Raw genomic sequence first — 57,671 nt, 5'->3', positions numbered from 1 at the left:
AGGAATTTTACCAAGTACGATTATTGGCGGAATTCTCGTTGGAATTGGTATTGGACTCATGCTTCGCTATGAAACAAGTACAGGTGGAACAGATCTTCTCGCCCAGCTTCTCACAAAATTTACTTCTATAAATATAGGAATTATTATTTTCTTAATCGATGGTCTCGTGATTACAAGCGGTATCCAAGTGGTTGGCCTCGAAAAGTTCTTTTATTCACTAGTAACGATTATATTTGTCGGTCTCATGACCACCGTAACTGTTACAAGCAGACCCCATACGTTTTAACATAAACTTAACAAAATTATCTAGAAAATTATTAAATAAATAGTTTTATTTTCCATTTTATTATGATAATATTCTTATGGTTGTATAGGAAAAAATAACCATAAGAGGAGAGAAAATGAAATATGTCTTGGTTTACAAAATGGTCCTTCCGGAACAAAGCCGCGATGTGGATTATGTCGATTCTAATTCTAATCATGGGGGTGGCAAGTTATTTCACCTTACCGATGGAATTCTTACCTTCTGCCGACAATCCACAAATATCGATTATTGTTATGGGGCAAGGCACTGATTCAAAAACAATGGAGGATCAGGTGACAACCCCAATTGAAGAGTCGATTTCAGGTGTAAAAGGGAAAAAGAATATCTTCTCAACAACAGGTGATGGCTACGCTAAAGTTGATATTAATTATGATTCTAAAACCGACATGAAAGAAGCAAAACAAGAAGTGCAGGAGGTATTGTCCAATGTTCATCTACCTGAAAATGTTTCAAAGCCCACTGTCGTTCAATTAAATACCTCCATGATTCCCATCGCAGACGTAGCTGTAACCTTTAAAGAAGGATTAACCCCGGGAAATTTAAAATTTGCCGACAAAAAAATCGTTCCACTTTTTAAAGATATTAAAGGTGTGGCATCCATTCAAACCTATGGAATGGCCAGCTCCTATGTTTCTGTAAAAGTAAACAACTCATTATTATCAGAGAAAAAAGTAACCATTCAATCCGTGATGGGTGTTCTCCAAGGACAAAATAGCGCAATTGCAATTGGTGAAAAAACAATTGAAGGTAAAGCAAGTAATATTAAAGTAATTGGAAACATCGACCGTTTATCTTCTTTAGAAAACCTTACCGTTGCGCCAGGTGTTCATTTAAAGGATATTGCTTCTATTACCGTTACCAAACCACAAGATACGATGACTCGAATCAACGGAGCGGACGGATTATTGCTAATTGTAACAAAGGATAGTCAATCAAATGCTGTAGCCATAAGTAAAGACTTAAGAGATGTCACAAAAAAAATAAACAAAAAATATAACCAACTGAATACATCCGTGATTGTAGCGACCGCGGATATGGTGAAAACATCTGTAACGTCGATGATGAAGGAAGTTCTGCTAGGAGCCCTATTTGCAACGATTGTGATTATGCTCTTCTTAAGAAATATCCGATCTACATTTATTACAATCGTCTCGATTCCATTGTCATTAGCCTTTACATTATTCTTGTTATCCCGCTCCGGTGTTACTTTAAATATTTTAACCTTGGGCGGTGTTGCGGTAGCAGTAGGTCGTTTAGTAGATGATAGTATTGTAGTAATTGAAAATATCTTCAGGAAAATGCAAAATGAAAAATTTTCGATACAATTAGTAATGGATGCAGCGAAAGAGGTATCCTCAGCCATTACGGCCTCTACCTTAACAACAGTTGCTGTGTTTTTGCCTATCGGATTAGTTAATGGCGGATTACAGGACTTTTTAATGCCATTCGCTTTAACGATTACCTACTCATTGCTTGCTTCATTAATCGTCGCCCTAACCGTTGTTCCTTTAATGAGTGCAGGGCTTTTAAAAAATGCAAAACTTCCTGAACATAAACCGTCAAAAAAATTTATCGGATTGGTCACTTGGTCGCTTAACCATAAGTGGATCATCCTCTCACTTTCCTTTTTGTTATTCGCAGGTTCCATTGGAGTCTATTCCGTTATGCCAAAAGGTGCTGTAGACAACTCTTCAGCGGATTTTGTCCAGACTGTACTTAATTATCCAAATGATACACCAATAGGAGAAGTGAAAAATGGAACATTAAAGCTTGAAAAGTTTATTCTTGCCCAGAAGGAAGTTAAAGATGAATTTACAATGCTCGGAAACAATGCGGATGCAGCAAAGTTTGGGGCAATCGACTCTCCTACGAAAGCTAACATTAATATTGTATTAAAGGATAAGGACAACACTGATCAATTAATCAAAAAAATAGAAGCTCAAAAAAATCAATTTCCAAATGCAACGCTTACCGTTGCTGCATCGTCCTTAATGGGTGGCGGAAACCCGCAAATTACAATTGATGTCGTCGGCGACCAGCTAACCAAGCTTGAGTCCGTTTCAACCTTAATTAAAGAAAAAATAAAAGAAATTGACGGAATTGAGAAATTGGAGACCAACGAAGATGCAAAGAAGACAGTTTACTCGCTTGAAGTGAACCCTGAAAAAGGAAATCCGTCTCAAGTGGCCCAGCAGCTGTCTGTAATGCTAAATCGAACACCGCTAGGTTCCATGGATTTAAATGACCAAGAAACTGCAGTATTTCTTAACCCTGTTTTAGATCCGAAATCACCCAAGGATTTGAAAGATATTCCTGTAATGACTGCATCCGGTTCCGCACCTGTTTCGTCGGTGGCAAAATTAATAAAAGAAGAAAAACCAACAAACCAGTTCCATAAAGACGGCGACCCTTATATTCAAGTCACCGCCACTGTTGACCCGACGAAGCTTTCGAAGGTTTCTACTGAGATCGCTAAAATTATCAATGGTGATAAAAAGGCTCATAAAGGAATCAAGCTGCCTTCAGGTGTTGAAGTCTTTATCGGGGGAGCAAGCGCACAACAGGCGGATGATTTCACTGATTTATTTATGACAATGGGAGCTTCAATTGGAATCGTCTTTTTAATTATGGTCATTACCTTTAAAACGATTCGAGCTCCGATTTCAATATTATTCTCTTTACCACTTGCGGCTGTGGGGGCTGTGCTTGCCTTACTCATCAGCAGAATTACGGTTGATATTACATCCCTGCTCGGTGCCTTGATGTTAATTGGAATTGTAGTCACAAATGCGATTGTACTTCTAGATCGAATCAAACAAAATGAACAAAAGATGATTATTCGCGATGCGATTGTCGAAGCTGCTTCTATTCGTATGAGACCGATTTTGATGACTGCCGTTGCGACAATCTCAGCCATGCTACCGCTATTGTTTAAAAAGGCGGAAACAGGGAATCTTGTTTCCCAAAGTCTTGCGATCGTCGTGATTGGCGGGCTTGCTGTTGCGACGCTTTTAACTCTTGTGGTCATTCCGGTGATTTACGAATTATTCCACTTTAAAAAAGCAAAAAAACAACGAATTCGTCAAAAACAATCTGGCGAAATTTCCGTTTAATGAATGTAAAAAGAAAGGCTGGCACCCCAGCCTTTCTTTTATTTACGAATATCGGTTGAATGATAGGTGTTTTTCAAAATATCATACGATTTTTTGAGGCGTTCATAATAGGCAGGCTGGTCCCATTCTTTCCAGGAATATATTTTTGCATTCTCCTGCTGAAGCTGGCCATTCACCATTTCCGGAAATGTTTGTGTAACAGTATCATTGTCCAACATTACAATTGATGTCCTAATCCCATTCAACTTCACACTGCCAGTTAATCCACTTTTCCAAATATCCCCCATCGCCTCTTTAAGACTTGGGTCCTTAATATTCAACAGTTGCCATGGAATTCGTCCTTCTAATATCAACTTATCCTTACTGATACTAACATCTGTTAAAGAATTAAAATCTTGACTTAATGGATTGGCATTACCAAACTTTAACACTCCTGTTTCATAATCCTGAAAGGGAATCTTTTTCTTTGTTAATGGAATCATTTGCTCTTTGTTAAGGGCAAGACGAATTGGATGGAATACTCCATTATCCTTATGACTAACATACCGCTCTAGCTTCAGCATCTTGAGCTGTTTAGCATATTGAAAGTAGAAAGGATCATAATAACTATCCACCATCATTCTCGAATTCTTCGGTCCAGCTAATTTAACATAAAAATCAACACCATAATCTAAATGTACACTTTTAGTACCTATATTTATGATTGTTTGACCTTGATGTTCGATCGTATCAAAAAGTAAATACGTGTTATGACTGTCAAAATTCATCGGATGATTATATGAAAGAAGATAGTACAAATACCCACTGTCCGATGTAAACCTTGCCTCCTTGATTGGCAGGGTTCGATCAGGTGTTTTATATGCAGGCTTAATACCCGCAATATCCCAATCCTTTTGGCCGCCATCAATCGTAATTACCGTTTCTCGATTTCCCGGTTCAAACGATAATAAGCCAAAATGCTGTTCATTTGTTTGCTGATTATTCCAAAAAGGTCTTCGATCCGGGTCATCCAAATCCATCGTATTCCATGTACGCTTAAACCACTCATCCTGCCAGGAAAAAACCATGCCTCCTGCATAGCCCTCACTGACAATCGACTGAAATAACCGCTGATTGATTTTTCCCTGCTCCTCTTCTGAATGAAAACCTTGATTCATGCCATATGCATTTTTATGGGTTAACCCTCTTGAGGATGGAACACCGAATTCAGCTACCAGTACAGGCATCTTGTGGACAGCGAGCAGATCATGTAAATACCCGGCATAATTATTCTTTCTCCCGCTTTTATCCACATAATTAAGATACTTTTGCTCATAGTTTAAGAAATCGGGATAATAAGGATAGATATGATAAGAGGCAAACAGCCCCGCATGAAATTGATTACCTGCCCGAATATGATTGGGATCAACCGAAACCAAGTCCTCAGTTTCTAACGGTTCGGCCGGATGCTTTAATAAATCGGTTGTAACCCAGTTGGTAAAGCTGATGGAGTGCTGCCAATGATACTTTTCCGCTTCATATTCAGAAGCATACTCCATTAGCCCGGCAAGCCAAATTTCAAACGGTGAAGCCCCAATTGTTTTAAAATAGTTTCCCGTAAATTGGTTTACATCAGGATGCTTTGAATTGGTGTTAGCCACCATACCAGGATCCCATTCTGTTCCAACAATGATCCCCAAAACGTATTTTGAAATATCATAAGAATACGTACCGGACGCATGCCCCGGGCGTGCAGCCAGCTTGGCACGGCCATGGATGATATCCACCATATTCTTAATCTCTGTTTTGGCATCGCTCGTATTTTCCCTTGCAAAACTATCTTGAGTTCGAAGAAGATTTTCCTCATTCACCCATGTTCCGTGAAACAAGAATAACGGCTTTTTCGCCATTTGATTGTATTCATAAAAAGCCTCATAGAAGGCAGGTGGATGAAGGGTATAAATGCGGATGGCATTGGCATTCATAGCTCCAATGTCCTTAAACCAGCGCAGGTACTCCTCTTTTGAAATTGCCGTCTCCCCTGGAAAATGCCCCGGCTTTCCAATCCCCATGTTTACACCCTTTATGAGAAAGTTCGACCATTTTCCATTCCGCTTGATTTGAAGAAAGGAATCTCCTGTTCGGCTGTTTGACTTTATTCCATTAGTAACACTCGTATCAACCGTTTCTTGCTTAATAGGATAATGCAGCCCCTCTTTTAATATACGTTTCAGCATAGGTACATAGGTTTTCCAATAAAATGAATCTCCGGCCCCAAAATGCTGTTTCCATAAATCGAAGCCCTTTGTCTGATAGATTCCAGGCACATCCGCTTCATCAGCATAATCACCGGCGAAATAATAAGAAGTATATTTTACATTTTGATGTGAAATTACCGCAGGAAAGCTGGCTGGAATACCAAAACTCTCCAATTTCTTCTTTGCAGCATTCGTAACCGGGAGTTGGTAGTTGGCTAGGATTTCTTCATCATTTCTCGGTTGGATCACATCAAACCAGTATTGATAGTTGCCGAGAAGATCTTCCTTAAATTGATTTCTTCCCTTCTTAGTTAGATGAAAAAGTAATCCATTATCCGTTATCTCCTTTTTGTCCAACACAACAATAAAATTATTTTTACTGACAAAAACAAAGCCTTGCCCGGAAAAAGTCCATTTTGGATTTTTTTCCTCGTACTGTTTTTTAACCCATTCAGGAACTTCCGTACTGCTTAAATCAGAAAAATATCTGCCAATCCATCCGGACCAATCCAGATTTAATAGGTTTGATATTTTTGCTCGTGCTTTTTCCGATGTGGGACTGGCAAATGTGTTAAATTCAGAAATTAACGTTTTTCCTTTTGCCGTTAACAGAGACTTTTCGATTTGGTTGACATCATGTGAAGTTAGTCCCCCGTAAATTTTCGCAGATTTTTTTCCATAGGGATTTTGACGGTTAACATCTTCCTGATAGACCCCGTATTGATCGGTCAAATAAAATACATCATATCCGGATAAATTCTTAGGGAAAGGAATAATTTTATAACGACTGCCATTCTCAGGTTCATAGCCCTTGTAATCTGAACTGGCCGAATAAGCATTTCCATTATTCTTTACATACTTTTCATTATTAAGAATCCAAACCAATCCCTTATGTTCTCGATACGACTGATTCGGAACGGTCTTATCCATGATTAAAACGTTTAGCTTTTTTTCAGGCTGGATAAACCAAAGCCAAAAAGGACTTGTAAGAATCAACAAAAATAGGAAGACGTAGATTATTAAATAGACTTGCTTCTTCATTCGGAAACACCTTTTCTTTTCATCTCTCCCCAGCTTTGATCGCCTTTAAGCATCTGCAAAACTCCTTCACATCGAAAAAAAACCGTCATTGGGCGGTACCAGATGGTTTCTGTTAAGGAATAGAAAAAAAGCTTTATGATATCGAATACTCTTGGATATTTAGTTAAACTCCATTCCTCCAATAGTACGGCTGCCATCGAAAAGACGGAACCATATAAACACGAAAGGAGAAATAACAGGATGGCAAATTCAATATAAATTCCTCCGAAAAATAGACAGAGAATCATAAATATATAGCCGAAAAATTCAATAATCGGGCCAAAAAACTCCACAATCCAAAAATAAGGAAAAGATATCAGCCCAATCATACCGTATCTTGGATTAAAGGTGAGTTTACGATGTGTCCAAAGGCTCTCGAATAATCCGCGGTGCCAGCGTCTTCTTTGCCTTCGAAGAATCGAAATGCTTTCGGGGACCTCCGTCCAGCATACAGGGTCAGGCACATACACAATCTTTTTCTTTAATCCCCTTTCCTTTACCATTCGATGAACACGAACCACCAATTCCATATCTTCACCAACGGTATCGGTTTTATATCCCCCTGCTTCGATTACCCAGTATTTAGAAAAAACACCAAACGCCCCCGATATAATGAGGAGAAGATTATGTCTGCTCAGGCCAATCCGCCCCATCAAAAAGGCCCGCAAATATTCAATAATTTGCATAACAACTAAAGGGCTTTCTGATAAGCCAATTTTTATAACATGGCCATTTTGGATTTTACATCCGTTAGCAATTCGGACACTGCCGCCGGAAGCAATCACCTCTTCATTTGAATCAATAATCGGCTTCATTACTTTTAAAAATGCATCTGGCTCGAGGACGGAATCGCCATCAAGCGAGCAAAAATAGGGATAATGGGAAAAATTAAGACCTACATTCAGAGCATCCGCTTTTCCTCCATTCTCTTTATGAATAAGGAAAAGGTTCGAAAGAATGGAGGATTGATAGATGGTATTTATCGGCTTCGTTTCTACCTGTTTTCGGATTACTTTCTTTATTTCCTTCATATCATAATGCTCAATCATTTTTTGCAGCGTCCTATCTGTTGAACCATCATTTACGACAATGATTTCAAACGAAGGATAATTAATACTTAACAAAGAACGAACGCTTTGGACAATTCCCACCTCCTCATTATAGGCGGGAACAATAATCGATACTGGTTTTGAATAAATTTCATCCATATAGTCGTCATAGGCTTGATCTCGGTCAAGTTGATATTCTTTTCGCAGCTGTAATATGGAGATAACTAAAATAATTGAGTAAAAACTGATGACAATAACCATGTATACAGCAATAAACCATCCAAATATTGAGACAATATCTCCCCACTGAATAGTTGGCAAGTTCTAAACCCCTTTATGGATCCACTCCCAAGCCATATCCTTTGCAAAGGGATCCTTTGTTGTTTCTAAAATCCTAGTTAAAATCTCTTTTCCGTTCGAAAACTGGGAAATGGACTGTCCAGCTTGATGACGAACCCACCATGATCGATCGTGTAATAATTCCATTAATCTTGGTATACCTTTTTCCTCTTTTAATGAACCGATTAGCTTCGCCGCTAGCATTCTCTCCTGCCATTTATCGGAATGCATTAGGTCTAGATATAAAGCAATATCCTTAACAACTCCGATGCCTGCTAATGCCTTTAATGCCCGGAGTTTGATTTCCCCGGTATAGTCTAAAAAAACCTTTTCAATAAAATATTGATAGCTTAATTCTTTTTTTATAGATAGAACATCAAGAAGCGCCATTTGTAGAGCGGTTTGCAGCTTATGGAAACTTAGAACAAATTGATCCATTTCTTTTTGTTCTAAGCGGATGACAATACTGCGGTATTCAAACTCTGATAAAGTCGAAAAGTCTTTTGTTAATAATCCAAGAATATCCTCGAATTGAAATGATGCAAGAATTCTTAAAATATGTACTGTTTCCTCATAGGAAAGTCCCTTCTTCTTTACCATCTTATAAACATCCTCTAAAAGGGGCTTAATATGGAAATCCTCAATATGATACAATACATTCATCCGACGGCTCCATTTTTCACTTTTGAGCCGTTTTCGATAATAATCTTTTAAATAAAGAGAGGCTAGTTCCGACAGGGCTTTTTTCTCCTGCTCCCCTTCTAAAACATTTGCATAACTACTAAGCATCTCCTCAATCGCTTTTAGCTGGTGGTTGTTTTGCGGATTTAATTCCCTCGAATACCCACCATCGGTCAGCAGCTTAAAGATAACGGAATTATATCTTTGTTTGTAGGTATCAATGGTTCTCCGATTTCTTATAACAAATGCTTTTCGTATAATAAGGTACGCTAATAAAATCAGCAATAAACCACTAAAAGTCAGAGTGAGAATTCCCAGGTAAAAAAGCTCAGTATGCAGCATTTCAATTCATCCTTATTAACAGCCTGCGTATTCTTTCTTTTAGTTCTTGAATACCAAACGGTTTTGTAACATAGTCATCTGCACCAAGCAATAAAGCACGCTGAACATAAGACTCACTTTTTCGCCCCGAAAGCATGAGAACAGAAATATTTGACCCATCATTCATCTTTTTTACCTTTTGTAAAATCTCCATCCCATCCATTGCCGGCATAATCCCATCTAGAATGATGAGATGGTTTCTTGAATCTTCGACCCGTTTCGATTCAAAAAAAGGAATTCCTCCCTCAAACGCTGCTATATCCAATTCAACTTGTTCAATCTCTATAGTTTTTAATATCTTTCGTAACAGGGATCGAATGATTTCGTCGTCATCAATGATAGAAACGAACACTTTATTTTTCATTTTATGATTTGTACATCTCATTTTCTAAAATAATCACTTTTTCAGCAAATGAGGTTTTGCCAATTTCTTTCGTATTCTCAACAAGCCGAAAAATATTGTCGCAGCATTTCTTCGCCCCTTTAATCAAAAGAGGTACACCTATAGAGTCAATCTTTATCCCTCTTGAAAAAAAACCACCCATAGACATCACGAATGGAACGGTTGGAGATGTGTTAGAGAATATGATCTTTTCCTCAAAAGCAAACTTTGATTGCAGTAATAGGGTTAATTCCTTTAAGGCCGGGACAACTAATTTATTTCTCTTCCTTCCTATTGTATAAACTGGATTCCCGTCTTCATCAATTCCATGAAAAATGATTTTTCCAAAATCGGCATGAGTTAATTTATTAAAATATTGTACATTTAAAATTTCTTCCGTCGTTAATTTCCTCTCAGATTGAGGTAATTGTTTTAAATGATAGGCCGCTGCCAATGAGGTTGTATGTGTTCCGCCGTAATCATTATAGATATAAATCATGGCCATCACCCTTTTTCCTGTTGTGTATGTATATTATGGACATTTTTTCACTTGATTATTTTATAAAAAAAGGCTCTTAAATTGGTTGTTGATTTCCGCTCCAATCAACATTGCTCAAAAGTTAACATTGTCCGTTTTAAAAAAAAAGAGGTACTCCATATTAGCCTGGAGATACCTCTTGGGACTTAAATTTCATTTTTAATAATTACTTATAGATAGTTCACCTTTGCTGATTGCAACTCCTGAGCTCGCACCAATCCGGGTAGCTCCTGCTTCTACCATTGCAAGCGCATCTTCACGGCTTCTGACACCCCCCGATGCTTTAACACCTATTTCCGGTCCAACGGTTTCACGCATAAGTTGGATATCTTCCACAGTCGCTCCGCCAGTTGAAAAACCCGTTGAGGTTTTTACATAATCAGCACCGGCTTTAACTGCTAGCTCACAAGCCCTTACTTTTTCTTCATTTGTAAGCAGGCAGGTTTCAATAATCACTTTCGTTAATGCGTTTCCTTTTGCCGCTTCCACCACTGCCCTAATATCACGTTCCACTAATTCGTCATCATGGTCTCTTAGTGCTGCGATGTTAATAACCATATCCACTTCTTCCGCACCATTTTCAATTGCGTTTTTGGTTTCAAATGCTTTGGTTTCCGGTGTTGAGGCTCCGAGCGGAAAGCCAATTACCGTGCACACTTTAACCTCAGGAGTATCTGCAAGCATTTGTGCTGCCGTACCAACCCAAGTCGGATTTACACAAACGGATGCAAAGGAATACTCTTTTGCCTCTTCCACCAGTTTTATAATATCCGCTTTTGTTGCATCTGCTTTTAATAATGTATGATCAATCATTTTTACAATATGTTGAGTCATCGTTACCTTCCCCCTTATTTATATAAAATACCAATTAATACTCTTTGTTCACTCTGTAACTATATCAGATAAATGAACATTTGTAAAAACTAAATTGAACATTATTTTATTTAATTACATTTCTTGTCTCTTTTAAGTGTTTATTTTTAGGGAAAGGTAAATCAAAGGGGGCAAATGATTATGAATAAGCTTGGCAGTTTCATTTATCGACACCGAAAGCTTGTCCTTTTCACCTGGTTTTTTGCCATTATTGTATTAGGCTTTTTCGCATCGAAATTGCCATCCGTATTAAGTGGAAATGGTTTTGAATATAACGGGGAATACAACAAAACAAGAGAGATTCTTGAAAGAGATTTTGGACAGCCTAAATCCTCGATTATCCTTGTGTTTCAACGCGAGAAATCGATTAGTGACCAAGACTGGAAATCATTTATAGAGGAAACATTCGTAAATCTGAAAAACTTCCATGGGGCAAAAGAAATTATCTCCCCCTATGCACAAGAAGGTATGGTAAAAGAAAATTATGCTTACGGACTGATCACCTTTCAAAAAAAAGCCGAGGCTCTTGGAAAAGAAATTGTCCAATTAAAGCAAAAACTAAAAAATCAAAAAGGTCTAAAGGTAACCATGACGGGTGAACCCGTTATTGTGAAAGATTTGAATACTGCCAGCCAAGAGGACCTTGCTAAGGCAGAAATGATTGGACTTCCCATCACTTTACTAGTCTTGATCCTTGCTTTCGGTGGATTAGTTGCTGCTGCGACACCGCTCATTATAGGTGTTGTGTCCATTTTAATAACGATGGGGACGGTTTATTTCTTTAGTTACGGAGCCGATTTGACCATTTTCATTTTAAATATTATTCCAATGATTGGACTCGCCTTAAGTATTGATTTTGCGTTACTTTTTATCAATCGCTATAAAGAGGAGCTGCAGAGGAATTCCGTAGCGGAGGCCGTTAAGATCACTGTTGCAACCGCCGGCCGTTCGATCATTTTTTCAGGACTTTGTGTGTTTATTGGTTTGTCAGGACTTTGGTTCATTCAAATCGATATCTTTCAAAATGTGGCTCTCGGTGGAATGACGGTTGTGTTTATTTCTGTATTTTGTGCATTAACTTTTCTTCCTGCCCTCCTATCTGTCATTGGGAATGGAATTAATAAATTTAGTCTTATAAAGATTGCGGAAAATCAAACAAGCATTTGGCATCGATTTGCGAAGTTTGTCATGAATCATCCAATTTTTTTAACCATAGTGGCCCTTGCGATTTTGCTAGTTGGGCTAATTCCGGTAAAACAAATGATTCTAACCATCCCAGGTACAGATTCCCTGCCGTCAAACTACCCTTCAAGAATGGCGTATGAAGTGTTTCGCGACCATTTTATCCCAAAGAACAAGCGGGAGGAGAAAAAGGTAACAGTAGTCCTTGAATCAAAGAATGATTTTCTAAATAAAGAAAACTTAATCATGGCAGAAAAAGTCATTAATAAAATACAAAAGGACTCATTAGTCCATACCATCAATTCTCCTTTTTCCACTACGGGAATGAAACATGCTGAACAGTTAAATCAATTTTTGAAATACGGACCAAAACAAAAGGTTATACCAGTAAAGGATTATTATTTAAGCGGAAATAAGATGCGTCTGGAAGTTTTTTTAAACACCGGAGAGCACTCCTCAAAAGCCAGAAAATGGGTTGATTCTTGGTCTAAACGGGATTTAGGAATTAAGGCTTCCTTTGGAGGCACGATAAAATTTGAGCAAGAAATATTTGATGAAATTTTCACAAAGGCTCCCTACGGCTTATTGTTAATTTTTTCATCCACCTTTTTGATTCTAATGGCAGCCTTTCGCTCGATTCTTATCCCGTTAAAGGCTATTTTGATGAATGTTTTAAGCTTGGGATGTACGTTCGGCATTGTGGTTTGGATATTCCAGCAGGGACATTTCGGATTTAAACCGGTAGATATTGCTTTAATTTTACCTGTATTCGTATTTACGCTTGTATTTGGCTTATCCATGGATTATGAGGTATTTTTGATTTCAAGGATTCAGGAGTTTTATTTAAAAACAGGCGATAACAGCGTGGCAACCATAGCCGGGTTAACGTATACGAGTAAAATTATTACTTCTGCGGCTGCTATTATGATTGTTGTAACCGGTGCATTTGCCTTTACAGGTGTTATGCCGATCAAACAATTGGGGGTCGGAATTGCAATTGCGATTTTTATTGATGCTACCATAGTGAGAATGGTCCTTGTACCGGCTTTAATGAAGCTGCTTGGTGATTGGAACTGGTGGTTTTTTGGGTATAAAAATAAACAGCTTCGTGAAAATCGAAAAAGGCCAGCCTGAAAATCGGCTGGCTCTGTTTTATTAAATATTTTTCGCGTATTGTTCACTAGGAAATTTACTTAAGACTACATGTAGGCTGACAGGTTCATTCTCATTATTTTTAAAGGACATTTCTTCATCACTGCTTACATGGATAAGATCTGCCTCCGTAACATCCGTTTCCACACCATTAATGACGAGCGTTCCAGCCCCTGTTACCACATATAAGTAAACCTCCGTTCCCGGATGCTTATGGACTGGAAGTCCCTGTCCAGGTAAAAAATTTAAAACAAAGGCTGTCGTTTCTCCCTTTTTATAGATCACCCTTTTTGTAAATCTTTCTTCGCTATATTCCATAAAGTCTTTTACTGAATTCTTTTCCACTATAAATACCTCCTTAATGTAACTAATTTCATTATAGTTGAAAACCATTTTCATTTAAGTGACTGAAATCACATCGTTTAATATGTTCAAATAAAAGGAAAAAAATAAAAAGGAGTTCAAAGAACCCCTTTTATGACATATAGGAAAGAACTACTTTTTGTGGAAGATCTTTCGCATCTTGTGATCTACTTTTTAATCGTTCACATGACGGCATTTCAAAGGAAAAATCCTCTACCTTTGAAGGAATAACCCCTTCTGTTTTTAATTGATCAAATACCTTCTGCATTGCTTCTTCTGTTGAGAGCTTTTCTTCAGAATCATTTACTTGAAAACATTCAACACAGGTCTCAATGATATTTTCATCAATTTTTTCTTGAGCAAAAACTAGCTGGGCTCCCGTGATTGCTTCTACCTCATTGTTTTCTAATTCAATGATGGTGGTTATATTCATTTTTCATTACCTCCCGCTTTGGATACCTCCATTATAGTTAAATATAACCGCGTAAAAGGGGAAAATCACATTTTTTCACTTTTTATTCATATGTTTATGACAATTTTCTGTCTAAGTATATTTAACCATTAAAAACTCATACAACTTCCTTTTAAACAAATACTAAAAATACTAAACTTTTGGAGGAGATTGTTTTGAGAAGTTCTATAAGACTTATCCTGCTATTGCTGACTCTCATGCTTATTTGGCAATCCTCCGCTACACCATCCTTTGCTGTAGAGAGCGGGGCCAATACGAGTGATATGGTTCAGTTACGGATTCTTGAGACGACAGATCTGCATGCCTCTCTAGTGAATTATGATTATTACCAGACGAAAGTGGACAACCGAATCGGGCTTGTTAAAACGGCAACGCTGATCAAACAGGCTAGGAGAGAAGTGAAAAACTCCCTGCTGTTTGACAATGGCGACCATTTAAAGGGCAACCCTCTCGGTGAATATTTGGTACGTGTAAGAGGACTTCATAAGGGAAAAATTCATCCTGTATACCGTGCCTTTAATTATTTGCATTATGATGCGATTACCATCGGAAACCATGAATTTAATTATGGACTCCCCTTTATCAAAGACGCGTTAAAAGGACTGAAAATGCCTTACGTGAATGCAAATGTGTACTCGGCAAAAAAGCAAAAACCTTTTTTTAAACCCTATGTCATTTTAAATAAGGAGGTTCTCGATGAAAAGGGAATAGCTCATGCAATTAAAATTGGCGTAATTGGCTTTATGCCAACTCAAATCATGAAATGGGATAAAACAAACCTTGAAGGGAAGGTGTTTGCCCAACCGATTGTGGATACAGCCAAAGCATTTATTCCGAAAATGAAAGCAGAAGGAGCTGACCTCATTATTGCTCTTGCCCACACAGGGATAAGCAATGAACCCTATCACCCTGATACCGAAAATGCTGTTTATTACCTTACGAAAATTCCCGGAATTGATGCCATCCTCGCTGGGCATTCCCACGGCATTTTCCCTGGACCTGCCTACTCTTTTATGCCCAATACAAATTTAGAAACGGGAAAAATCAATATGAAGCCGGTTGTGATGGCAGGCGCATTTGGAAGCAGACTCGGGATGATCGATCTTAAGTTAAAAAAAATTGCGGGAAAATGGGTGGTTCTACAAAGCAGTTCCACTACAAGGGCGATTGCAGATGAAAATGGAAACTCACTTGTGAAAACGGATAAAACATTATTCAAACGGATTAAAAATGAACATCGGGAAACCGTTGAATTTATTAAAAAACTTGGCCTTTAGCCGGCCAAGTTTTGATAATTGAAAATAATTCTCTTTACATCCTATTCCCCACTCTACTATAATAAAAAAGTAAATAAATAAGCTTGTTTTTTGGGGGAGTCTGTCAACACAGGCTCCTTTTTGCTTTTTTTAGGAAATGTATACGGAAAGAAGGGAAAAAATGTCAACACAAGCAATCATTGCGATAGGTGTATTTTTAATTACATACGCATTTATCGTTACAGAAAAAATCCATCGAACCATTATTGCTATGGCCGGTGGAATCATGATGGTACTACTTGGAATTGTAAATCAAGAAAAAGCCCTGCATCATATTGATTTTAATACACTTGGTTTATTGACAGGGATGATGATTATTGTCGCCATCACATCCGAGACGGGCCTATTTAATTATATTGCCATCTTCGCCGCAAAAAAGGTCAAGGGAGATCCCATCAAACTTCTCCTAGCTTTAGGAATCATTACGGCACTTGGTTCGGCTTTTTTGGATAATGTCACTACGGTCCTGTTAATGGTGCCAGTCACTTTCAGTATTACAAGACAATTAAAGGTAAATCCCATTCCCTATTTAATTACTGAAATTATTGCATCCAATGTAGGCGGAACATCTACACTGATTGGGGACCCTCCGAATATTATGATTGGCAGTGCCGTAAAGGAACTTACCTTTATGGAATTTATCTACAATCTAACAGCTATTTCCTTTTTTATTTTAATTGTGAATGTGGTGATTCTTGCATTTATATATCGAAAGCAATTGAGGACTACTCCGGAATTAAAAGCGAATTTAATGGATTTGGATGAAAAACAAGAAATTACCGATAAAAAGCTATTGGTGAAATCTCTTATTGCCCTTGCCTTTACCATTTTAGGCTTCTTTTTGCACCAGTTATTCCATTTGGAATCAGCATCCGTTGCCTTAGCGGGAGCGTTCCTTTTGTTGTTATTAACTGGGGAAAAGCATTTAGAAAAAGCATTTTTAAAGGTTGAGTGGTTGACTATTTTTTTCTTTATCGGGTTGTTCGTCCTCGTTTCTGGATTAATTGAAACAGGTGTTATTTCCCTTTTAGCCGATTACTCCGTACATCTTACCGGCGGTAATGTGGCCTCATCTTCTATTTTAATTCTATGGGTCAGCGCTATTGCTTCCGCATTTATCGACAATATTCCATTTGTGGCAACCATGATTCCGATGATTAAAGACATGGGGTCGCTTGGAATCGATAATCTAGAACCACTTTGGTGGAGCCTGTCACTTGGAGCCTGCCTTGGAGGTAACGGAACTCTAATTGGAGCTAGCGCTAACGTGATTGTTGCAGGATTGGCTGCAAAAGAAGGGCATCATATTTCCTTTGGAAAATTCCTATTGATTGCATTTCCACTAATGATTCTCTCCATTATCATTTGTACCGTTTACATTTATCTACGATATTTAGTATAAGGAGCTAAAAAAGATGAAAATAATTTATTCGTATGATGAAAAGCTTCTGGACTTAAATGAGACAGCAAATGACGATGACATTGAATTCAATATCACCAGCTTAGGTACGGACATAAAACAACAAGTATATAAAATTCGAGAAATATTTAATGAAAATAAGGTCTTAACAGATATTCTTGTATACGCTCACACAAACCAAAGATATCAAATTATTGTTAGAAAAGATTTTTATAATGACTTTATCATCGAACTTTTTAGACAACAATTAGTTAAGGAAGTAAAATGGGCTTAAAATCTTTTAGGATGCCGGAAAATCGGCAGCCTTTTTAATTCCCTAATCCCCTTTAATGAATGAAACCAACATAAAGGTATACCATAAAAACAAAGGGGGGCTTCGATGAAAACGCAAAAAAATCGAGACAAAAATTTAACGTATGAATCAGATGGAAAAATGGGGAAACAGAAAAAGGGTAGTACCTCTAAAGGACGAGATTTTTTTAACACAACACAAAATAGTGAGTGACGAAAAAGCTTCCCAAAAATAATGGGAAGCTTTTTCATTTACATTTTTCAACAAAAATTTTAAATTTCGTAAAACCATAGTATAATTGATAAGATGTAAATTTTTACTTTATCATTATATTAGGAACGTTTTATTACAGGAGATCCATAAAATGTTAAAAGACTTTGTGTCAAATTCCGCCATTTTAATTGCTTCTTTTTCCATCATGGGACAATTATTTAAAGATAAGCCATTACACCTTTCCTCTCCTCTATCAGTAAAATTTTATTGGGGACTTAGTTTTGGAATTCTTGGAAATATCTTAATGATCTACAGTATCCATATAAATGTAACAACCATTGCTGACTTACGGCATTTGGCTATTGTAACAGCAGGCGCCTTTGGGGGTTTTATCCCTGCAATAGTCGCATCCATTCTAATCGGGATAGGAAGGATTTTATTCTTTGGATTTAATAATACTTCCATCCTGGCATCCACCGGAGTCATCCTAACAGGGCTAATTTGCGGAGGAATTTCGAAGTTTAGATATAAACCTATCATAAAAGCCTTCCTCATGAATCTTATGGGCTTAATCATTATCTCAATCATTCTCTTTATTAATATTCAAGATCGTGTTGTACTAACAAATATCTTAATGTACCATTACGTTATTTCGTTAATTGGCGGTATTTTTTCCTATCATTTATTAGTTTTTATCGCTAAATCAAATGAGGCCGAACAACATCTTAAAGAGGCCAACAGCCTATTAAACCAACTTTCCTATATTGATGGCCTTACGGGTATTTCCAATCGAAGATATTTTGATCAAACCCTTGAAAAGGAGTGGGCAAATTTATCTTCCACAAACTCTCCGCTAACCTTGCTAATGTTCGATATAGATTATTTTAAAAAATACAATGATACGTACGGCCACCTAGAAGGAGACCGCTGTCTTCAATCCATAGCCAATGCGATAAAAAACGTAATTTATATGCAGACCTCCTACACCTTTTGCCGCTATGGAGGAGAAGAGTTCGCTCTTGTTTTACCCTTCGCAGATCAGAATGAAGGGATTCAAATGGCGGAAAAAATTCAAAAAGCAATTCAATCGCTTAAAATTCCTCATATTAGCTCAAAAATATCGGATATTGTTACATTAAGTATTGGGACCGCTACAATGATTCCTAAAACTTCCTTAGACAGGGAGAAGATCATCCAGTTGGCCGATCAATCTCTCTACTTATCAAAAACGAATGGAAGAAATAGAATTTCAACTGTTCAATCATAAAAACCTTGGAAGGCTGCATCACCAGCCTTTTTTTGCAGGTTGAAATCACAAAATTTTGAAAATTTTGCATGAATTTGTTGAATCTTTGGGAAATAACCTGTAAAATTTTCCTATCAGCTATTTTTGGACGGTGAAATGAATGGAAATTACTAAACATCTCTTCCTAAACCTTTCCATTTTAATAATTCTCCTGTTTTTTTACTTGATATGTTTTGATAAATATAAAAAACTACTTACCTTAAAGCCTATCTTGATTTTTTTATTCACCAGCTTAATATGGGTTTGTGTTCAACTTTCCTATAATCCAGTACCGTTTTCCCACTATGATTTAAGAATTATTCCTTTAGTGATTGGCGGTTTGTATCTTGGAATGGGTCCAATCCTTGTTTTAGCTTTATTAATCATTAGAAGTTTTTACGGATGGGATATCGGTTTATTGGAAACTTCCATACTCTATGGTCCACTTGCCATTGTATTTTGGCTCATAACTCCCTGGTATTGGAAGCAGAGTTCTTCAAGACGAATCATTATGGCTGTGATAATAGGGATGATCCTTGGTATCCTTACGATTGGTGGAATGGAACTATTCCATCCCTATACTAATTGGTTTGATGCTTGGTTTGCCTTTTTAATCATTCCTCCGCTAGGAATAGCTATTGTTTCGTATGCAATTGAATTTGTCAAAAATAATAATCAGATGCGTCTGCAACTGATTAAAACAGAGAAATTAAAGGCAGTCGAACAAATGGGGGCGGCAATATCTCATGAAATTCGCAATCCCCTGACAGCAGCCAGTGGCTTTGTTCAATTATTGCAGGATGATTATCTGCCACGCCATAAAAGAAGAGAGTACCTTGCACTCGTGAGGGACGAACTAATTTCTGCTGAACGGGTTATTCAGGATTACCTGACCTTTGCAAAACCTGCCCTAGAGGCGTATGAGGAACTGAATGTAAAAAGTGAACTTAAGCAAATCATAAATATACTGCAGCCTTTAGCCAATCAAAATTCTGTAGAGATTAATACCGACTTTTCGGTCATTGGTTTTATAAAAGGCGACCAGCAGAAATTTCGTCAATGTTTTATTAATGTCCTCAAAAATGCAATTGAGTCCATGCCAAACGGAGGATACCTTTCCTTAAAAACGGAATATGACCAGGAATATGTGTCAGTTACTGTTAAGGATACAGGTGTCGGAATGACAAAAGAACAGCTTGAAAGGCTAGGCGAACCCTTTTATTCTACAAAAGGTTCAAAAGGGACAGGACTTGGAATGATGGTCGTGTATAGCATTGTTCGGGCCATGGGCGGATGGATTCGGGTAGAAAGTGAAATAGAAACCGGAACCGCCTTTCATTTTCACTTTCCGGCCATCAGGCCATATAGAAAATCAGAAAATCAATAAGAAATGGACAGATGGATTTTACATCCTCTGTCCATTTTTAACGTTTCATTCGGATCATAAATTTATAGCGGTCTGCACGATAGGTGGACTTTACAAACTCAACTGGAGTCCCGTCATGTAAGAATGTATTTCGATGAATCAGCATAACAGGTGCACCTGCAGAAATCTTCAAATAAGGTGCCTCCATCCGATTTGCAATCGATGACTCTATCGTCTGCGTAGCATAATCAATTCTCAGGTTTAACTGGCCCTCAATATACTCATATAAAGACCGATTGACAATCTCCTCTGTTATTCCTTTAATTAAATTAGCAGAGATATAATTGATTTCTATCGCCATGGGCAGATCATCCGCCAAACGGATCCGTTTAATTTCATAAACAGGACCATATTCTTTTATGGCCAATTGATTAGCGATTTGGGCGGTTGCAGGAATCACCTCAAAAGACAGCAGCTGACTTCCCGGTTTTAACCCTCTGGATTTCATATCCTCTGTAAAGCTTGTTAGCCCTTGCAATGCCTGTTCAATTTTCCGGTCCGCTACAAATGTTCCCTTACCTTGCAACCGAAATAAATATCCGTCGTTTACGAGTTGTGTAAAAGCTTGCCTCACCGTCATCCTGCTTATTTGATACTTTTCAGCGTATTCTCTTTCAGGAGGCAGCGCATCACCCGGCTGTAATTCGCCTTTTTCAATTAAATCCTTTATATGTTCTTCCAGTTGATAATAAATTGGAATAGGGGAATGTTTATCAATCATGCTCCTCTCAACTGCGTCCTTTCTTGGCCATATCAATTGAAAGAATATTTATTCTTTCAACATTGGAATTTTCAAATCTAAAATAGCTGCTTCATCTGCAATAATTGTAACACATAGGTGATTTTTCAGTACAGAAGCAGGGAAATTTTCATTTAATTCCGAGTGCAAAAGTTGATACATAGCATCCCTTTTGCTTTCCCCAGAAACCAATAGTAGAATTTCTCTACTCTTCATAATCGTTGAAATCCCCATTGTAATGGCTTGTGTCGGAACTTCTTCCGGACGATTAAAAAATCGTGCATTCGCTTCAATCGTCGAAGGCGCCAGGTTCACAATATGTGTTTTTGATTGAAAGGATGTCCCCGGTTCATTAAAACCAATATGCCCATTACTCCCAATTCCAAGAACCTGCAGGTCAATGCCGCCATGACCCGCTAGTAAATCCTCATAACGATTACATTCCTCTTCAATATTCCTGCCATTACCTTTTGGAACAAAAGTATTCGCTTTTTTAATATCAATATGGTTAAACAAATTCTCATCCATATAATACCGGTAGCTATTTTTATCTGTTCCAGCAAGGCCGATATATTCATCAAGATTAAAGGTCGTGACGTGCTGATAGGAGGTTCCATTCTTTTGATGATCTCTAATAAGGTTTTGATAGGTCCCAGTTGGTGTACCACCAGTAGCTAATCCAAGGGTGATGGAAGGATTATCAAGAACCTTTTTCATTATATATTCAGCCGCTGTTTCGCTCATTTGCTGATAATCTTTTACTTCAATAATTTTCATTTAGATTTCCTCCTTTTTAAAGGCCACTTTTCCTCGGCATATCGTCATATAAACTTCCAACTGTTTATCCAATATTACGATGTCTGCATCTTTTCCTTCAGCAATACTTCCTTTTCGATCATATATATTTAGTTGCCTAGCCGGGTTTACTGAAGTCATTTCGATGGCGTCTTCAAGTGAACATCCTGTAAATGTAAGAATATTTTTCACAGCATCCCCGAGTCTTAAAATACTGCCCGCCAGTGTCCCATCATCAAGAAATGCTTTACCATCCCGTACATTTACCTGCTGACCACCAAGATCGTATTGGCCGTTTTTCAAACATTTTGCCCGCATTGAATCTGTGATTAAAATTAACCCTTCTTTGCGTTTTAGATTGTAAGCCAGTTCAATCATTTCTGGGCGGACATGGACTCCATCTACAATCATTTCAGCAATTAGTTCATCCCGTAAAAGGGCAGCTCCCGCCACACCCGGCTCGCGGTGGTGCAGCCCGCGCATTTGATTAAAAAGATGAGTGACGTGATTGGCACCTGCACCAATGGCAGTAATTACTTCTTCATAAGCCGCATCGGTATGACCAATCGAAGCAATCACCCCATTTTCCTTAAGATAACGTATTAGTTCTAAACCACCGGGACGTTCAGGTGCTAACGTTACAAGTTTAATATTCCCCTTTGAAAGGTCCTGCCATTTCTTAAATAAAGAAAGATCCGGATCAATAATATGCTCAATCGGCTGAGCACCCGCTCTTTTTTTATTGACAAATGGCCCTTCAAGATGAATCCCCAGGATTTCAGCACTTCCTTCGATCGATTGTGTTTCAATAAAATTTCCCGCATTGATTAATGCGTTTTCTATTTCCGCTTTTTCCTGTGTCATGGTAGTAGCTAAAAAGCTGGTCGTGCCTTCTTTCGGAAGGGTTGCCGTCATATTTTCCAAAGCTTCAGGTGTAGCATCCATCACGTCGGCACCATTCACCCCATGTATATGAACATCAATAAAACCGGGAATCGCTTTATATTGCGATGAAATTTCAATCATTTCGTATTCTTCTACATTTTTAAGCTCATCTGTTAATCCCAGTTCTACTATTTTTTGATCTTTAATTTTTATATAACCATTTTGAATCATCTTGTCTTCTGTATAAATTTGAATACCCTTTAGTAAAATATGATTAACTTTTGCAGGCATCTTCATTACCCCTTTCAAGTTACTTTCATATTAGCACCATTATCTTATAGTTGTCTATACCAATCCTATATATTAAATTCAATATATCAATATGAATATATCCTTATTATTAAAGTATTTTCCAATATATTATCCCTGATGATTTTAATGAATTTCTAAAATTGGTATAGACATCTATAATTAACGAGTGGTATGATAACCATGCATTTTAAAAAGCGCTTTCACAAATAACTTCCTAAAACAAAGGAGAGAAACAGATATGTTAGGATTTTTACAAAGAATCGGAAAAGCATTAATGCTTCCAATTGCAGTGCTTCCAGCTGCCGGATTATTACTCCGATTTGGACAGCCTGATCTATTGAACATTCCTTTTATCGCCAATGCTGGTAATGCTATTTTTGCAAATTTAGCATTAATTTTTGCCATTGGGGTGGCGATGGGTTTCGCAAAAGATAATAATGGTGCAGCCGCATTAGCAGGTGCTATTGGTTATTTAGTATTAACAGAAGGTACAAAAGCAATTGATAAAAATATAAATATGGGGGTTCTCGGCGGGATTTTAGCCGGAATTATTGCAGGACTTCTTTACAATCGTTTCCGTGATGTAAAGCTGCCGGAATGGTTAGGATTCTTCAGTGGCAGAAGATTTGTTCCAATCATCACCTCGGTCGCGATGGTGGTTTTGGCAGGCATCGCCGGGTTTGTTTGGCCACCTATTCAAGATGGTATTAATAGTCTTGGGAATTGGATTATTGGTTTAGGTGCAATTGGTTCGGGCCTTTTTGGATTTCTAAACCGGTTACTGATTCCATTAGGACTTCACCATGTATTAAACAGTTTATTCTGGTTCCAATTTGGAGAATTTCAGGGGAAAACAGGAGATATTGCCCGCTTCTTTGCAGGAGATCCAACTGCTGGCGGTTATATGACAGGATTCTTCCCCATCATGATGTTTGGACTTCCTGCAGCAGCCTTTGCGATTATTGCTGCCGCTAAGCCTGAAAAAAGGAAATCGGTATCCGGTATGTTTATCGGGCTTGCGTTGACTTCATTTCTAACAGGAATTACAGAACCAATTGAATTTTCATTTATGTTTATTGCTCCATTACTTTATGGTGTTCATGCAGTTTTAACAGGGCTATCGATGTGGATTACTTCATTATTAGGAATTAAAGATGGGTTTACCTTTTCTGCAGGGGCCATTGATTATGCATTAAACTTCAACATTGCTCAAAAGCCATTATTGTTATTATTAGTTGGTGTAGTGTACGCAGTTATCTATTTCATCATTTTTTATGGATTAATAAAGGCTTTTAATATTAAAACCCCTGGCCGTGAGGATGATGAGGCAGCCGAGGTTAATCAAGATGCTCCAAGCACGGTTGGAGGAAACAAATATGAGACCATGGCTTATCACTTTATTAACGATATTGGCGGCAGAGAAAACATCACTTCAATTGACAATTGTACAACCCGTTTACGCTTAAATATTAAAGATATGGAAAAAGTAAAGGATTCTTCTTTAAAGGCACATGGAGCCAAAGGAATTATGAAATTGAATAAAAACAACCTGCAAGTTGTGGTTGGTACCGAAGTAGAATTTGTTGCAGATGCAATGAAGAGAATGGATATGAATCAAGTACAAGTTGACGATTCTATCACGGATTCTGCTGCTCCAATGACGGATGGCAAGCTGCCATTAATGGAAGAAGACTTTGTTATGCCGATAAAAGGAGAAATTATTCCACTTTCCGAAGTGCCGGATCAGGTTTTCTCTCAAAAAATGATGGGTGATGGTTTCGGGATTGTTCCGGAAAATGGATCTGTTGTATCTCCTGTTGACGGGGAAATCCTTAATGTGTTCCCTACAAAGCATGCCATCGGTATTCATTCTAACCAAGGCTACGAAATTCTCATCCATATCGGGTTAGATACAGTAAATTTAAAAGGAGAAGGCTTTTCAGTTCTCGTGAATGAGGGAGACAAAGTGACAAAGGGACAAGCGATTCTTAATTTTGATTTAGAATTCGTTAAGAAATCAGTTCCTTCTACGATCACACCAGTCATCTTTACAAACTTAACAAAATTAAATGTTAAGAAGCACGGTCAAACCGAGCAAGGAAAGAACGGAATCCTTTCAATAGAATAACGGAAAACGACAGGTGCCTGACACCTGTCGTTTTTGTTATGCGTATAATTTTGATTCTTCCTGCTGGAAGAAGCTCTTCATGGCGTGGAATACATCGGCTTTTTGCTTGAGGATATAATAGCGGAAATGCTCATCCTTGATATTTTTATAAGCAGACATTAAGGTGGAATGGCGGTTGTACTGATTAACCTCGCCATAACCGAACATATTCGACACCTTCATTAATTCCTCCACCAATTTGACACAGCGTGCATTGTCGGATGTTAGATTATCCCCGTCTGAAAAATGGAATGGATAGATGTTATACTTTCTTGGACTGTATTTATCATCAATCAATTCCAACGCTTTACGATAGGCAGATGAACAAATCGTTCCACCGCTTTCTCCTTTGGAAAAGAAATCTTCCTCCGTAACAACCTTTGCTTCCGTATGGTGAGCAATAAATTCAATTTCCACCGTTTCGTATTTCGTTCTTAAAAAGCGAGTCATCCAGAAGAAAAAGCTTCGTGCCATATACTTCTCCCAAATCCCCATCGATCCACTAGTGTCCATCATCGCAAGTACTACTGCTTTAGAATCCGGCTTAATGACCTCATTCCAGGTCTTAAATTTCAAATCATCCTTATAAATGGGATGAAATGCAGGTTTCCCGCTCATCGCATTACGTTTGAATGCAGACATCATCGTTCGTTTTTTATCAATATTCCCCATTAATCCTGTTTTTCGAATATCATTAAATTCAATATTCTCAACCAAATGTTCTTCTTGTTCTTTTCTCTTTAAATTTGGAAGCTCTAACTGTTTGAATAATGCTTCCTCTAATTCCATTAACGAAACTTCAGCCTCAAAATAGTCCTCTCCAGCTTGATCGCCGGCGCCTTGCCCTTTTCCCGGACCCTTTTGCCCGCTGGAACCGTCACGTGCTACTACATCCCCGACTTGGCTGTCACCGTTACCTTGGCCCACGTGTTTGTTTTTGTCGTAATTATAACGAATTTTATATTCGTCCAGTGAACGAATCGGAATTTTTACCACATCTCGACCGTTTGACATGATGATGCTTTCTTCTGTGATAAGATCTGGAAGATTATTTCGAATCGCCTCTTGAACTTTTTCCTGGTGCCGCTGCTGGTCATCGTGGCCTTTACGGTGGAGGGACCAATCTTCTCTAGAAATCACAAATTGATGGTTATCGTCTGACAATTAAAACCCCTCCCTATAAAATTTTGAAAATCCTTTACACACATTTTTTTCTACCACATACTATAACTCGAGTGTAAAAATCCAAAAATCCAAATGAAATATTGATTACTTTATCCTATGCAGAAACTGCGAATAATTTACAAATAATTTTGACAATTGGTGTTTTGCCTATGAAAATGGACAAGAATTTTGATAAAAAAAGACTGGCAAAATTGCTTCTGCCAGTCCGTATAGCCGTTAGCGATTTAATAAGCTTCCTACATATCTCAATAGTTCGTTTGCTGATGTCGAATTATAACCATGCTCATCAATCAGCCTTGCCACAACATCGTTGATTTTTTTCAATTGCTGTTCATCCGGCGTTTTCGATGATGTGGTTATCTTTACAACATCCTTAAGGTCAGCAAACAGCTTCTTCTGGATGGCTTCACGCAGACGGTCATGGGAATTATAATCGAACCGCTTGCCTTTTCTTGCATAGGCTGAAATGCGGATTAAGATTTCTTCCCTGAACGCTTTTTTCGCATTCTCGGAAATACCAATTTGTTCCTCAATGGAACGCATTAGTTTTTCATCTGGATTAATTTCTTCACCAGTTAATGGATCGCGAAGCTTTGCTTTATTGCAGTAGGCTTCGACATTATCCAGATAGTTATCCATAAGTGTCTTGGCAGACTCTTCATAGGAATAGACAAATGCTTTTTGGACTTCATTTTTCGCAATATTATCATACTCTTTCCGAGCTACTGCAATATAGTTCATATAGCGGTCACGCAGTTCTGCTGTGATGGATGGATGCTGGTCTAGCCCATCCTTCAACGACCTTAATACGTCTAAGGCATTAATAGAAGGTACCTCTTTACGAATGATCGTAGAGGAAATTCGGTTAATGACATAACGCGGATCAATTCCGCTCATTCCTTCATCCTGGTACTCTTTCTTAAGTTCCTCAATATCTGCTGTATTAAATCCTTCAACACTTTCGCCATCGTATAAACGCATTTTCTTAACTAAATCGATATCACCTTTTTTCGGTTCCTTCAATCGAGTTAAAATGGTAAACATCGCAGCAACCTTTAGCGTATGCGGTGCAATATGAACATCTGACACATCACTTTCCCGGATCATTTTTTCATAAATTCTTTCTTCCTGTGACACCTTAAGATTGTACGGAATTGGCATGACGATAATCCTGGAATGAAGGGCTTCATTCTTTTTATTGGAAATAAATGAACGGTATTCCGTTTCATTCGTATGTGCGACAATTAATTCATCCGCACTGATTAACGCAAACCTGCCCGCTTTGAAATTTCCTTCTTGTGTTAACGAAAGCAGATGCCATAAAAACTTTTCATCACATTTTAGCATTTCCTGGAATTCCATCATTCCTCGGTTAGCTTTATTTAGTTCCCCATCAAAACGGTATGCTCGTGGATCTGATTCGGAACCAAACTCTGCAATGGTTGAAAAGTCAATACTTCCAGTTAAATCGGCAATATCCTGTGATTTTGGATCGGATGGACTAAAGGTTCCAATACCGGTACGTTTATCCTCTGAGAAAAAGATTCTTTCCACCTGAACATCTTCAATTCTTCCGCCATATTCTTGTTCAAGGCGCATCATGTTTAATGGCGACAAATTTCCTTCAATGCGAATCCCATATTCTTCATGAAATTCATCCCGTAAATGATGGGGAATTAAATGCAATGGATCTTCGTGCATCGGGCAGCCTTTAATCGCAAAGACAGACCCTCGATCTGAGCGTGAATAACCCTCTAACCCTCTTTTTAGCATTGTCACTAATGTAGACTTACCGCCGCTGACTGGGCCCATTAACAATAAAATACGTTTTCTGACATCTAGCCTTTTAGCGGCCGGATGAAAGTATTCTTCCACAAGGCGTTCTAATGCTTCCTCTAAACCAAATAATTGATTGCTAAAGAATTTGTATTTCTTCGTCCCTTTTTCTTCTTCAATTCCCGCGTCCTTAATCATATTATAAACTCGAGAATGTGCAGATTGTGCAACCCATGGCTTCTTCTTCAACAACTCCAAATAATCGGCAAAAGTTCCTTCCCAACGCAGCTTTTCTTCTTCTTCACGAAACATCTCGATTTTTTTTAAAATATCCATAAGGCCCTCCCCCTGTAGCTTAGTCAGAGACGATTAATATACTCTATGCACGTAGGAACTTGAACATGCGTAACCAAAACAATTAGTCCCTATCTTTTTTGTTACAGCCCTTTTCATTTTTTAAAGTTAGGCTATAATAAAACTATATGCTCGACTAATCGAAAAAATTTGCGGGAGGGGTTACATAGTGAATACTTTTATTGTAATTTTAGTTATGATCGCATTCTTAGCTGCCATCTTCACCTCAGGATACAACGACAAGCCAGGCGCAAATAAATAATTTAAAAGGCTGCCAATGCTAGCAGCCTTTTTTTATTGACCTAAAGCAGGTCCTTTATTAAGTAGGTTAGAGTAGTTTTGTTGCCTTAGTGCTTCATATACCAGAATAGCCGCAGTATTGGACAAATTTAAAGAACGGACATTTTGATTCATGGGGATCCTTAACGCGCGGTCCTTATTATTGGCAATGACATCTTTAGGAAGACCTGTCGTTTCCCGTCCAAAAATAAAATAGTAATCCTTGTTCAGATCGCTGTAGTCAAAAGAGCTATGCGGGATTTCACCATATTTGGTTAAATAAAAAAATTCACCGCCTGCATTCTTTTCAAAAAATTCATCTATTGAATCATAATAAATAATGTTCACAAACTCCCAATAATCCAAGCCTGCCCTTTTCAACATTTTATCTTCTGTTGAAAAGCCTAATGGGCGGATTAAATGTAAACTGGTATTCGTGGCAGCGCATGTACGAGCGATATTTCCGGTGTTAGAAGGAATCTCAGGCTGGTATAATACAACGTGATTTGACATCAATTTCACCTCAAAAAAAATCTCTACCTGCAATTATACCACTATGTTGTTTACGGACAAGAACTCAATCCAAAATCGAAAAGAACTTATATTTTATGTTTGGCGTGTAGGCTGATGAATCTTCATAGGCCCAATATCTCATTCGGCTATTGTACGTATTGGCATTTACCAACGGCATTCCATATGCATCCTTCCCTGTCACCATCGTATTATGATTAAACCGGCCATCCCCTTCAAAATCGTAGCAAATTACATCTCCTAACACTAATTGGTCAGGGCTACTGACTTCTCTAGCTCTTAAACCACTCTTTGAGTTCGCCAAATATAATCTTAGGGAATTCGCTATTGCCCAGCTGTAGCTCCAATTATTATTTTGCATCCACCAGCCGCTTCCGCGGTTCGGATACCCTCTCATGGGTGACCCGCCAGCACGGAGGCATTGCGATATATAATTGGTACAATTATTTTCAAATTTTTTATACGCAGGATTATAACTATTCCACCAGCGTTCCGCATATTGCACCGCCTTTAAGCGGTCATATTGGAAACTTGAGCGCTCCTCCAATTCCTCCGTTGGGATGGGCAATTCCTGATGATTATCGCCTGTTTGAACCGGTGCGATTTCTTCATCAGAGATCACTTCTCCTTTAAAAATTTTGGCGAGCCTCATCTCAGTTTCCTCTTCTAGATAAAGCGCATCTTTTTGTTTAATTAGGTATTGAAAATGGGCCATATAATGGACAGTTTGGTAATTCCCATTTTCAATTTTTTCTATTATATTGCCCGCAGCCTTTACTTTTACAATTTCTGCAGATCGTTTGGACAAAGTAGCTAATTTTCTTTCCGCTTTTGGATACAAATTTTTCTGTTCCCTCGTATTCGAAATAAATTGATGAATTCTTTTTTCGAACAATTCTTGAAGTGTATCCTGCATCTCTCTCCACTCCCTCCCATTCATACATATGAAAGATTTTATTGTGTAATACAGTAAATCTCCCTTGTTATGGATAAACATATGCAAATTGAACTCTAATTTGCTAAAAATTGCTTATGGATAGTCTTCATTGTCCACATTGTGAGTATTGTAAATTCACTGAATGTATGTTTTTTTGGTGTAATTGCAGTCGTTCATTTATTTGTGTTGAATTTCTAGTTTGTTTTAAAAGAAAGGAGACTCCACAGTTGGGAGTCTCCTTTCTTTGCTTCTTACCCTTATATCCATGTCCGGTGATAGAAGTCTATAAATAAAGAATATTTTTCTCTAAATTTAAAATCGATTAATTGTTTCACAACGGACACACTTCTTATCTACTGATGTTAAATTCCTGGATTACCGAACTCAGTTAAACTCCGAATGCCAATTACTTACCCTGAGGAGTCAGACTTCGAGTACTAAGATTCGTGATTATAAGGTATCTATCCTAAGGTTATAAAGAGAAAAGTTAATGAGCAGGAAGATAATGATTATATTTCATTTTTGATTTTGACGCTTACTTATACCTAATGCAAAAAAATTCAACTTTCCATTGTCACTAAAAAAATCGACCAGGTAAATTCTTTTTTGTGATTAAAAATTATATTATCACTCCATTCTCAATTCTTTTGTCGAATCCCTTTTTTCTCTCATTAATACCACTGATATTGCTCCAGCCAAAACGATGCATCCTCCAATGATTTGAGTTACTGCTATTTTTTCGTTGAATAGTAGAGTAGAAAATATAGCCGTTATAAACGGTTCAATCATACTTAGGATTGATGCCTTTACGGGACCTGTGATATTCATACCAGCAAAAAGGGTAAACATAGCTAGAATCGTTGAAAATAACACCATTCCAAGGATGGAAGGCCATCCAGTGCTACTAAAATGAAAATTCAACGTGCCATTTGAAATTCCCCAAATAAAGAAAGATAATGCTGCAGATAATGTAACAAAGGCACTTGTTAAAATAGAAGGAATCTGCTGGATAACACGGTTCCCAAACACAATAAAAAGAGAATAAACAATAGCAGAACCTATTGCCAGTAAGACTCCCTTTCCTTGAATCGTTCCATTAGGCATCCCTAATATAAGAACCATTCCAAGCAATGAGACAACAATAGAAGCAAACAATGACTTAGAAAAGGGTTCTTTATTGGCAAAGAAGGATAAAACGGCTACAAAAATTGGATATAAATAAACTAATAATGACGCTAAGGAAGGCGTTATATATTGAACAGATAAAAAATAAAACAAGGACTGTACGGTGTAAAGCCCCCCTCCCAATAGAACCATAAAGATGATTTGTTTCCTAGAAATGGTTAGAGTCCATTTTTTCAATTTAAATACTGCATATGCAAAAAAGAAGAAGGCAGCAATAGCAAAACGCAGAAACAAAAGGGTTGTTACGGTAACCCCACTTTGGTAGGAATACATTGCGAAAATGGGAATAAGGCCAAAACCTACAGCAGATAGAAAAACCAATAGATAGCCAGTAAGCATAATAAACACCTCGACTTCAGTCATGAAATTTTAGAACCTTAAAATATTTCTTTACAATTACTGTGCCTAATTGTCTTAAATTTTTTTGTAAAAGAACGTTCAAAAAAGGTTAGGTACCTAAAAAGGACCTAACCTCTTTAATTGCCGATGAGTGATGTTCAGCGAGAAATAACCGCTTTATTTCGATTTCATGTTGGCATTCCCCAATTGGAATAAAGCATATTAAACGATTCTTTTAAAAGATCTCTGCTGCTACACGAAAGAAATCCCCTACTAATTTGTTAATTGATTGTTCTTAGCTTATATACTTCTCTGATTGAAACTATTTCAGTAATATTTCCCCGATATTCTCTGTAATGACTGGATTGAATATGACTTTCTACCGCTTCATTGTCTTTCCATACCTCATATAGAATAAATGTATGATCTTCAGTAGATTGGTGGAGAGTATACTTTAAACAGCCTGCTTCTTTACTAGATGCTAATTGAACCTTTTTTAGTTCCAATAACAACTTTTCTTGAAAACCTTCTTTTGGTTTTAAAATTGCTGTGACAATAATGGGTTCCATATTTTCACCCCTTCTCCTTCAATAGTACCAGCAGCCCATAATGACGTAACCAGTGTATCCCCTGAACTCCCTTAGTTAACAACTTATATAGTAAAAGGTTCAGCAGCTACCTTAATGGAATCTGTTGGACAGCCGTCTAAAGCATCTACCAAATCTGCATCCAGCTCATCAGGCACTTCGGTTATGCCCTTGTTGTCATCAAGGATAGCAAATGCAATTCCTTCAACATTGTAATCAAAAATCTCTGGTGCGGTTGCGCCACATGCTCCGCAAGCGATGCATGTCTCTTGGTCAACTACTGTGTATTTAGCCATGTGGATTCTCCTCTATTTTAAATTAACAGTCTTACTGTGTAGACTTTAAAGGTAAACATAAATCGTAGTTGAATCCCCTTAGAAAGCTGATTGTACCAGGAGAAGACACCCGATGTTCTTTGACTGTGTTTTTTATATTTCAATTAGCTTCTGCGTCGAAACTTTCTTAAAGGGCAAAATTACTTAAACGGAGATGCCGCTCTTTTCTTTTTCTCCCATTATGCTTGTGCTGTGGAGAGGCTGAACTTTTGCACTTGGATCAATATATGCTTTTGCATTACTCACAGCTGTCGGAGCTTCTCCAAAACCACTGGCAATTAGCTTCACTTTGCCTTCGTAGGTGCAAATATCTCCTGCTGCATATATACCCTTGATGTTCGTTTCCATTCTAGAGTTGACAACGATGGAGTTACCTTTGATTTCAAGTCCCCAGTCTTTTATCGGACCGAGCGATGAAACAAAGCCATAGTTAACAAGGACATCATCAACTTCAATTTCTAGTTGCTTTCCGCTCTTTACTTCTGCAACAACTACTTTATCGATTTTATTATCCCCGACCAACTGTATAGGCACATACGGGGTCAAAATTTCCACCTTCGACTGTTTCAACTTCTCGACACTATGCTCATGGGCCCGGAAAGTGTCTCTTCGGTGTATAATCTTCACTTTTGCAGCCACAGGTTCTAGCATGAGTGCCCAGTCAACCGCTGAATCACCACCGCCAAACACAACTACTTTTTTTCCGGCAAATTGATTTAAATCCTGTACGAAGTAATGTAAGTTAGCATTTTCAAACTTGCCTTCTCCTCCAACTTTCATCTTTCGCGGCTGGAATGCCCCGTTCCCAGCAGTAATAATAATCGCTTTTGAATAATGAGTTTCCTCGTTTGTCGTAATTGCAAAGTTCCCATCAGCTAAACGAACGATGCTTTCTACCGATTGTTCCAGGCAAACTTCTGTTTCAAACTGACTCACTTGCTCCAGTAATTGATCAACGAGTTCCTGTGCTTGCACCTTAGGAAATCCAGCAATGTCAAAAATAAATTTTTCAGGGTACAAAGCAGACAACTGCCCTCCGAGCTGAGGAAGACTTTCGATAATTTTCACAGATGCTTGGCGCATTCCTGCATAAAAAGCGGAAAATAAACCAACTGGCCCTCCCCCGATAATGGTAATGTCAAAAACCTCATTATGCTTTTCCATTTGATTCCTCCTAAGCTGTCGTAATTTTTGAATTCTCGTTTCTATAATGTTCTAAATAGTTAAACAATTGATGACGTGCTTGTTTTTCAGCCTGTCAATTTTTATATATGCAATTAGTGTGCCAAGTTTAAAATCAGCGTAAAATGCACGAAAATTTTATTTTCCATAGAAAAGGCTTTCAAATTGAGTTATTTTTAACTCAATTATGAACATAATTCAACTCACTACCTTCTTGAAAGAGAGGATTATTCTATGAAAAGTCCTGAAACTACAAGCAATATAGAGATGACACTACATACTCTTTTAGTAATCCTCGAATATTCCTCAGATGAAATTTCGTACTCGACAGCGAAAAACGGATTCTATACCTTAACCAGGTATGTGAGCTCCATAAGGGGCTAAAGCCGATTGGTGCTTAATAGAATTAGATATTGAGATTTTAGATTTCGAGGAACCTAGTGTGCTTGGATATTTAAGAGGCTCCTAGGGGTCGAAGACGATTGCGCTTCGGGCCGATATTGATGCCCTGCCGATTGCCAAGGAAGGAGAAAAAAGCTACCTATCCAAACGTCCGGGGATTGCCCATATGTGCGGCAATTGGTCATACCGCAATCCTGATAAGGGCAGTGAAATAGTTGTCAAACCGCAGTTCTGCGCAACCAAATGTCCTCTTTATTTTCCTAATTTCAGAGGAATGCTGCGGAGTGATGCGGAAAAATTAATGCGTGTAGGCGCCCTTAATCAGGCCAATGTTGTGTTCAGACTGCACTTAATGCAAACTTTATCCAAAAATAAAATCGGTGTTTGCCACGGGCCAAAAATGGTAACGCCTTCACCCTCTATGCTTTAAATTTAATAGAAAATTAGTATGAAAGTGGGAGCTATCGTGATGGTTCACTTGAATTCTAACGCAACGATGCCTACAGTACATTTTTTAGCCCTAAGTACATATCGTGTTAGATTCTATGGAAAATCAGCACATGCTGCAGCTTCCCCTTGGGATGGGAAAAGCGCACTCAGTGCTGCCCAATTGACGTTTCATGCTATAGATCATTTAAGACAACGGGTAAAGCCTGACACCAGAATGTCCTATTATGTGGTTCACGGAGGAAAGGCATCTAATATTATTCCAGACTTTGTAGAAATCCAATTGGAGTTGCGCCACAGTAACCGTGAATACTTGGATACGGTTATTGAAAAGGTTAGGAATTGTATTAAAGTAGCTGCTATTGCAACAGAAACTACATACTTCACATTGCATTCACAGGAAATGGTTGTTTGTAATAGTGAAAAAGCAAAAGAAACCATTGATAAAGGTGCTCGATTAATTGGTAATACTATATTATCCTTAATTGAAAAACCAGAAATAATGAGGGAAATGATTTGGCAGGTAAAAATGCATTAAACGGCAATTAAAAATGGGGTTGCCTGGATCAATAGGAGGTTATAGCACTTACCCGATAAATTTGTACATACATATGCGGAAAGGATGAAATTCAATCAAAAAAAGAGCAAATCATCATGATTCGCCCTTTTTTACGTATTCAACAAACGTAATCCTTTTTCGATTTCCTGCAGGACATCTATATCGGTTTCGGTTTTCTTAGCTTTCTCAAGGGCAGTATATGCGCTCTCGCCGCCAATTTTACCAAGGGCCCATGCAGCTGTTCCCTTCATTACTGGACTTTGTTCATTTTGCAAAACCTCAACTAAATCGGGAATTGCTGTTTCATCTTTAAAATGAGCAAGGGCAATCATGGCATTGCGTTGGATTGGCTTCTTCCCACGCCAAGACCCTGATAAATGGCCAAATTTATTTTTAAATTCACGATTACTCATCTTTAAAATCGGGGTTAATAATGGTTTTTCAATTTCCGGATTGGTCTCCATTTCTTCATGAAAATGAAAGTCCTTACCTTTATTTGCAGGACATGAGGTTTGACAGGAATCACACCCATACACCCTATTACCGATTTTCTCCCTAAATTCATCGGGTATAAGACCCTTTGTCTGTGTTAATAATGAAATACATCGCTGAGCATTGATCTGTCCGCCGTGTACCAATGCACCGGTAGGGCATGCCTCAAGACATTTTGTACATGTTCCGCACTGATCTTCTATTGGAGTGTCCGGTTCAAAGGGAATACTGGTAATCATTTCACCTAAGTAAACATAAGAGCCAAATTCAGGCGTGATCACAGCACAATTCTTTCCGCTCCAACCAATTCCTGCCCTCTCTGCCACAGCCCGATCTGAAAGTTCTCCAGTGTCAACCATCGATTTAACCCGGGCATCTGGTACCTTTTCAAGGATAAATGCTTCCAGTTTTCTTAGTCGCTCGCGGAGAATATGGTGATAATCCATTCCCCAAGAAGCTCTTGAAAAAATTCCTCTTCGCTCTCCCTTTTTACTCACGAGCCTGATTTTCATTTTAGATGGATAAGCTAACGCAATCGCTATGATGGAACGCGGCTCTTCAAGGAGCAGGGAGGGATTAACGCGTTTTTCTATATCCGGTTCCTCAAAACCAGATTGGAAACCTAGCTCCTGCTGGCGTATTAATCTATTTTTCAGTTCTGTAAAGGGGGCAGCAGTAGTAAAACCAATTTTATCTATGCCAATTTCCTTACTGTACGCAATTAGTTCTTCTTTAAATTGGTTAACGTTCATTTTTAAAGCCTTCTTTCAAACGGTTTCCATCTATATGATGCGGTCAATTATTCATTACACACATTTTTATGATAAACTATTTTCAACAAATTTTGGAGGTTAAAAAGCTTGGAAATTCAATTGTCATCAAGTCTGATTGAAAAGATTCCTAATTTTAAAGTGGGAGTTATTGAATACGAGAATATCACTATCGGGGATTCACCGCAAATGGTTAAAGGTCGTCTTCAGCTGTTTCAAGAGTCGATCTATTTTGAGCTGGAAAATAAAAATTTGACGGATTTGCCTGGAATTCAGGAATGGAGAAGGGTGTTTAAAATGACAGGAAAGGACCCGAACCGCTACCGTCACTCCGCAGAAGCACTATACAGAAGGGTTCAAAAGCAGAATTATCTATCCCCTGTTCAAAGTGCGATTGATCTCAACAACTTTTTCTCGCTAGAATATCAAGTGCCGATTGGGATTTATGATCAAGAGAAATTAGAGGGGCCAGTTACAATCCAGATTGGTGCTGCTGGGGAAGAATATCGTGGTTTAAATGGAAGAATGAACTCATTAGAGAACTTAATTGTATCGGTAGACCAACAAGGACCATTTGGCAGTCCGTTTGTAGACTCAGACCGAGCACCTGTAACGGTAGAAACCAATCAGGCGGTGCAGATGATCTATATTCGACCATCTATGGATGTAGATAACGCTAAAAAGCTAACGGAATCTTTAATGAATATGTTTGTTCAAGTCCATGGCGGGGATGCTTCTTATCGCATTTTAGGATGCTGATAGAGGCATTCTTTTTTTAATAAAATAAAAAAACGTAACGCATCGTTTTTCTTTGAAACGATACACTACGTTAGTCACAATATTGGAGCGGGTGATGGGAATCGAACCCACTACATCAGCTTGGAAGGCTGAGGTTTTACCAGTAAACTACACCCGCATTTATTACTTGAACGCTTTAATTAACTGACGTTTATTATATTACACACTTTTCATTTTTTCGTCAAGGTATTTTGCGAAATTTGTCGATTTTTTAACTTAATTTTTAGATTGAGTGGATTAGTAGGAGAAAAAGGGCTTTTGGGTGAATGGTAGGGCGGTGCTTTTCCCTTTTTATGATAAATAACACTCTTTGCGGGTACTTTGAATCTTTGACAGTTACCACGGCCATTCTTTTTTCTCCTTCACGGGCACTTAGAAACCTTGTCAGTGACCGCTTTCACTCTTTTTTCTCCTTTACGGGCACTTAGAACCCTTGTCAGTGACCACTACCACTCTTTTTTCTCCTTCAGGGGCACTTAGAACCCTTGTCAGTGACCGCTTCCACTCTTTTTTCTCCTTCACGGGCACTTAGAACCCTTGTCAGTGACCACTTCCACTCTTTTTTCTCCTTCACGGGCACTTAGAACCCTTGTCAGTGACCGCTTTCACTCTTTTTTCTCCTTTACGAGCACTTAGAACCCTTGTCAGTGACCACTTCCACTCTTTTTTCTCCTTCACGGGCACTTAGAACCCTTGTCAGTGAAGCAACCACTCTTTTTTTCATTTACAACCTATGTTCAACCCTAGATGGTAAAAGTCTATTTGAGTTCGTATTTTTCAAAATTAAAGATGCTCATTCATCCAACCAATAATATCCGCAACCACTTCATCCTTATTAATCTCATTTAAAATTTCATGCCTGGCATCTTCATAAAATTTATAAGTGACATCGATAATCCCGACATTTTTAAATGCTTGATAGGTTTTTAACACACCTTTTGTATTTCCTCCAACTGGGTCCATACTTCCGGAAACCAAATAGATCGGCAACTTTTTTGGAATCAACTCAACATTAGCGACTTTATTAATCGTTTCAAGACCGCCAAGCAGATCATTAAAAAAGCCTGATGAGAAAATACCACCACAATTGGGGTCTTTAATATACAAATCTACTTCTCTTTCGTCCCTGCTTAACCAATCAAATTCCGTTCGATTCGGTTGAAAGCTCTTATTGTAGTTACCAAATGTAAGATTATTTAATAGTGGACTAGGAGTCCTTCTTCCTATTTTCCTCATTTGCCTGGAAGCGATCATCCTGCCGATTTTCCCCATAATCCCCGGGTCTCCGCCTGTACCTGATAAAATCACACCTACAATCCGATCACCGTGCAATTGAATATAACGACGGGATAAGAATGATCCCATACTGTGTCCAAATAGAAAAATCGGAACATCTGGATAGTCCTTTTCAATGATCGTGGTAAGGGTAAACAAATCCTCCACTACTTTTTCAAAGCCCTGTTCATCTGCAAAATAACCTGAACAGTTATTTAAACTCGCCGTTTTTCCGTGACCACGGTGATCATTACCAAAAACGACTATATTTTGAGATACGAGTTCTTCAGCAAAGGAGTGATATCGCTCGATATGCTCTGCCATACCATGGGCAATTTGGACAATTGCCCGCGGCTTTTCCTCCCCATCCCATTTGCTAACATGGATCTTAACACCATCATTTGTTTCAAAGGTAAAAGCAGATTGCTTAACCATCCCAATCACTCCTTAGCATCTTGACAATTGACTGCACTAAAAAGCATATACTTCATGATGTACCTATAGCGTTCAGCTTGACTTACCTTATCTTCCACAGCATTTTTTATACTTTTTCCCGCTTCCGCACGGGCATGGATTATTTCTGCCTATTTTTTGGTTTGTTATACCTTCAGTTTGTTTGGGGCTCATTAAGAGTTCCGGTTTCAATGAATGTTCCCTTAGCTCAATTGGTGTATAGCCTTTCAAAAACCATTGCTTCGTGTTATTCATCAAATGAACCACTTGATCCATTATCGCTTGGACCGTTTCCAAACTTTCAAATTCAAGGACACTTCCTAAATATTGCATAACCTCATTCGGGCCCTCTCCAATTCGAGTCGCATAGACACACTCTTCTACAATGCTATCAGCTGCCTCCCTGTCCATTTCAAAATATAGTGTAAGGAACTGGACGAACTCCAGATAGCTTTGATTCTTTTCAACAAACCCGGCTTCTCCCGCTTTGAGAAGTTGTTTTTTGGTAAAAGGAAAAAAGGCCACATTTTCTCTCATCCGGTGTTCTTGCTTCACTCTTTTTGGATCAAACACTCTTCTATTTGAGAAGCCCTCTTCATTAAGACTAATTCCTTTATGATAGGAATTGGCATAATGAATAACATCAAGAAATTCCCGTAAACGTAACGGTTCTTTCGTGAAGATTTCCAGCATCTCTGATAGTTGTGCTGTACTTAATGTTCCATAATAATAACAAAGACCGTATGTAAGTTTGATCCACTCTGTATTTCTATTTATGATAGATGTTAAATTTTTATTATCTTCAAGGGATATAATTGGAACAATCAGTTCATCCGGCACAGCCAAAATCCTTTTTCCTTGAAAGGTTCCCGTAAATATCAAACCACGTGCACGAAAATATTCGATTTGATGCGGTTCTAAATCTGGGGCAATCATATGCCCGCCATTATGGGCGATTTTTGTTAATAATCTAAAACGCTCGGCATCAAATAGAAGGCAAACCTGTTCGAGCGATTTAGGAATCATTTCCTGTAACACCGTAACAAGTTCGGCTTTTTTCAAACTGCTGACGCCTTTTAATTCTAAATTTTTTCTGATGTTATCTAACTCGCTCTTTGTCATTTTACCTAGTTGTTCCTGTAAGGTTACAGGAACATTCCGATTACCCCAATGTTTTTGCTCCTGTTTTTTCTCTATATCTTTTGACATTTTTTTTAATCCAGACAAAGCCTTGAGAAGGCCTTTTTCTAATTGTTTATCTATCACTTTGTTGCTCATAAAACTCCCTACTTTCTATATCCTCTCATTTTCGCAGAAGGCAAGCCCAACCTACTAACCCTATTTCTATTATATATATAAATAATATAATGCTTTCAAAGAAATCAATTTTACAAGAAATTTGAAAGGGAGTGAAGCGGTATTGGCAAAAATGGTAATAATGTATGAGAGACCGAAGGAGCCAGAAAAATTTGATTGGCACTATAACAGAAAATGCTTTTTCTATAAACAGGATAATTTACGCTATTATATTTCAAACTAAGTTATAAAAAGGTGAGCACATATGAAATCAGATTATTTGGTGTTGCTTCTATTATGGTTAATATTTCCGATCTCTCTTTGGAAAGTTATCCCTCGAAGTCGACTTCGCGAAGCAATTGCAACTCTTTTGTTATTTCAGATGTTAACGTGGCTGTTTAGCATTTACTTAACCTATTTCGGCTTACTTGAATCACCCGTTCGAATTTTCAAACATGCAACAAAAATAAATTTTACGATGGAATATTTAGCTTTTCCTTTTTTTGCTCTTCTGTTCCAGCTTAAATTTCCAAAAAACGCACATTTTATAAGACGTGTGTTACATTATTTTTTTTGGATAGGCATTATGTTAACTTTTATGTTTTTAATGGGGAAATTTACAAACATTATGAAGATTAGTATGGAGAATCTCATAAGAAGCTTTTTTAATTTTATCATTGAGCTTTGGATATGTCGTCGTTATGTTTTATGGATCATGGCACATCCTGACTTTGAAAGGTTAGAGACGAATGAAGATTGAACCGTTGATTTTATACATTCTATATGCCTGCACTTTTATTTCTGTTGCATTCATACCAAAGGATAAATTAAAAGATGCCAGCATTATTTTCTTATTTCAACAGTGTGTTACATGGTTTGCTGGGATTCTCGCTGTGGGCTTCAACTTATTAGAGTACCCTGTTCGGGAACTCGCAAAAGTGAATGGCACCAGCTTTTTATATGAGTTCTTTTTATATCCCGTCGTAACCATCTTCTTTTGTCTCTTTTACCCCAAAACCAATTCATTTTGGAAAAAACCCCTATATATAAGTGCATATTCCACAGCACTAACCTTACCTGAAGTCTTCATGGAAAAGTATACAAATCTGATTTCATATATTCATTGGCAATGGTATTATACCTGGGCATCCGTTTATGCTACCTTATTCTTAGCATGGATATTTTATAAATGGTATTTTAAGTTAAATAACCACTAAATATTTTGTTCTCCCCTCTTGCCCTTTAGGTCGGCTTCTGGATATTTATGTTAGAATTTAGAGAGATGGTCAGGAGGGGAAACCAAATAAAGAGGATAAAATATTGGGGAGCGGCGGCAGTTATTGGGTTGTTGATTGGAACAGCATTTTGGTGGGCAACATCCAAGGTGAAAGACCTAAAGGACCCGCTGAACAAATCGGATGCATTTGTGTATAGTGCAAATGGCATACTTCATTGGTTTGAACTAACTAGTAGAAGAGGGAAAGTCAAGGGGACACTTCACCAACAGAGATTCATAGAAAAAGCCAGGAAAGCACCTGTTATGGAAGAGAAAATATACCTCCTGACTGGGGAAACAACCGAAAAGGGGTATAAATTCAAGGTGAATAACGGCGGGAAAATTATAACCTATGAAGCTTGGTTTTCTGGACCACATCTTTTAGTACAAAAGCAAGGAGAAAGAGACATCAGACTATACAATCCCGTAAATCATAAAGAACTCGATGGATATATAAAAGCGCTAAAAGACTATCACGCTGAAGAAAACGAAAATAAAAGAATAAGAAACTTTTTTTCCAATCTTCGCAGTGTTTACGGCTATCTTTACACCGCCCAGGACGACTCCTTCCAATTGTTCATTAAAATAGATGAAGCCTTACTAGAAGGTGAATTGACAGGTTACCTACTCATGTTGGATGAAAAGGGGAAAGAATCCAGGTATGTATTAAACGGAGTAACAGATGGGCGTTTGGTGAAGTTTTTCACCACTGTAAAAGGAAAAACAACCAAATTGGAAGGCAATTTTCATGAAGGAGCCACTGGATTCGACCTGTCGTTTTGGACGACAGACCAAAAACTATTGTTTCATGCTGTAACTAAGGAAGTATTTAAAAAGAGTTACAAGGAATTTAAAAAATAGTAAGAATTGAATATAATCCTATAAATTTAAGAAGGGGTGTCCCAAAAGTTTGACCTTTGGGACACCTTCATCAAAGCACTTAACCCAAAACAACCTTATTCCTTTCTTTGGCAATCTCCGTTGCCACATCGACGATCATATCTTCTTGACCGCCCACTACTTTTCGTTTGCCCAATTCTACTAATATATCACGGGAATCAACGCCAAATTTAGCAGCTGCACGTTTTGCATGAAGGGCAAAACTTGAGTACACACCTGCAAACCCGAGAGTTAAGCTATCTCTTGTAATTTCTTGCGGCACTTGCAAAATGGGTGAAACAATATCTTCCGCCAAATCCATCATTTTATATAAGTCTACCCCTGTTCTAATTCCCATCCGTTCACAAACGGCAACAAGTACTTCTGTTTGAGTATTACCGGCACCTGCTCCTAAACAGCGTACACTGCCATCAATCCCTGTTTTACTAAAAAGTCGTATAAAAAACGTCTCCTACAAAAGTGTAAGAAACGTTGAGGGTAATTCGATGGTCTTTTGAAAATTATATGTTTAAAAATGCATTCATAAATTCGTAATTATTCGTCCGTTTCTGCTCTGTGCTTAATTGACTTCAATTTCCGATTCCAATCATTTGCGAGGTTCGCCATCCATTGAGCTGTCGATTCCAACGGTTGTGTGCAGACTGTATAACGAATCTCACGGCCCACACGATCACAAGATACTAGTCGAGCCTTCTCAAGAACCGACAAATGTTTGACCACCGCTTGGCGGGATATCGTTACTTGAGTAGCTAAAGTCGTTGCAGAGGCCCCTTCATAAGCTGCGAGAATATCGAGCAACTGGCGACGAGTGGGATCAGCGAGTGCCGCCAAAACTTTTTCGTCTTGTTCCTTATCCAATGTCATTCCACCGTCTTCTCAGCACCTTGGCGTAAGTAGTCTAGCTGCTGTTTCCATCCATCCGTATTTTCTCTAAAAAACTTCATTCGTTCATCATGAGTGGTGGTTAATTTAGCAAAACCACTTTCCACCATACGTAGCATAGTGCCTTCATCTTTAGCAGTCAAAGTAAACTCAACCAATGTGGAATTACCTCCTCTTGGCTCCTCACCAGGAAAGGAGCTTGCCCATCGACATGCTAAATAGTTTGGTGGATCCATTCGTTCGATCAGCACTGGGAAGTTGCCGAACCTTGTCTCTGCAACCACACGATTGCCATCAACATGAACAGAATTCGGACCTGGGGCATCGCCAACCCACCAGGCTGGCTTGCTAACTAACAACCAAACCTTTTCCAGTGGCGCAGCAATGAATATCTCTTGCTCAATTTGATCATTCTCCATCTCACAATACCTCCTTAATTCTATCTGCAGCCACATGGTAGCACGTTTTGAATCCCCATGCAACTAATCGGTTGCACTATTGTCTTTACTGCTTTTGGAAACAAACGGGAATACAACTTTAACTTCTCACAAAGTCTTCTGCGGGTTCGTCAGAAGATAAAGAAATTTATCGCTATTTATTTTCACCTGAAAACAAAATTGCCCATTACGGGTCCCATTGCCTGAAATCCTTTTCCGAAAGTGACTTTAAAAGGTCTGAAGGAAAAAGGGGCCGTGTCCATCTAGGACCGCCCCCCCAGCAAATTTATAAATCATTAATCACAATATAGGTAGCCTTTATCGGACCATGTACGCCGACAACCAGATTCAACTCAATATCGGCCGAGTTACTTGGACCGGTAATAAAATTGATGCAAGACGCCACATGTCCGGTTTCATGATAAATTTCCCGCATTTTTACTGCCGCCTGCGTCGCCCTTGGAACAAGAGTGCTTTTGGGAATCAGCATAATCGATGTAGCCGGTAAAAAACTGACCGTTCTACCCTTGTCCTTGTCACTAAACAAAACCACTGTTCCAGACTCAGCAAGGGTAATTTCACTAATAGTAATGCCGACATTTGCGTTTTCTGCTTTATGAACATTTTCTTCGCCTAATTTATAATCCCATTCAAACACATCAATCTTCTCAGAAGGCCACTTCTCCTTCATTAAGGAATCAAGCCCCCACTTCGAGAACCGCTCATCTTTCCACGTCACAACAGGGCCTCCGCCGTATTCAGCGACTACATCATTTACAGCCCCCGGCAGCCCTTGTAAATCCGTAGTAAAAATCTTCGTATGGATTTTCTTACAATGCTCCTTTAAAATCTCCACCAGTTCATCCTGTGTTGCATCCTTTAATACCTCATATTGCGGCTGGTATTTCCAGGTCGGCCTTTCAATTGGAGCAGAAATTCTCGGCCGGTTCAGCTGACTGGCAATTTGATTTAAAAATTTATCTCGATTATGGATGGTGCCAATCATAGTTTTTTGTCTCCTTTATCGCGATTTTTAAACCAATCTCTGAATCTCTCTTTATTCGGGGCCGGGAAATCTCGAATATCCGTCCAAGCTTTAAGCGGTCCCGGTCCTTTGGAGATTTTATCCCCCGAGGTAAATGGAGACATAGCGGCAGGCACGATTTTCGAACCAATTTTATAAAGAGTTGGAGAAGCAGCTCCAAGGCCAAATGCCTTCATTAATAATTTTTCTGAAACAGGTGCTTTTCCTTCTTTTTCTACAATGACTTCACGGTGTTTATGCAGCAGGTTGTGCAGCGGAATCTTCACCGGACATACTTCTGTACAGGCACCGCAAAGGGTAGAAGCATATGGAAGCTCCTTGTATTCATCATAACCACCAAGCAATGGCGTGAGTACGGCACCAATTGGCCCAGGATAAATTGAACCGTAAGAGTGACCGCCAATATGACGATACACCGGACAAACATTAATGCAGGCGGCACAGCGGATACATTGTAATACCGACTGAAATTCACCACCAAGAATATTTGATCTTCCATTATCGACAATTACCAAATGGAAATCCTCAGGTCCATCAACATCCAATTCCTCGCGAGGCCCGGTCAATACAGTAATATAACTGGTCAGCTTTTGCCCAACAGCACTTCTTGTTAACAGGCTGACGAGTACTTCCATTTCCTCAAAGGTTGGCACAATCCGCTCCATCCCCATGACGGTAATTTGCGTTTTCGGCAGCGCCGTTACTAAATCAGCATTTCCTTCGTTTGTAACTAGACTGAAGGAACCTGTTTCAGCAACCGCAAAGTTACAGCCCGTTATCCCAATATCCGCTTCCAAAAATTTCTCGCGGAGTGTGACACGTGCTTGATAGGCAAGTTCTTCAGGTTTTGATGTTTTCGTATACCCTAATTTCTTTTCAAAAACATCGCGGATTTGTTCTTTATTTTTATGCAAGGCAGGTACAACGATATGGGACGGCGGATCATGATCGTCCAGCTGGAGAATATATTCACCAAGGTCCGTTTCGACGACTTCACAGCCTTCCTCCTGCAGCATTGTATTTAAGCTGATTTCTTCTGTTACCATCGATTTGGCTTTGACAATTTTTTTTGCCTTTTTCTTCTGGACAACACTTCTAATATATTCATTTGCTTCTTCCTTAGTTTGTGCAAAAAAGACGTGCCCGCCACGTTTGGCTATATTTTCACTCAGCTGCTCCAGGTAATAATCCAAATTCTCCAGAACATGCTGCCTGATTTCTTCGCCGTGATTGCGCCAGTCTTCCCAATTGCTCATTTCATCAGTTGTCACTGCCCTACGCTTCAAACCCATTCCGTCCTGTGCTCCGGAAACTGCACCGCGCATGAAATCATCGTGTATTCCATGATCAACACGTTCCTTAAACTGCTCCGTGCCAATTTTCATTGTCAAAGGAAATCGCCCCCATTTCAAAAAATAAATGCATTAACGGCTGTTTAATATTTCCGCAATATGCAGCACTTTTACCGGTTTCCCCAGTCGTTCCATCCTGCCGCCGATATTCATCAAGCAGGCTCCGTCCGCCCCCACCAGGTACTTTGCCCCGGTTTCTTCTACGTGTCGGACCTTCTCATCGACCATCTGTTCCGAAATTTGTGCCATTTTAACTGAAAATGTGCCGCCAAATCCGCAGCATTGTTCTTTACCAGGTAATTCGGTGAACTGTAACCCTTTAACATTTCTTAACAAAATCATAGGCGGTTCTTTTACGCCTAGTAATCTAGTCATGTGGCAGGAAGTATGATAAGTTACATTGCCTTCAAATCTGGCACCGACATCTTCTATTTTTAAAACTTCGACGATAAATTGTGTCAACTCATAGGTTTTGGCTGCTAATGCCTTTGCCTTTTGCTCCCATACAGGGTCGCCTGCAAAAACATGCGGATACTCATGGAACATAAAAGCACATGAACCAGATGGTGAAACAACATATTCGGCGTCACTAAACGTTTCAATCATACGTTTCATGGCTTCTTTTGATTCCTTCACATAACCACTGTTGTATGCAGGCTGACCACAGCAGACCTGCGATTCCGGGAATTCCACTTCACATCCAAGTCTTTCAAGCAGTTCAACCGTTGCCTTGCCCACATTTCCTTGGAACATATCAACGATACAAGTTGCAAAAAGTGTAACCTTCATTTTTCTCTTCCCCTCAAAAATAAATTCTGTCACTATGTTTATAAAATTAGTTAACTGGTCATCTGATGACTTAATAATTTATATTGTACATCTTACACCAAAAGTATCAAGTTTAGAAAGGGCTTTCAAAAAAAAGTCCTTTTTTATCTGATTAAAAAATGCAAAAAAGGGCTCCCTACTATTTTTAGGAACCCTTTTTTATCAGTATTTACTCCTTATTAAACTTTGTTGTATGTTGGAAATACTTCCCTAGAATAGCATCGACATTTTCAAGGTGAATCAGCATGTTGTCCCTTGCTGCCTCTTCGTCCTGTGCTTTGATTGCTTCAAAAATGGCCAAGTGCTCCTTATGTAACTGCTCAATGGTAGTTTCTTTTGAAAACAACCAAACCCTGCGCGTTTCCCTCATCGTTTCTACCATAAGCTCAGAAACATGGTTCATTAAATTCAGCAATAATCGGTTTTGGGCAGCTTCGGCAAGCGCCATGTGAAACTGTAAATCTGCCGTTTCACCAAGTTCTTCATCACCTTTTGCTTCAAGCATTGCTTCAAGAGCAGCCTCCATCATCATTAAATTCTGATCGGTTCTTCGCTTTGCCGCAGCAGCTGCAGTCCCGCTTTCAATAATTTTCCGCACTTCTACTAATTCTGCAATATCTACCTGGTTCATTAAGATAGCAGTTGATAATGGAAAAGTAATTTGATCTGGTTCAAATTCCTTAATATACGTTCCTTCCCCCTGCTTCATTTCGACAAGTCCCATTGCCCGCAATGAGGTTAATGCCTCACGTATGGCCGAACGTCCTACCTGAAAATTTTCCGCAAGCTGTTGTACAGAGTCAAGCTTATCCCCGGGTTTAAGCTCCCCAGACCGAATCATTTCATAAATAGCTTCGGCAACCTCTTCATATATTTTTTTAGGTTTGATTTTTTTATAATTCATTCCAGTGCCCCTTTATATAATTCATCAGCTTTGACACGCACTTTTATTATACCTATTTTCATATGATTTGCATCTACTTCAAAATTTTATGGGCGATTTTTATAAAAACCATAGTAAAAAATACTGTTGTAATTTTTAAAAAATATTAATATAATCTTTTCTATCACCATGTTGAACACCTAATCATCTGATGACCATACTATCACTTGTAAGCGATTACTCTATTTGTAAAGTAGGTGATAATTTTTTCTGTAAAAATGCAACTCTATAACAAAACCAATTAAGGGAGATTATGCCGATGACATTTACTCAAAATTTTACTGCAGTAGGAAACAATTTAGCATTCACCGCGATTGTTGCACTAATACCCATTCTTTATTTCTTCTGGGCCTTAGCTATTAAAAGAATGAAGGGCCACATTGCCGGCCTGACTACACTTATACTCTCGATTATTATCGCTGTAATTGCGTACAAAGTTCCGGTTGGAATGGCCGTCATGTCGGCTACTCAAGGGGCTGTTTATGGAGTTCTGCCGATTGGCTGGATCATCGTAGCCTCCGTATTTCTATACAAGCTTACTGTAAAATCGGGTCAATTCGAAATCATTCGCCATTCTGTCTTATCCATTACTGAAGACCGTCGTTTGCAAGCATTATTGGTAGCGTTTTCGTTTGGGGCATTCCTTGAAGGGGCAGCAGGATTCGGTGCACCGGTTGCGATTTCCGCTGCATTATTAGTTGGTTTGGGATTTAATCCGCTATATGCTGCTGGGATTTGTTTAATTGCAAACACAGCACCGGTTGCGTTTGGCGCCATCGGTATTCCAGTTATTGCGATGGAAGGTCCTACCGGTATTGCCGCAAAAGAAATTTCAAAAATGATCGGTCGTCAGCTTCCATTTTTATCAGTGTTTATTCCATTTTATCTGGTATTTATTATGGCTGGTTTTAAGAAAACGATGGAAGTATTGCCGGCAATTCTTGTATCGGGGTTTGCATTTGCCATTACACAATACTTAACATCAAACTTTTTAGGTCCAGAACTGCCTGATATCTTATCAGCACTTGTTTCGTTGTTTGCTTTAGCTATCTTCCTAAATTTCTGGAAGCCAAAAACAATTTTCCGTTTTTCGGCAGAACAAGAGCTTGCCGCTGCTGTTACCAGTACTAGTAGAAAAACAAATGTAGTTCACTATACTGGGGGTCAAATTTTTAAAGCTTGGTCACCATTTATTTTGTTAACAGCAGCCATTTCACTCTGGGGAATTCCCACGATTAAGCTTGCATTAAGCGGGCATTATGAAGGTTCTAATACTATTCTAAAGGCTATTAATTCAATTGGAAATGCTTTAACCTTTATGCCGGAGGTACCATTCGTCCATAACAAAATGATTAGTAAAGCCGGGGCTGCTCCGGCACCCGCATTTTACAAAATAGAGCTATTGGCAGCCGCTGGTACTGCGATTTTAATTGCTGCAATGATCACGAAGTTTATTATTAAAATGTCATGGAAGAATTGGGTGCAAACATTTGGGGAAACGTTAAATGAAGTAAAGTACCCACTGTTAACGATTGCTACAGTTGTTGGTTTCGCCTATGTGATTAACGTTTCTGGAATGAGTACAACTCTTGGCTTAGCATTGGCAAAAACAGGGCCGGTCCTGTTCCCATTCTTCTCACCTTTCCTTGGATGGCTGGGGGTTTTTATAACTGGATCGGACACATCGGCAAACGTATTATTCGCCAATTTGCAAAAAGTTACCGCCGAATCGATTGGCATGAATCCAATTTTGGCACTTGCAGCTAACTCATCCGGCGGAGTAACGGGTAAAATGATTTCACCACAATCGATTGCCGTTGCCTGTGCAGCCGTAGGACTTGCCGGTAAAGAATCCGAGCTGTTCCGCTTTACAATCAAGCATAGTATTTTCCTCGTCATTATTGTCGGAATCATCGTTTGGCTGCAAAATGCAGTTCTTAGTTTCATGATTCCTTAAAGTATTAAATCACTCGAGAGGGTCTTTCCTTACAGGAATCAGCCTTTCGAGCTTTTTCATAAAGAAAAGGGGTTTCATCTTTGTTATACTTTAATTTGAATATTATTAATATTCAAATAGGGTTAATGGGGGGAAATCCTTGGGGTGAGCGGAAAAACTTGCTGAGTTTTTATAACCTCTTTCCAATATTAAGGCTGTCTTCGCTACTTGTAATGAAACTTCTACGGGGATTACCGCCCTATAAATCTTTAATTAAGAGGAGAATTAGATATGGAAAGTATAATTAAAAAAATTAACAAAGTTTTAGTTGCAAATCGTGGGGAAATTGCAATCCGAATTTTCCGTGCGTGTACCGAGTTAGACATTCGAACCGTTGCCATTTACTCAAAAGAGGATAGCGGCTCTTTCCACCGGTATAAGGCAGATGAAGCCTATTTAGTTGGGGAAGGAAAAAAACCAATTGATGCTTATCTGGATATTGAAGGAATTATTAAAATTGCAAAATCCCATGAAGTTGACGCTATCCACCCTGGCTATGGATTTCTGTCCGAAAATGCCGAATTCGCAAAACGTTGTGAAGATGAAGGAATTATTTTTATTGGACCAAAATCAAAACATTTAGAGATGTTCGGGGATAAAGTGAAGGCCCGCCACCAAGCGATTCAGTCTAAAATTCCAGTTATTCCTGGAAGTGATGGTCCTATTGAGAGCCTGGAGGAAGCGAAAACTTTTGGACAAAAATATGGATATCCGCTCATGATCAAGGCATCTCTTGGCGGAGGCGGCCGTGGAATGCGGATTGTACGAAGTGAAGACAGTTTAAAAGAATCATATGATCGTGCAAAATCTGAAGCAAAAGCCGCATTCGGAAACGATGAGGTATATATTGAAAAATTTGTGGAAAATCCCAAACATATTGAGATACAGATTTTAGGTGACCATAATGGAAACGTTGTTCATTTATTTGAACGTGATTGTTCCGTCCAACGCCGCCACCAAAAGGTCGTGGAAGTAGCACCAAGCCTTTCATTGCCTGAAGACTTGCGGCAATCTATATGTGAGGCTGCTGTTCATTTAATGAAAAACGTTTCCTATCTAAATGCTGGAACAGTAGAGTTCCTTGTTACAGAGGATGAATTCTTTTTTATTGAAGTAAACCCACGGGTACAGGTTGAACATACGATAACAGAAATGATTACCGGTATTGATATTGTTCAGTCTCAAATATTGATTGCGGCTGGCTATTCACTTCATAGTCATGAAGTGGGAATTCCAAGTCAAGAAAATATTCAGGTGCACGGTTATGCGATTCAATCGCGTGTTACTACCGAAGATCCTTTGAATAACTTTATGCCAGATACAGGAAGAATCATGGCCTACCGTTCAGGCGGAGGGTTTGGGGTACGTTTGGATGCAGGAAATGGATTCCAGGGAGCAGTCATTACCCCCTTTTACGACTCCCTTCTTGTAAAAGTAACTACTTGGGCCTTAACCTTTGATCAAGCAGCGGCAAAAATGGTCAGAAATTTAAAAGAATTCCGCATCCGTGGAATCAGAACCAATATTCCGTTCCTCGAAAAAGTGGTAAAGCATGAGAAATTCCTAAAAGGTGAATATAATACATCGTTTATCGATTCAACACCGGAGCTATTCATTTTCCCGAAATCGAAAGACCGTGGGACAAAAATGCTTACTTATATTGGAAACGTAACGGTGAATGGTTTTCCGGGAGTGACTAAAAAGGATAAGCCTCTTTTTGAAAAACCAACATTACCTAGGATTAATCCATTTGAGCCAATTTTAAATGGAACAAAACAAATACTTGATGAAAAGGGTCCAGAAGGAGTCGTAAATTGGATTAAAGAACAAAAGGATGTATTATTAACCGATACAACTTTCCGTGATGCCCATCAATCATTGTTAGCCACTCGTGTTCGAACAAATGACTTGATGCGAATTGCCGAGCCAACTGCCCGTTTAATTCCAAATTTATTTTCTGTTGAAATGTGGGGTGGTGCGACATTCGATGTCTCCTACCGCTTTTTAAAGGAGAATCCATGGGAACGCTTATTAAAATTGCGGCTAGCCATGCCGAATATGTTGTTCCAAATGCTTCTTCGTGCATCCAATGCGGTCGGTTATAAAAATTATCCGGATAATGTAATCAAGGAATTTGTTAACAAGTCTGCGGAAGCAGGTATTGACGTTTTCCGAATCTTTGACAGCCTCAATTGGGTAAAAGGGATGGAACTGGCAATTGATGCAGTAAGAGATAATGGAAAAATTGCAGAGGCAGCCATGTGTTATACGGGAGATATTTTAGATCCGTCAAGAAGAAAATATGATTTGGATTACTATAAAAATCTGGCAAAAGAGCTGGAACAATCAGGAGCACATATATTAGGAATTAAGGATATGGCTGGTTTGTTAAAACCACAGGCTGCGTATGACTTGATTACCGCTTTAAAGGAAACTGTTGAGATTCCGATCCATTTACACACCCATGATACAAGCGGCAATGGACTATTTATGTACGCAAAGGCAATTGAAGCAGGAGTAGATATTGTGGATGTTGCGGCAAGCTCTATGGCTGGCCTAACATCACAGCCAAGTGCAAATTCTCTCTATTATGCTTTAGAAGGACATAATCGTAAACCGCTCATTGACATAAAGGCATTGGAGCAAATTTCTTATTATTGGGAAGAGGTTCGCAAATATTACGTAGATTTTGAGAGTGGTATGAAAGCTCCTCATACCGAAGTATATGTTCACGAAATGCCAGGCGGACAATATAGTAATCTACAGCAACAAGCAAAAGCTGTAGGATTAGGCGACAGATGGGATCAGGTAAAAGAAATGTATTCCCGTGTAAATCAGTTGTTTGGCGATATTATAAAAGTAACCCCATCCTCAAAAGTTGTTGGAGACATGGCCCTTTATATGGTACAAAATAATATAACGAAAGACGATATTTTTGAACGCGGGGAGACACTTGATTTTCCTGACTCGGTTATAGAATTATTTGAAGGCTACCTTGGCCAGCCTCATGGGGGATTTCCTAAAGAGCTTCAACGCATTATTTTAAAAGGAAAAGAACCAATAAATGTTCGCCCCGGAGAACTTTTGGAGCCTGTAAACTTTCAAGAAATTAAAGAGATGTTGTTTAGTTCATTAAAACGTCCTGTGACAAGCCACGATGTGATTGCCTATGCCCTATATCCAAAGGTGTTTATGGAATACCATCAAACCGTCGAGAAATATGGAGATGTTTCCGTTCTTGATACGCCAACGTTTTTATACGGAATGCGTCTAGGCGAGCAAATTGAGGTGGAAATTGAAAAAGGGAAAACCCTTTTTGTCAAACTCATTTCCATTAGCGAACCGAAACCGGACGGGACTCGTGTGCTTTATTTTGAACTAAATGGTCAGTCACGTGAAGTACTTATTAAAGACGAGAATATTAAAACGACTGTTCAAGCAAAATTGAAAGCAGATCCTGGAAATAAAAGCCATATCGGAGCAACCATGCCAGGCAACGTACTGAAACTCCTTGTTGAAAAAGGACAAATAGTTTCAAAAGGTGAACATCTCATGATTACAGAGGCCATGAAGATGGAGACAACTGTTCAAGCACCATTCAGTGGTACTATTAAAGAGATTTATATAAATAATAACGATACGATTGAGCCCGGTGATTTGTTACTTGAATTATCAAATTAAAGAATTTTAAATCTCCTATCCTGTTGATAGGGGATTTTTCTCTTTCAATACATTATTTGAAAGCAACTACTCATTCAATAACTTTACAATCTTGAGATTATCAAGAACTGATGAAATTTGATAGTAGACTGATCAAAGACAAAATAAAAAGTCAACATTGAAAATGTTGACTTAGACTGTCGACAAATCCGGAAATTTACGATTTGCCGGCCATTTTGAAAACGTTCCAAAATATGTTTCACTCTTATCTCTTTCAAGCTCTTTTCTTTAAGCGTGCTGCAATTGGGATTACAATGATACCGGCTAATACGACCTGCATAATGTTTCCTGGGACGGATCCGAATGGCTGTACCCAGTTACCGTAAAGGATCACTTCGGCAAAATAGTAGCCCACGACTTTTATAATCAGTGCAGTTGCAATGGCCAGTGTGCTCGCAAGGACTCTATTGCCGGTTGACTTTTCAGATATGAGACCAACTACAAAGCCCATTGCACCAACAATGACAAATGTGAACGGTGACCATATTGCCCAACCAGATACAATATCAAAGAGACCCATTCCGAAGGCGCCTGCGATGGCTCCTGTTTTTTTGCCGTAAACCAAGGCTGCTAGAAAAAGAGGCACATTCCCAAGATGGATTAAACCTCCGTTACCCATTAATGGCAGCCTTATGTTTATGAACATTGTTGCGACAAAGGTCATTGCGATGAAAAGTGCGTTTATGACGATGGTCTTTGTTTTAGTTGATTCTGTTTGTACGAATGTTGAATTCATATGCTTTCCTCTTTCTTTATTTAATATAAAATAAATTGCGTAGGTAAGGATTCTGATAAAAACTGATTTACAAAGCCTTATTTTTTATATTAAAGTCTTTTTAAAATTTCGTCTTCAAAGGCCGCTAATTGATACCCTTCTTTTTCCACAGCTTCCTGAACGAATTGAAGAAAACTTGCTTCATTTAAATGCGTCCGCAGCTGTTTCAGTATTGGAAATGCTTCTTTCCATTCCTGAGATTTTTTCAATATCCTTATTATTGTTCTTGCCATCTTCCCCCATCCCCTTTTAGGAACCTTTAAATAATATTTAATCACAATCTGGTATAATCAAAAGTGCCAGTTTCGACAAATTTAGTAGGTCCAGAAAAAACTGGAGGGAAAATCATGATTGAAATCACACCGTTTTTTGATAATTAGGGCGTGATTCCCTAACGCGATTCGCAAAGAGCTCTGTGTCTCGGGTCTTACTTGGTTTTGGCGGTTTATCCTAATCTGAAATTGAAACAGGAATTCAGTTATTAAAAGAGGCATGGGAGCTTTAGGAGATTGGTTTATATCTTAGATTTGGACTGGATACAAGCTTTTCCTTCTTCTCCTGTCCGAATATTCATAAATAAATCCGGCGCCATTCGAAATGGAGCCGGATCCTTTTTTATTCCAGATGGAATCCTTTGCTTTCAACAAATTCTCGCATATGAACTCTTCTTTTATTTTCCATAAAATGAGCCATTGATTCAGTCCAGTTGGTTTGTTTGTTATTGGTAGAGCGCTGCTGGTAATATGTATTCATGGTTTGATCATACTCGTCAAGCAGACTTTCATATTTCTCAGTGTTATATTGATTTTCGTGGAGAATCGCATCTAACGGCAATCTTGGTTTTACCTCGTTTCTTTCGGCAGGGACCCCTAAGCATAATCCAAATAGCGGAAAAACTTTGTCAGGAAGACCAACAAGCTTGCTAATAAGATCGGGATTATTCCGAACACCGCCAATATAACAGCCGCCATATCCAAGTGATTCTGCTGATGTGATGACATTCTGGGCAATCAGGGCAGTATCAATGATTGCAACCATAAAGTTTTCTAAATTATCGTGTTCAATGACAATTCCATGCTTTCTGCCAGCCACTTCCAAGCGCTTTAAGTCCGCACAAAACAGGAAAAAATCTGCAGCGTCGCTTATATGTTTATTTTTGGCGAGTTGAGCTATTTGATCTTTCTTTTCCTTGTCCGTAACATGAATGATGGAATAAGCCTGGACAAAATGGGAGGTAGCTGCACCCTGTCCTGATTGAAGGATTTCCAATAAATGCTCTTTAGGAATTGATTCGGCTAAATACTTGCGGACAGAGACGTGACTTTGCATCACCTTGATTGTTTCCGATAGGTTCTTAGAATTTTTCATTTAAACACATCCTTTTTCTTCTAATTAGTTTTATTATAACCTATTAGAAGAGAATGAATATCCTACCAGCTCTTACAAGCTTTGAAGGACATTATCTTGCTAGAATCCCTTCAAAATGTTCTGCATCTTTTTGGGAAGACAATGACAAACATCTGATTTCAATATGATTTTCATCAAACAACAAAAAACGGTCTGACATATTTGTCAAACCGTTGATGTGACTGTGTTCTCACACTGTCTTTGATACCGGTGGTCGGGGTCGAACCGACACTCCTTGCGGAACACGATTTTGAGTCGTGCGCGTCTGCCAATTCCGCCACACCGGCGTGTATAAAATTTTGAAACTAATGCCGAGGACCGGAATCGAACCGGTACGGTAGTCACCTACCGCAGGATTTTAAGTCCTGTGCGTCTGCCAGTTCCGCCACCCCGGCGAAATCTTTTTCTTATAATTCTCCAGTCTCAACATAATTTGTGAAGATGGAGGCGGCAACCGGATTCGAACCGGTGGATAAAGGTTTTGCAGACCTTGGCCTTACCACTTGGCTATGCCGCCATTATATTGGAGCGGAAGACGGGATTCGAACCCGCGACCCCCACCTTGGCAAGGTGGTGTTCTACCACTGAACTACTTCCGCAATTTGGCTGGGCTAGCTGGATTTGAACCAACGCATGTCGCAGTCAAAGTGCGATGCCTTACCGCTTGGCTATAGCCCAATAGTATAATAAATTTACCATTTATTCAATAAAAGATAAATGGGGCGACTGATGGGAATCGAACCCACGAATGTCGGAACCACAATCCGATGCGTTAACCACTTCGCCACAATCGCCATAATGAAAATAATTGGCAGGGGTAGTAGGAATTGAACCCACACCAAAGGTTTTGGAGACCTTCGTTCTACCTTTAAACTATACCCCTAAGTTATCGAAAGTTATTTTCGCTAACGCGAAAAAACTATGGTGGAGGGGGACGGATTCGAACCGCCGAACCCGGAGGGAGCGGATTTACAGTCCGCCGCGTTTAGCCACTTCGCTACCCCTCCACATATGAGAGTTGAATTGTCAGCTTAAGGTGCCGACGAGAGGAATTGAACCCCCAACCTACTGATTACGATTCAGTTGCTCTACCAATTGAGCTACATCGGCGCATCTGTTAAAAATTAAAGGTGGCTCAGGACGGAATCGAACCGCCGACACAAGGATTTTCAGTCCTTTGCTCTACCGACTGAGCTACTGAGCCACTTAAATGGCGGTCTGGACGGGACTCGAACCCGCGACCTCCTGCGTGACAGGCAGGCATTCTAACCAACTGAACTACCAGACCAAATTGCGGAGGCAGGATTTGAACCTGCGACCTTCGGGTTATGAGCCCGACGAGCTACCAGACTGCTCCACCCCGCGACAATAAAAATCATAAAATCTTATGGTGGAGGATGACGGGATCGAACCGCCGACCCTCTGCTTGTAAGGCAGATGCTCTCCCAGCTGAGCTAATCCTCCGTATTAATAACAATTGTTTTCACTATTGTAAAAAACTTTGGTGACCCCTACGGGATTCGAACCCGTGTTACCGCCGTGAAAGGGCGGTGTCTTAACCGCTTGACCAAGGGGCCATTTTAGAAAAATTTTAATGGCGGAGAGCAAGGGATTTGAACCCTTGAGACAGGGTTACCCGCCTACACGATTTCCAATCGTGCTCCTTCGGCCACTCGGACAGCTCTCCATTAAAATGGCTCCGCAGGTAGGACTCGAACCTACGACCGATCGGTTAACAGCCGATAGCTCTACCACTGAGCTACTGCGGAATAATTATATAACAGCCTGGCAACGTCCTACTCTCACAGGGGGACATCCCCCAACTACCATCGGCGCTGAGAAGCTTAACTTCCGTGTTCGGTATGGGAACGGGTGTGACCTTCTCGCCATTATTGCCAGACTATTTATCAG

General features: G+C 39.0%; 48 protein-coding genes, 17 tRNA genes, 1 rRNA gene and 1 pseudogene (1 of these 67 running past the window's edge). 17 read left to right on the top strand and 50 right to left on the bottom strand.

Features of this window, described 5'->3' with window-relative positions; all coding sequences use genetic code 11:
• Together M028_RS0113850 and M028_RS0113845 are read left to right on the top strand one after the other, a co-directional pair.
• Nucleotides 1-286 carry the end of a YitT family protein gene (locus tag M028_RS0113850; RefSeq protein WP_026574387.1) on the top strand. 290 nt of this gene lie to the left of the window's left edge, so only the last 286 of its 576 coding nucleotides appear in the window; its start codon lies beyond the left edge, outside the window; it ends in the stop codon at nucleotides 284-286.
• Nucleotides 287-408: 122 nt separating this feature from the next.
• On the top strand, nucleotides 409-3,438 hold the full coding sequence (locus M028_RS0113845; protein WP_026574386.1) for an efflux RND transporter permease subunit: 3,030 nt from the start codon (nucleotides 409-411) through the stop codon (nucleotides 3,436-3,438).
• Nucleotides 3,439-3,476: 38 nt separating this feature from the next.
• Here M028_RS0113845 and M028_RS0113840 read toward each other — a convergent pair whose 3' ends face one another.
• The 6 genes from M028_RS0113840 to deoC form a co-directional block, all read right to left on the bottom strand.
• Nucleotides 3,477-6,716: a hypothetical protein gene (locus tag M028_RS0113840; RefSeq protein WP_026574385.1), complete on the bottom strand. Its 3,240-nt coding sequence runs from the start codon at nucleotides 6,714-6,716 to the stop codon at nucleotides 3,477-3,479.
• Complete coding sequence (locus M028_RS0113835) at nucleotides 6,713-8,065, bottom strand: glycosyltransferase family 2 protein (RefSeq protein WP_155925714.1); 1,353 nt, start codon at nucleotides 8,063-8,065, stop codon at nucleotides 6,713-6,715. Before M028_RS0113835 ends, M028_RS0113840 begins: the two co-directional genes overlap by 4 nt.
• Before the next feature lie 63 nt (nucleotides 8,066-8,128).
• Nucleotides 8,129-9,166 carry a HEAT repeat domain-containing protein gene (locus M028_RS0113830; RefSeq protein WP_026574383.1) on the bottom strand — a complete coding sequence of 346 codons (1,038 nt, stop codon included), beginning with the start codon at nucleotides 9,164-9,166 and terminating at the stop codon, nucleotides 8,129-8,131.
• A gap of 1 nt (nucleotide 9,167) precedes the next feature.
• Nucleotides 9,168-9,569: a response regulator transcription factor gene (locus M028_RS0113825; RefSeq protein ID WP_035424148.1), complete on the bottom strand. Its 402-nt coding sequence runs from the start codon at nucleotides 9,567-9,569 to the stop codon at nucleotides 9,168-9,170.
• A gap of 1 nt (nucleotide 9,570) precedes the next feature.
• Entirely contained in the window at nucleotides 9,571-10,086 is a 516-nt protein-coding gene (locus tag M028_RS0113820; protein ID WP_026574381.1) for a DUF3189 family protein, read from the bottom strand.
• 198 nt (nucleotides 10,087-10,284) lie between these two features.
• On the bottom strand, nucleotides 10,285-10,959 hold the full coding sequence (gene deoC / locus M028_RS0113815; RefSeq protein WP_026574380.1) for a deoxyribose-phosphate aldolase: 675 nt from the start codon (nucleotides 10,957-10,959) through the stop codon (nucleotides 10,285-10,287).
• A 180-nt stretch (nucleotides 10,960-11,139) separates the two neighbouring features.
• On the opposite strand from deoC, the gene M028_RS0113810 reads away from it, so the two are divergent.
• A complete protein-coding gene (locus M028_RS0113810; protein ID WP_026574379.1) occupies nucleotides 11,140-13,314 on the top strand; it encodes an MMPL family transporter in 2,175 nt (724 codons plus the stop codon).
• Nucleotides 13,315-13,335: 21 nt separating this feature from the next.
• Here M028_RS0113810 and M028_RS0113805 read toward each other — a convergent pair whose 3' ends face one another.
• Nucleotides 13,336-13,677, bottom strand: a complete 342-nt coding sequence (locus M028_RS0113805; protein ID WP_026574378.1) for a cupin domain-containing protein — start codon at nucleotides 13,675-13,677, stop codon at nucleotides 13,336-13,338.
• A 130-nt stretch (nucleotides 13,678-13,807) separates the two neighbouring features.
• On the bottom strand, nucleotides 13,808-14,128 hold the full coding sequence (locus M028_RS0113800) for a hypothetical protein (RefSeq protein WP_026574377.1): 321 nt from the start codon (nucleotides 14,126-14,128) through the stop codon (nucleotides 13,808-13,810).
• A gap of 194 nt (nucleotides 14,129-14,322) precedes the next feature.
• On the opposite strand from M028_RS0113800, the gene M028_RS30010 reads away from it, so the two are divergent.
• The 6 genes from M028_RS30010 (at nucleotide 14,323) to M028_RS30005 (ending at nucleotide 20,080) form a co-directional block, all read left to right on the top strand.
• Entirely contained in the window at nucleotides 14,323-15,444 is a 1,122-nt protein-coding gene (locus M028_RS30010) for a metallophosphoesterase (protein ID WP_051591041.1), read from the top strand.
• A gap of 160 nt (nucleotides 15,445-15,604) precedes the next feature.
• The gene (locus M028_RS0113790) at nucleotides 15,605-16,885 is read left to right on the top strand and encodes an ArsB/NhaD family transporter (RefSeq protein ID WP_026574376.1); all 1,281 of its coding nucleotides are present in this window, start codon (nucleotides 15,605-15,607) and stop codon (nucleotides 16,883-16,885) included.
• A 13-nt stretch (nucleotides 16,886-16,898) separates the two neighbouring features.
• A complete protein-coding gene (locus M028_RS0113785) occupies nucleotides 16,899-17,177 on the top strand; it encodes a hypothetical protein (protein WP_026574375.1) in 279 nt (92 codons plus the stop codon).
• Between the two features lie 105 nt (nucleotides 17,178-17,282).
• The gene (locus M028_RS33865) at nucleotides 17,283-17,408 is read left to right on the top strand and encodes a hypothetical protein (protein WP_269320937.1); all 126 of its coding nucleotides are present in this window, start codon (nucleotides 17,283-17,285) and stop codon (nucleotides 17,406-17,408) included.
• A gap of 151 nt (nucleotides 17,409-17,559) precedes the next feature.
• The gene (locus M028_RS0113775; RefSeq protein ID WP_026574374.1) at nucleotides 17,560-18,675 is read left to right on the top strand and encodes a GGDEF domain-containing protein; all 1,116 of its coding nucleotides are present in this window, start codon (nucleotides 17,560-17,562) and stop codon (nucleotides 18,673-18,675) included.
• A 139-nt stretch (nucleotides 18,676-18,814) separates the two neighbouring features.
• Entirely contained in the window at nucleotides 18,815-20,080 is a 1,266-nt protein-coding gene (locus tag M028_RS30005) for a sensor histidine kinase (RefSeq protein ID WP_035424147.1), read from the top strand.
• Nucleotides 20,081-20,117: 37 nt separating this feature from the next.
• Here the strand turns inward: M028_RS30005 and M028_RS0113765 are convergent, their stop codons facing one another.
• From M028_RS0113765 to nagA, 3 genes are read right to left on the bottom strand one after another with little or no spacing between them, the layout of a single operon-like run.
• Nucleotides 20,118-20,840: a GntR family transcriptional regulator gene (locus M028_RS0113765; RefSeq protein ID WP_026574373.1), complete on the bottom strand. Its 723-nt coding sequence runs from the start codon at nucleotides 20,838-20,840 to the stop codon at nucleotides 20,118-20,120.
• A 48-nt stretch (nucleotides 20,841-20,888) separates the two neighbouring features.
• Nucleotides 20,889-21,635: a glucosamine-6-phosphate deaminase gene (gene nagB, locus M028_RS0113760; RefSeq protein WP_026574372.1), complete on the bottom strand. Its 747-nt coding sequence runs from the start codon at nucleotides 21,633-21,635 to the stop codon at nucleotides 20,889-20,891.
• The gene (gene nagA / locus M028_RS0113755; RefSeq protein ID WP_026574371.1) at nucleotides 21,636-22,829 is read right to left on the bottom strand and encodes an N-acetylglucosamine-6-phosphate deacetylase; all 1,194 of its coding nucleotides are present in this window, start codon (nucleotides 22,827-22,829) and stop codon (nucleotides 21,636-21,638) included. It abuts the gene before it with no gap.
• Nucleotides 22,830-23,088: 259 nt separating this feature from the next.
• On the opposite strand from nagA, the gene nagE reads away from it, so the two are divergent.
• Nucleotides 23,089-24,978, top strand: a complete 1,890-nt coding sequence (gene nagE / locus M028_RS0113750; RefSeq protein ID WP_026574370.1) for an N-acetylglucosamine-specific PTS transporter subunit IIBC — start codon at nucleotides 23,089-23,091, stop codon at nucleotides 24,976-24,978.
• A 36-nt stretch (nucleotides 24,979-25,014) separates the two neighbouring features.
• Here nagE and yhbH read toward each other — a convergent pair whose 3' ends face one another.
• From yhbH to M028_RS0113710, 8 genes are all read right to left on the bottom strand, one after another.
• The gene (yhbH, locus tag M028_RS0113745) at nucleotides 25,015-26,181 is read right to left on the bottom strand and encodes a sporulation protein YhbH (RefSeq protein WP_026574369.1); all 1,167 of its coding nucleotides are present in this window, start codon (nucleotides 26,179-26,181) and stop codon (nucleotides 25,015-25,017) included.
• A gap of 237 nt (nucleotides 26,182-26,418) precedes the next feature.
• On the bottom strand, nucleotides 26,419-28,314 hold the full coding sequence (locus tag M028_RS0113740) for a PrkA family serine protein kinase (protein ID WP_026574368.1): 1,896 nt from the start codon (nucleotides 28,312-28,314) through the stop codon (nucleotides 26,419-26,421).
• 312 nt (nucleotides 28,315-28,626) lie between these two features.
• A complete protein-coding gene (trmL, locus tag M028_RS0113735) occupies nucleotides 28,627-29,124 on the bottom strand; it encodes a tRNA (uridine(34)/cytosine(34)/5-carboxymethylaminomethyluridine(34)-2'-O)-methyltransferase TrmL (RefSeq protein WP_026574367.1) in 498 nt (165 codons plus the stop codon).
• A gap of 64 nt (nucleotides 29,125-29,188) precedes the next feature.
• Nucleotides 29,189-30,058 carry an amidase domain-containing protein gene (locus M028_RS0113730; RefSeq protein ID WP_026574366.1) on the bottom strand — a complete coding sequence of 290 codons (870 nt, stop codon included), beginning with the start codon at nucleotides 30,056-30,058 and terminating at the stop codon, nucleotides 29,189-29,191.
• Nucleotides 30,059-30,706: 648 nt separating this feature from the next.
• Nucleotides 30,707-31,627 carry a DMT family transporter gene (locus tag M028_RS0113725; RefSeq protein ID WP_231510813.1) on the bottom strand — a complete coding sequence of 307 codons (921 nt, stop codon included), beginning with the start codon at nucleotides 31,625-31,627 and terminating at the stop codon, nucleotides 30,707-30,709.
• A 257-nt stretch (nucleotides 31,628-31,884) separates the two neighbouring features.
• Entirely contained in the window at nucleotides 31,885-32,172 is a 288-nt protein-coding gene (locus M028_RS0113720) for a putative quinol monooxygenase (protein ID WP_026574364.1), read from the bottom strand.
• A gap of 83 nt (nucleotides 32,173-32,255) precedes the next feature.
• Nucleotides 32,256-32,486, bottom strand: a complete 231-nt coding sequence (locus tag M028_RS0113715; protein ID WP_026574363.1) for a ferredoxin — start codon at nucleotides 32,484-32,486, stop codon at nucleotides 32,256-32,258.
• Nucleotides 32,487-32,669: 183 nt separating this feature from the next.
• The gene (locus M028_RS0113710) at nucleotides 32,670-33,689 is read right to left on the bottom strand and encodes an NAD(P)/FAD-dependent oxidoreductase (RefSeq protein WP_026574362.1); all 1,020 of its coding nucleotides are present in this window, start codon (nucleotides 33,687-33,689) and stop codon (nucleotides 32,670-32,672) included.
• An 889-nt stretch (nucleotides 33,690-34,578) separates the two neighbouring features.
• Here M028_RS0113710 and M028_RS0113700 point away from each other — a divergent pair.
• A complete protein-coding gene (locus tag M028_RS0113700; protein WP_026574360.1) occupies nucleotides 34,579-35,094 on the top strand; it encodes a peptidase dimerization domain-containing protein in 516 nt (171 codons plus the stop codon).
• Between the two features lie 131 nt (nucleotides 35,095-35,225).
• Here the strand turns inward: M028_RS0113700 and queG are convergent, their stop codons facing one another.
• Complete coding sequence (queG, locus tag M028_RS0113695) at nucleotides 35,226-36,359, bottom strand: tRNA epoxyqueuosine(34) reductase QueG (protein ID WP_026574359.1); 1,134 nt, start codon at nucleotides 36,357-36,359, stop codon at nucleotides 35,226-35,228.
• Nucleotides 36,360-36,467: 108 nt separating this feature from the next.
• Between queG and M028_RS0113690 the strand changes: the two genes are divergently transcribed.
• Nucleotides 36,468-37,136 (top strand): B3/B4 domain-containing protein, encoded by a 669-nt coding sequence (locus M028_RS0113690; protein ID WP_026574358.1) that lies wholly within the window; start codon nucleotides 36,468-36,470, stop codon nucleotides 37,134-37,136.
• An 83-nt stretch (nucleotides 37,137-37,219) separates the two neighbouring features.
• Here M028_RS0113690 and M028_RS0113685 read toward each other — a convergent pair.
• The 3 genes from M028_RS0113685 to M028_RS0113670 all read right to left on the bottom strand — a co-directional run bounded on the left by M028_RS0113685 (nucleotide 37,220) and on the right by M028_RS0113670 (nucleotide 40,181).
• Nucleotides 37,220-37,293 (bottom strand) — tRNA-Gly (locus M028_RS0113685).
• 665 nt (nucleotides 37,294-37,958) lie between these two features.
• Nucleotides 37,959-38,885 carry an alpha/beta hydrolase gene (locus M028_RS0113675; protein ID WP_026574357.1) on the bottom strand — a complete coding sequence of 309 codons (927 nt, stop codon included), beginning with the start codon at nucleotides 38,883-38,885 and terminating at the stop codon, nucleotides 37,959-37,961.
• Between the two features lie 87 nt (nucleotides 38,886-38,972).
• Complete coding sequence (locus M028_RS0113670; protein WP_026574356.1) at nucleotides 38,973-40,181, bottom strand: SEC-C metal-binding domain-containing protein; 1,209 nt, start codon at nucleotides 40,179-40,181, stop codon at nucleotides 38,973-38,975.
• A 283-nt stretch (nucleotides 40,182-40,464) separates the two neighbouring features.
• Between M028_RS0113670 and M028_RS0113665 the strand changes: the two genes are divergently transcribed.
• Genes M028_RS0113665 through M028_RS0113655 form a run of 3 tightly spaced genes read left to right on the top strand, consistent with a single transcriptional unit; the run spans nucleotide 40,465 to nucleotide 42,336 of the window.
• Nucleotides 40,465-40,959, top strand: a complete 495-nt coding sequence (locus tag M028_RS0113665) for a CBO0543 family protein (RefSeq protein WP_026574355.1) — start codon at nucleotides 40,465-40,467, stop codon at nucleotides 40,957-40,959.
• Nucleotides 40,949-41,416 (top strand): CBO0543 family protein, encoded by a 468-nt coding sequence (locus M028_RS34075; protein WP_026574354.1) that lies wholly within the window; start codon nucleotides 40,949-40,951, stop codon nucleotides 41,414-41,416. Before M028_RS0113665 ends, M028_RS34075 begins: the two co-directional genes overlap by 11 nt.
• A 47-nt stretch (nucleotides 41,417-41,463) precedes the next feature.
• On the top strand, nucleotides 41,464-42,336 hold the full coding sequence (locus M028_RS0113655) for a hypothetical protein (RefSeq protein ID WP_026574353.1): 873 nt from the start codon (nucleotides 41,464-41,466) through the stop codon (nucleotides 42,334-42,336).
• 79 nt (nucleotides 42,337-42,415) lie between these two features.
• Here the strand turns inward: M028_RS0113655 and M028_RS30000 are convergent.
• The 7 genes and pseudogenes from M028_RS30000 to M028_RS0113615 form a co-directional block, all read right to left on the bottom strand.
• A pseudogene (locus M028_RS30000) lies at nucleotides 42,416-42,796 on the bottom strand (4-hydroxy-2-oxovalerate aldolase); the annotation flags it as partial.
• Between the two features lie 113 nt (nucleotides 42,797-42,909).
• Nucleotides 42,910-43,233, bottom strand: a complete 324-nt coding sequence (locus tag M028_RS0113645; RefSeq protein ID WP_197031420.1) for an ArsR/SmtB family transcription factor — start codon at nucleotides 43,231-43,233, stop codon at nucleotides 42,910-42,912.
• Nucleotides 43,234-43,235: 2 nt separating this feature from the next.
• Nucleotides 43,236-43,676, bottom strand: coding sequence for an SRPBCC domain-containing protein (locus M028_RS0113640; RefSeq protein WP_026574350.1), 441 nt, complete (start codon nucleotides 43,674-43,676; stop codon nucleotides 43,236-43,238).
• Nucleotides 43,677-43,980: 304 nt separating this feature from the next.
• Nucleotides 43,981-44,700, bottom strand: a complete 720-nt coding sequence (locus M028_RS0113630; protein ID WP_026574349.1) for a LutC/YkgG family protein — start codon at nucleotides 44,698-44,700, stop codon at nucleotides 43,981-43,983.
• Nucleotides 44,697-46,130, bottom strand: a complete 1,434-nt coding sequence (locus M028_RS0113625) for a LutB/LldF family L-lactate oxidation iron-sulfur protein (protein ID WP_026574348.1) — start codon at nucleotides 46,128-46,130, stop codon at nucleotides 44,697-44,699. Before M028_RS0113625 ends, M028_RS0113630 begins: the two co-directional genes overlap by 4 nt.
• A 33-nt stretch (nucleotides 46,131-46,163) precedes the next feature.
• Nucleotides 46,164-46,880: a (Fe-S)-binding protein gene (locus M028_RS0113620; protein WP_026574347.1), complete on the bottom strand. Its 717-nt coding sequence runs from the start codon at nucleotides 46,878-46,880 to the stop codon at nucleotides 46,164-46,166.
• A 208-nt stretch (nucleotides 46,881-47,088) separates the two neighbouring features.
• Nucleotides 47,089-47,823, bottom strand: a complete 735-nt coding sequence (locus M028_RS0113615) for a FadR/GntR family transcriptional regulator (protein ID WP_026574346.1) — start codon at nucleotides 47,821-47,823, stop codon at nucleotides 47,089-47,091.
• A gap of 298 nt (nucleotides 47,824-48,121) precedes the next feature.
• Here M028_RS0113615 and M028_RS0113610 point away from each other — a divergent pair, with 298 nt between their 5' ends.
• Together M028_RS0113610 and pyc are read left to right on the top strand one after the other, a co-directional pair.
• A complete protein-coding gene (locus M028_RS0113610; protein ID WP_026574345.1) occupies nucleotides 48,122-49,819 on the top strand; it encodes an L-lactate permease in 1,698 nt (565 codons plus the stop codon).
• Nucleotides 49,820-50,089: 270 nt separating this feature from the next.
• Nucleotides 50,090-53,539 carry a pyruvate carboxylase gene (gene pyc / locus M028_RS0113600; RefSeq protein ID WP_035424146.1) on the top strand — a complete coding sequence of 1,150 codons (3,450 nt, stop codon included), beginning with the start codon at nucleotides 50,090-50,092 and terminating at the stop codon, nucleotides 53,537-53,539.
• A 253-nt stretch (nucleotides 53,540-53,792) separates the two neighbouring features.
• On the opposite strand, the gene M028_RS0113595 is transcribed toward pyc, so the two are convergent.
• The 20 genes from M028_RS0113595 to rrf form a co-directional block, all read right to left on the bottom strand.
• Nucleotides 53,793-54,314: an ECF transporter S component gene (locus M028_RS0113595; RefSeq protein WP_026574342.1), complete on the bottom strand. Its 522-nt coding sequence runs from the start codon at nucleotides 54,312-54,314 to the stop codon at nucleotides 53,793-53,795.
• A gap of 89 nt (nucleotides 54,315-54,403) precedes the next feature.
• Complete coding sequence (locus M028_RS0113590) at nucleotides 54,404-54,586, bottom strand: hypothetical protein (RefSeq protein WP_026574341.1); 183 nt, start codon at nucleotides 54,584-54,586, stop codon at nucleotides 54,404-54,406.
• 382 nt (nucleotides 54,587-54,968) lie between these two features.
• Nucleotides 54,969-55,721: an oxygen-insensitive NADPH nitroreductase gene (gene nfsA, locus M028_RS0113585; RefSeq protein WP_026574340.1), complete on the bottom strand. Its 753-nt coding sequence runs from the start codon at nucleotides 55,719-55,721 to the stop codon at nucleotides 54,969-54,971.
• A 244-nt stretch (nucleotides 55,722-55,965) separates the two neighbouring features.
• Nucleotides 55,966-56,047: transfer RNA gene (locus M028_RS0113580), tRNA-Leu, on the bottom strand.
• A 22-nt stretch (nucleotides 56,048-56,069) separates the two neighbouring features.
• Nucleotides 56,070-56,155 (bottom strand) — tRNA-Leu (locus M028_RS0113575).
• 47 nt (nucleotides 56,156-56,202) lie between these two features.
• Nucleotides 56,203-56,277 (bottom strand) — tRNA-Cys (locus M028_RS0113570).
• Between the two features lie 7 nt (nucleotides 56,278-56,284).
• Nucleotides 56,285-56,359 (bottom strand) — tRNA-Gly (locus tag M028_RS0113565).
• A 4-nt stretch (nucleotides 56,360-56,363) separates the two neighbouring features.
• Nucleotides 56,364-56,438 (bottom strand) — tRNA-Gln (locus tag M028_RS0113560).
• A gap of 40 nt (nucleotides 56,439-56,478) precedes the next feature.
• Nucleotides 56,479-56,554: transfer RNA gene (locus M028_RS0113555), tRNA-His, on the bottom strand.
• A gap of 15 nt (nucleotides 56,555-56,569) precedes the next feature.
• Nucleotides 56,570-56,643, bottom strand: a tRNA-Trp gene (locus M028_RS0113550).
• A gap of 39 nt (nucleotides 56,644-56,682) precedes the next feature.
• Nucleotides 56,683-56,767, bottom strand: a tRNA-Tyr gene (locus M028_RS0113545).
• 30 nt (nucleotides 56,768-56,797) lie between these two features.
• A tRNA-Thr gene (locus M028_RS0113540) sits at nucleotides 56,798-56,870 on the bottom strand.
• 21 nt (nucleotides 56,871-56,891) lie between these two features.
• A tRNA-Phe gene (locus tag M028_RS0113535) sits at nucleotides 56,892-56,964 on the bottom strand.
• Nucleotides 56,965-56,971: 7 nt separating this feature from the next.
• Nucleotides 56,972-57,048: transfer RNA gene (locus M028_RS0113530), tRNA-Asp, on the bottom strand.
• Between the two features lie 3 nt (nucleotides 57,049-57,051).
• Nucleotides 57,052-57,125, bottom strand: a tRNA-Met gene (locus M028_RS0113525).
• Nucleotides 57,126-57,148: 23 nt separating this feature from the next.
• Nucleotides 57,149-57,224: transfer RNA gene (locus M028_RS0113520), tRNA-Val, on the bottom strand.
• A 38-nt stretch (nucleotides 57,225-57,262) separates the two neighbouring features.
• A tRNA-Glu gene (locus M028_RS0113515) sits at nucleotides 57,263-57,337 on the bottom strand.
• 18 nt (nucleotides 57,338-57,355) lie between these two features.
• Nucleotides 57,356-57,447 (bottom strand) — tRNA-Ser (locus M028_RS0113510).
• 7 nt (nucleotides 57,448-57,454) lie between these two features.
• A tRNA-Asn gene (locus tag M028_RS0113505) sits at nucleotides 57,455-57,529 on the bottom strand.
• 14 nt (nucleotides 57,530-57,543) lie between these two features.
• A 5S ribosomal RNA gene (rrf, locus tag M028_RS0113500) occupies nucleotides 57,544-57,660 on the bottom strand.
• Nucleotides 57,661-57,671 lie beyond the last annotated feature (11 nt).

The organism is Bacillus sp. UNC438CL73TsuS30, from assembly GCF_000482325.1.
Taxonomy (GTDB): Bacteria; Bacillota; Bacilli; order Bacillales; family Cytobacillaceae; genus Neobacillus.
This window is presented reverse-complemented; position numbering and strand designations above follow the sequence as displayed.

What these genes read in the sequence shown, in the direction of transcription:
- M028_RS0113845 (WP_026574386.1), top strand. Translation starts at nt 409, where the DNA reads ATGTCTTGGTTTACAAAATGGTCCTTCCGGAACAAAGCCGCGATGTGG.
- M028_RS0113840 (WP_026574385.1), bottom strand. Translation starts at nt 6,716, where the DNA reads ATGAAGAAGCAAGTCTATTTAATAATCTACGTCTTCCTATTTTTGTTG.
- M028_RS0113835 (WP_155925714.1), bottom strand. Translation starts at nt 8,065, where the DNA reads ATGGTTATTGTCATCAGTTTTTACTCAATTATTTTAGTTATCTCCATA.
- M028_RS0113830 (WP_026574383.1), bottom strand. Translation starts at nt 9,166, where the DNA reads ATGCTGCATACTGAGCTTTTTTACCTGGGAATTCTCACTCTGACTTTT.
- M028_RS0113825 (WP_035424148.1), bottom strand. Translation starts at nt 9,569, where the DNA reads ATGAAAAATAAAGTGTTCGTTTCTATCATTGATGACGACGAAATCATT.
- M028_RS0113820 (WP_026574381.1), bottom strand. Translation starts at nt 10,086, where the DNA reads ATGATTTATATCTATAATGATTACGGCGGAACACATACAACCTCATTG.
- deoC (WP_026574380.1), bottom strand. Translation starts at nt 10,959, where the DNA reads ATGACTCAACATATTGTAAAAATGATTGATCATACATTATTAAAAGCA.
- M028_RS0113810 (WP_026574379.1), top strand. Translation starts at nt 11,140, where the DNA reads ATGAATAAGCTTGGCAGTTTCATTTATCGACACCGAAAGCTTGTCCTT.
- M028_RS0113800 (WP_026574377.1), bottom strand. Translation starts at nt 14,128, where the DNA reads ATGAATATAACCACCATCATTGAATTAGAAAACAATGAGGTAGAAGCA.
- M028_RS0113790 (WP_026574376.1), top strand. Translation starts at nt 15,605, where the DNA reads ATGTCAACACAAGCAATCATTGCGATAGGTGTATTTTTAATTACATAC.
- M028_RS0113785 (WP_026574375.1), top strand. Translation starts at nt 16,899, where the DNA reads ATGAAAATAATTTATTCGTATGATGAAAAGCTTCTGGACTTAAATGAG.
- M028_RS33865 (WP_269320937.1), top strand. Translation starts at nt 17,283, where the DNA reads ATGAAAACGCAAAAAAATCGAGACAAAAATTTAACGTATGAATCAGAT.
- M028_RS0113775 (WP_026574374.1), top strand. Translation starts at nt 17,560, where the DNA reads ATGTTAAAAGACTTTGTGTCAAATTCCGCCATTTTAATTGCTTCTTTT.
- M028_RS30005 (WP_035424147.1), top strand. Translation starts at nt 18,815, where the DNA reads ATGGAAATTACTAAACATCTCTTCCTAAACCTTTCCATTTTAATAATT.
- M028_RS0113765 (WP_026574373.1), bottom strand. Translation starts at nt 20,840, where the DNA reads ATGATTGATAAACATTCCCCTATTCCAATTTATTATCAACTGGAAGAA.
- nagB (WP_026574372.1), bottom strand. Translation starts at nt 21,635, where the DNA reads ATGAAAATTATTGAAGTAAAAGATTATCAGCAAATGAGCGAAACAGCG.
- nagA (WP_026574371.1), bottom strand. Translation starts at nt 22,829, where the DNA reads ATGCCTGCAAAAGTTAATCATATTTTACTAAAGGGTATTCAAATTTAT.
- nagE (WP_026574370.1), top strand. Translation starts at nt 23,089, where the DNA reads ATGTTAGGATTTTTACAAAGAATCGGAAAAGCATTAATGCTTCCAATT.
- M028_RS0113740 (WP_026574368.1), bottom strand. Translation starts at nt 28,314, where the DNA reads ATGGATATTTTAAAAAAAATCGAGATGTTTCGTGAAGAAGAAGAAAAG.
- trmL (WP_026574367.1), bottom strand. Translation starts at nt 29,124, where the DNA reads ATGTCAAATCACGTTGTATTATACCAGCCTGAGATTCCTTCTAACACC.
- M028_RS0113730 (WP_026574366.1), bottom strand. Translation starts at nt 30,058, where the DNA reads ATGCAGGATACACTTCAAGAATTGTTCGAAAAAAGAATTCATCAATTT.
- M028_RS0113725 (WP_231510813.1), bottom strand. Translation starts at nt 31,627, where the DNA reads ATGACTGAAGTCGAGGTGTTTATTATGCTTACTGGCTATCTATTGGTT.
- M028_RS0113720 (WP_026574364.1), bottom strand. Translation starts at nt 32,172, where the DNA reads ATGGAACCCATTATTGTCACAGCAATTTTAAAACCAAAAGAAGGTTTT.
- M028_RS0113715 (WP_026574363.1), bottom strand. Translation starts at nt 32,486, where the DNA reads ATGGCTAAATACACAGTAGTTGACCAAGAGACATGCATCGCTTGCGGA.
- M028_RS0113710 (WP_026574362.1), bottom strand. Translation starts at nt 33,689, where the DNA reads ATGGAAAAGCATAATGAGGTTTTTGACATTACCATTATCGGGGGAGGG.
- M028_RS0113700 (WP_026574360.1), top strand. Translation starts at nt 34,579, where the DNA reads ATGGTTCACTTGAATTCTAACGCAACGATGCCTACAGTACATTTTTTA.
- queG (WP_026574359.1), bottom strand. Translation starts at nt 36,359, where the DNA reads ATGAACGTTAACCAATTTAAAGAAGAACTAATTGCGTACAGTAAGGAA.
- M028_RS0113675 (WP_026574357.1), bottom strand. Translation starts at nt 38,885, where the DNA reads ATGGTTAAGCAATCTGCTTTTACCTTTGAAACAAATGATGGTGTTAAG.
- M028_RS0113670 (WP_026574356.1), bottom strand. Translation starts at nt 40,181, where the DNA reads ATGAGCAACAAAGTGATAGATAAACAATTAGAAAAAGGCCTTCTCAAG.
- M028_RS0113665 (WP_026574355.1), top strand. Translation starts at nt 40,465, where the DNA reads ATGAAATCAGATTATTTGGTGTTGCTTCTATTATGGTTAATATTTCCG.
- M028_RS34075 (WP_026574354.1), top strand. Translation starts at nt 40,949, where the DNA reads ATGAAGATTGAACCGTTGATTTTATACATTCTATATGCCTGCACTTTT.
- M028_RS0113655 (WP_026574353.1), top strand. Translation starts at nt 41,464, where the DNA reads ATGTTAGAATTTAGAGAGATGGTCAGGAGGGGAAACCAAATAAAGAGG.
- M028_RS0113640 (WP_026574350.1), bottom strand. Translation starts at nt 43,676, where the DNA reads ATGGAGAATGATCAAATTGAGCAAGAGATATTCATTGCTGCGCCACTG.
- M028_RS0113630 (WP_026574349.1), bottom strand. Translation starts at nt 44,700, where the DNA reads ATGATTGGCACCATCCATAATCGAGATAAATTTTTAAATCAAATTGCC.
- M028_RS0113620 (WP_026574347.1), bottom strand. Translation starts at nt 46,880, where the DNA reads ATGAAGGTTACACTTTTTGCAACTTGTATCGTTGATATGTTCCAAGGA.
- M028_RS0113615 (WP_026574346.1), bottom strand. Translation starts at nt 47,823, where the DNA reads ATGAATTATAAAAAAATCAAACCTAAAAAAATATATGAAGAGGTTGCC.
- M028_RS0113610 (WP_026574345.1), top strand. Translation starts at nt 48,122, where the DNA reads ATGACATTTACTCAAAATTTTACTGCAGTAGGAAACAATTTAGCATTC.
- pyc (WP_035424146.1), top strand. Translation starts at nt 50,090, where the DNA reads ATGGAAAGTATAATTAAAAAAATTAACAAAGTTTTAGTTGCAAATCGT.
- M028_RS0113595 (WP_026574342.1), bottom strand. Translation starts at nt 54,314, where the DNA reads ATGAATTCAACATTCGTACAAACAGAATCAACTAAAACAAAGACCATC.
- M028_RS0113590 (WP_026574341.1), bottom strand. Translation starts at nt 54,586, where the DNA reads ATGGCAAGAACAATAATAAGGATATTGAAAAAATCTCAGGAATGGAAA.
- nfsA (WP_026574340.1), bottom strand. Translation starts at nt 55,721, where the DNA reads ATGAAAAATTCTAAGAACCTATCGGAAACAATCAAGGTGATGCAAAGT.